Below are 57,475 nucleotides of genomic sequence, written 5' to 3' on the forward strand. Positions count from 1 at the left end.
GTCGACGTCATCTTCGTCGGCGAGGCCGCCGGCGGGGCCGAGGAGCACAAGGCGCTCCAGGCCGCCACCCGCCTCGCCTCCCACCTGATGCGGATCTGCTCCGAGACCACCGTCGAGGGCACCATCTGGCCCGTCGACGCCAACCTCCGCCCCGAGGGCCGCAACGGCCCCCTCGTGCGCACCCTCGCCTCCCACATGGCCTACTACCAGCGCTGGGCCAAGACCTGGGAGTTCCAGGCCCTCCTCAAGGCCCGCGCAGTCGCCGGCGACCCCGACCTCGGGGACCAGTACGTCGCCGCCATAACCCCCCTCGTCTGGCAGGCCGCCGAACGCGAGAACTTCGTCGCCGACGTCCAGAAGATGCGCCGCCGCGTCGTCGACAACATCCCCGCCGCCCAGGTCGACCGGGAACTCAAACTCGGCCCCGGCGGCCTGCGCGACGTCGAGTTCGCCGTCCAGCTGCTCCAGCTCGTCCACGGCCGCAGCGACGCCACCCTGCACTCCGGCACCACCCTCGACGCCCTGCACGCCCTCGCCGCCGGCGGCTACGTCGGCCGCGCCGACGCCGCCCAGCTGCACGACGCGTACCGCTTCCTGCGCGCCATGGAGCACCGCATCCAGCTCTACCGGCTGCGCCGCACCCACCTCGTCCCCGAGGACGACGCCGACCTGCGCCGCCTCGGCCGCTCGCTGGGCCTGCGCACCGAACCCGTCGCCGAGCTCAACAAGGCCTGGCGCAGGCACGCCTCCGTGGTGCGCCGCCTCCACGAGAAGCTCTTCTACCGGCCGCTGCTCGACGCCGTCGCCCAGCTCGCCCCCGGCGAGACCCGGCTCTCCCCGCGCGCCGCCGGCCAGCGCCTCGAAGCCCTCGGCTACGCCGACCCGGCCTCCGCCCTGCGCCACCTGGAAGCCCTCTCCTCCGGGGTCAGCCGCAAGGCCGCCATCCAGCGCACCCTGCTGCCGGTCCTCCTCGGCTGGTTCGCCGACTCCGCCGACCCGGACGCCGGCCTCCTCGGCTTCCGCAAGGTCTCCGACGCCCTCGGCAAGACCCCCTGGTACCTGCGCCTGCTGCGCGACGAGGGCGCCGCCGCCGAGAACCTCGCCCGCGTGCTCTCCGCCGGACGCCTCGCCCCCGACCTGCTGATGCGCGCCCCCGAGGCCGTCGCCCTGCTCGGCGACCCCGAAGGCCTCCAGCCCCGTACGCACGAGGCCCTCGAACAGGAGGTGCTCTCCGCCGTCGGCCGCGCCGACAGCGGGGAAGCGGCCGTCGCCGCCGCCCGCGGGGTACGCCGCCGCGAGCTGTTCCGCACCGCCGCCGCCGACATCATCGCCTCCTACGGCACCGAGGACAGCCCCGCCGAGAAGGACTGCGGAGCCCTCGTCGACCGGGTCGGCGACGCCGTCTCCGACCTCACCGCCGCCACCATCGCCGGCGCCCTGCGCGCCGCCGTCCGCGACCACTGGGGCGAGACCCTCCCCACCCGTTTCGCCGTCATCGGCGTCGGCCGCTTCGGCGGGCACGAGCTGGGATACGGCTCCGACGCCGACGTCCTCTTCGTCCACGAACCCCGCGAGGGCGTCGACGAACAGGAGGCCGCCAAGGCCGCCCAGACCGTGATCGCCGAGATGCGCAGGCTGCTCCAGCTGCCCACCGCCGACCCGCCGCTCCTCATCGACGCCGACCTGCGCCCCGAGGGCCGCTCCGGCCCCCTCGTACGCACCCTGTCCTCCTACGCCGCCTACTACCGGCGCTGGTCCCTGACCTGGGAGAGCCAGGCCCTGCTGCGCGCCGAGCCCGTCGCCGGGGACATCGACCTCGGCAACCGCTTCATCGAGCTGATCGACCCGCTGCGCTACCCCGTCGAAGGCCTCGGCGAGGACGCGGTTCGCGAGATCCGCCGCCTCAAGGCCCGCATGGAGTCCGAACGCCTGCCGCGCGGCGCCGACCCCACCCTGCACACCAAACTCGGCCGCGGCGGCCTCAGCGACGTCGAGTGGACCGTCCAGCTGCTCCAGATGCGGCACGCCTGGGCCGAGCCCGGCCTGCGCACCACCCGCACCCGCCGGGCCCTGGCCGCCGCCCACTCCGCCGGGCTCCTCACGACGGAGGAGGCGCAGATCCTCGACGAGGCCTGGGTCCTCGCCACCCGCGTCCGCAACGCCGTCATGCTGGTCCGCGGCCGCGCCGGGGACACCTTCCCCGCGGACGCCCGCGAACTGGCCGCCGTCGGCCGCTACCTGGGCTACCCGGAGGGCAGGGTCGGCGAGATGCTGGAGGAGTACCGCCGCACCACCCGCCGCGCCCGCGCGGTGGTGGACGAGCTGTTCTACGGGGCCTAGCTGTATTGACCCGCAGCGTTGTTCACGCGGCTGATCGGGGGCTTGCCTGCGAGTGCGGTGTGGCAGCGGTGGTGGTTGTAGGTGTGGAGGAAGTCCGCCAGGGCGGCTGTCCGCTCGTCGTTCGAGGTGTAGGGCCGCAGGTAGGCCCATTCCTCGAGGAGGGTGCGGTTGAAGCGTTCGACCTTGCCGTTGGTCTGCGGCCGGTAGGGCCGGATGCGTTTGTGGGTGATGCCCGCCGAGGCCAGCGTCTGGGTGAAGAGCTTGGACTTGTAGCAGGAGCCGTTGTCGGTCAGGACGCGTTCGACGGTGATGCCGTGGGCGGCGAAGAAGGCATTCGCCCGCTGCCAGAAACCGGCCGCGGTTTCCTGCCGTTCGTTGGCGAGGACTTCGCTGTAGGCGAGGCGGGTGTGGTCGTCGACGGCGGAGTGGACGTAGCTGTAGCCGATCACCGGTGTGCTGCTCTTGCGCTGGTGGGTGGTGGCCTGCCGGTTGTGGTCGCCGGCCGTGCGGCCCACGGCCCGCCATCCGCCGCCGTCGGGGATGTTGCCGAGTTTCTTGATGTCGATGTGGACGAGTTCGCCGGGCCGGTCGCGTTCGTAGCGGCGGATCGGCTCTCCGGTGGGCCGGTCGAGCCAGGCCAGGCGGTTCAGGCCGTGACGGGCCAGGATCCGGTGCACGGTCGAAGCTGGCAGGCCCAGGACCGGGCCGATCCGGGCAGGACCGAGCTTGCGGCTCCTGCGCAGGTCACAGACGCGGGCTTCGACCGCCGGAGGAGTCCGGTGCGGGGTCGTGCCAGGGCGGCTGGAGCGGTCGTGAAGACCGGTGTCGCCTTCCGTGCGCCAGCGGCGGACCCATTTGTGGGCGGTGGCCCTGGATATGCCCATCTCGGCCGCGACGTGCGCGACGGGTCGGCCCGAGCGGACGCGTTCGACCAGCAGTTGCCTACCGAAGACGGTCAGCCGGGCATTACGGTGGGACACGAAGACCTCCGTCGTGCAATGGGTTCCTAGACAGCTCCCACCACACCGGAGGTCTTCGCCATGTTCAAGACCTACCGAGTGTCAACAACGCTCGTGATCAATACACCTAGCGGGAGGGCCGGCCGCCCCCGGCGGGGCGGCCGGCCGGGGCCGGGGCCGGGGTTACGCCCCCGCCGCCCGGCGGTAGGTGGAGACGTGCACGCCGGTGCCGGTGGTGACGGTCGAGGCCAGTTCGAACGTGCGCAGCACGCCGTCCTCCGGGAAGAGCCTCTTGCCGCCGCCCAGGACCACCGGCATGATCATCAGCCGGAGTTCGTCGACCAGGTCCTCGGCCAGCAGGGTCCGGGCGAGCGAGGCGCTGCCCATGACCACCAGGTCGCGGCCCTCGGCCTCGCGGAGCTTGCGGATCTGCGCGAGGGCCTCGCCGGCCGGGACGAGCGTGGTGTTGTTCCACGTCAGGTCCGACTCGCCGAGCGTGCCCGACACGACGTACTTGGCTACGCCGTTCATGTGGTCCGCGAAGGGGTCGCCGCTCCGCTCCGGCCACGCCCCGGCCATGACCTGCCAGGTGCGGCGCCCGAACAGCAGGGCGTCGGTGGCGGCGGCCCACTCGGCCAGCGCGCCGCCCATCACCTCCGGGTCGAAGAACGGGTGGGTCCACCCGCCGTGGGCGAAGCCCCCGTCGGTGTCCTCCTCCGGGCCGCCCGGCGCCTGTACGACGCCGTCCAGGCTGATGAATTCACCCAGCACGATGCGCATGGGAATGCCTCGCTTCCTGATCCGTCGGGTTCGTTCGCGATAGATGAAAGCTATGCATCGTTCAGATATCCGGCAATCCGATTGCTGTCATTGCGTACATTTGCGCAGCTCAGATCCCGTGAATCGTTGCAACGGATCTGATGTGAACGCAAGATCGGACGCCGCATCCATTGCAATGAATGGATGTGAACGCACGCCTGCCACCCCCCGCCCCGGCGCGACATGATGGCCTCCCGAGCCCCGGCCAGAAGGAGAACCGCCGCCGTGCCCGCTGCCGACACCGTCCTCACCGGAGCCCGCGTCCGCACCCTCGACCCCGACCGCCCCGAAGCCGCCGCCGTCGCCCTGCGCGGCGGCGAGATCGCGGCCGTCGGCGACGCGGCCGACGTACGCGACTGGCTCGGCCCCGCCACCCAGGTCCTCGACCTCGGCGGCGCCACCCTCACCCCCGGCCTCACCGACGCCCACAGCCACCCCGTCTGGGGCGTCGAGACGGCCACCGGGACCGACCTCTCGCAGGTCCGGGACCTCCACGGGCTGCGCGCCGCCCTGCGCACCGCCGACCGCACCGCCGGCTGGGTCCTCGGCTTCGGCCTCGACCACAACGCCTTCGGCGGCCGCCCCGTCCACCGGGACCTCGTCGAGGACGTCCTCGACGGCACCCCCGCCTTCCTGCGCCTCTACGACGGCCACTCCGCCCTCGCCACCGGCCCCGCCCTGGCCGCCGCCGGCATCACCGGCCCCCGCGCCTTCGACCAGCGCTCCGAGATCGTCTGCGACGGCGACGGCCGCCCCACCGGGCACCTCGTCGAGCACGCCGCGATGTCCCCGGTCGCCGCCCTCGCCCCCAAACCCGCCCCCGCCGAACGCCGCGCCCGCCTGCGCGCCCTCCTCCACGCCATGGCCGCCACCGGACTCACCGGCGCCCACGTCATGGACCTCGGCGACGGGGACGTACCCGCCCTCCTCGCCACCGTCGAGTACGAGACCGACCTGCCGCTGCGGCTGCGCCTCGCCCCCTGGTGCATGCCCGGAGCCGACGAGGAGGCACTCGCCGCCCTGGTCGCGCTCCAGGGCGTACACGGACGCCACTGGCGGGTCGACGGCGTCAAGTTCTTCATGGACGGCACCGTCGAGGGCGGCACCGCCTGGCTGGACCACCCTGACTGCCACGGCCGGGGCACCGACGCCTTCTGGCCCGACCCCCACGCCTACGCGCGGGCCGTGCGCCACCTCGACGCGGCCGGGGTCCGCACCGCCACCCACGCCATCGGCGACGCGGCCGTCCGGCACGTCCTGGACACGGTCGCAGCACTCGGCGGGGGCGCCCGCGGGCGGCACCGGATCGAGCACATCGAGACCGTCCCCGACGACCAGCTGAAGCGGTTCGCCGAGCTCGGCGTGATCGCCTCCATGCAGCCCCCGCACACCGCCTACACCCGCGCCGACCACACCGACGAGTGGTCCAGGCGGCTCGGCGGCGAACGCGCGGGCCGCGCCTGGCGCTGCCGGGACCTGCGCGACGCCGGCGCGGTCCTCGCGCTCGGCTCCGACTGGCCCATCGCCCACCACGACGCCCGACGGGTCCTCGCCACCGCCCGGCGCCCGCTCGGCGCCGCATCCGGCGGCCGGGCCCTGACCGGGCTGATGGCACTGGAGGGCATGACCTCCCACGCGGCGCTCGCGGCCGGCGAACAGGCCGTCGCGGGCCGCATCGCCCCGGGCTGCCGCGCGGACCTCACGGCCCTCGCCCTCGACCCGGTCACCGCCGCCCCCGACGAACTGGCGGAGGCCCCCGTACGCCTGACCGTCTCAGGCGGCCGCATCACCCACCGCGACGGCGTCTAGGCGCGGCGGAAGCGGTTCAGCAGTTCCGACGCCGGGTGCGGACCGGTGTGCACCGGCCGGCGCGGCAGCCGGTGCGGCAGCGATCCGTACCAGGCGCTGGACACGGCGTACCCGAAGGCCAGGCACAGCACGCCGCCGACGGCGTCGAGCCAGAAGTGGTTGGCGGTGGCCACGATCACGACCAGGGTCGCCGTCGGGTACAGCAGCCCCAGGATCCGCGCCCACGGCGCGGAGGCCACCGCGAAGATCGTCAGCCCGCACCAGAGCGACCACCCTATGTGCATCGAGGGCATCGCCGCGTACTGGTTCGACATCTGCTTGAGGTTCCCGGAAGCCATGGAACCCCAGGTGTGGTGCACCAGCACGGTGTCGATGAAGTTCCCCCCGTCCATCAGCCGGGGCGGCGCGAGCGGGTAGAGGTAGTAGCCGACCAGGGCGACGCCCGTGGTGGCGAAGAGGACGAGGCGGGTGGCGGCGTAACGCCCGGGATGGAAACGGTAGATCCACACCAGCACGCCGATCGTCACGATGAAGTGCAGCGTCGCGTAGTAGTAGTTCATGCCGACGACCAGCCACGTCACCGAGTTCACGGCGTGGTTGACCGTCTGCTCCACGGCGATGCCGAGCCCGCGCTCCACGGACCAGATCCAGTCGGCGTTCGCGAGCGCGGCCGCCTTCTGCTCGGGCACGGCGTTGCGGATCAGCGAGTACGTCCAGTAGCTGACGGCGATCAGCAGGATCTCGAACCAGATCCTCGGCCGTCGAGGGGCCCGCAGCCGGGTCAGGAGAGCGCCCTGAGGCTCCGAACGGTGTCCGTCTTCCGTCACGGTGGGTGACGAGACGTCCGTCCGGGTTTCCAGTGTCTTCACGCTCGCTTCACCCATGGGCAGAGAGTCTGCCAGATGCGTTACCGCCTCCGATCATCCCTCGGGACGGTCTTCGGCGCCCTTCCTCAGCCCGAGGGACTACCCGGTAACCCCTAGGGGGTACCAGGCAGCGCCAGTCCGTACTTAAGGGGTGCGCCGCTGTGCCGGGCCCGAGGCCGTCGAGCCGCGGACGACCAGCTCGGGCAGGAACACGAACTCGCTGTGCGGGGCCGGCGTACCGCCGATCTCCTCCAGCAGGGTCCGCACCGCCGCCTGCCCCATCGCCTGCACCGGCTGCCGGATGGTGGTCAGCGGCGGATCGGTGAACGCTATGAGCGGGGAGTCGTCGAAGCCGACCACCGACACGTCCTGCGGCACCCGCAGCCCCTGCTGCCGGGCGGCCCGGATCGCGCCGAGCGCCATCATGTCGCTCGCGCACACCACCGCCGTGCAGCCCCGCCCGACGAGCGCGGCCGCGGCGGCCTGGCCGCCCTCCAGGGTGTAGAGGGAGTGCTGGATCAGCTCCTCCACCTCGGCCTCGCCGAGCCCCAGCCGCTCCCGCATCGCGACCCGGAAGCCCTCGATCTTGCGGAGCACCGGCACGAACCGCTTCGGGCCGACCGCGAGGCCGATCCGGGTGTGCCCCAGCGCCGTCAGGTGGGTCACGGCGAGCTGCATCGCGGCCCGGTCGTCGGGGGAGACGAACGGGGCCCGCACCTTGTCGGAGAAACCGTTGATCAGGACGTACGGGACGCCCTGCGCGCGGAGTTGGTCGTACCGGCCCATGTCGGCGGTGGTGTCGGCGTGCAGCCCCGAGACGAAGATGATCCCGGAGACCCCCCGGTCCACCAGCATCTCGGTCAGCTCGTCCTCGGTGGACCCGCCGGGCGTCTGCGTCGCCAGCACCGGCGTGTACCCCTGCCGGGTCAGTGCCTGGCCGATGACCTGCGCGAGCGCCGGGAAGATGGGGTTGTCCAGCTCGGGGGTTATCAGCCCGACGAGCCCCGCGCTGCGCTGCCGCAGCCGTACGGGCCGCTCGTAGCCGAGCACGTCGAGCGCGGCCAGCACGGACTCACGGGTGCCCGCGGCCACACCGGGCTTGCCGTTGAGCACGCGGCTGACTGTGGCTTCGCTGACCCCCGCCTGGGCTGCGATGTCGGCTAGCCGTGCGGTCACGGGATTGGACTGTACCGGTAGCCGGCTCACATCGCCCACCACGTGCAGGAATCCGGGGGAAGGCGCACCGTGCGCCCGTCGGTCTCCACCGGGGCGCTGGAGAGCACCGGCCGCCCGGGGGAGGGGAGCTCCACGGCGGTGGGCCGGGTGTTGAGGGTGCAGGCGAAGCCGGGGCGGGTGAAGAGGAGGACCCCGTCGGGCGCGGGCCGCCAGCGCATCCCCCGCGCGAACACCGCGGGTCCCGCCCCCGTCCCGGGCCACTCCTCCCCGCAGCGGTCCCGCCCCGACTCTGCGGCGCCCAGGCCCGGCATGGCCCGGCGCAGCTCCAGGGCGGCGCGGTACAGCTCCAGCGTCGAGTGCGGGTCGCCGGTCTGCGCGGCGACGCTCAGCCCCGCCCAGCCGGCGGGCTGCGGCAGCCAGCTGCCGCCGGGGCCGAAACCGTACGGGGCCTCGTCGCCGGACCAGGGGAGCGGCACCCGGCACCCGTCGCGCAGCCCGTCCTGCCCCTCGGCCTCCGCGGTCTCCGCGGCCCCGGCCCCGTCCCCGGCCGCCTCCGCGCAACGCCGCCCGCGGCGGTAGGCCGGGTCCTGGCGGGCCCCGTCCGGGAGCTCGGTGACCTCCGGCAGGCCCAGTTCCTCGCCCTGGTAGACGTACGCCGACCCGGGCAGCGCCAGCATCAGCAGCGCCGCCGCCCGCGCCCGGGCCAGGCCCCGCGCCCCGCCCCCGTACCGCGTGACGTGCCGTACGACGTCGTGGTTGGACAGCACCCAGGTCGTCGGGGCGCCCACGGAGGCGGTGGCGGCGAGGGACTCGTCGATCACGGTCCGCATCGCCGCCGGGTCCCAGGGACAGTTCAGGAACCGGAAGTTGAAGGCCTGGTGCAGCTCGTCGGGCCGCACGTACAGCGCGAGGCGCTCCGAGGTCGGCGCCCACGCCTCCGCGACCCCGATCCGCCCGTCCCCGTACGAGTCGAGCAGCCGCCGCCAGGAGCGGTGGATGGCGTGCACCCCGTCCTGGTCGAAGAAGGGGAGCGGCTCGGTCCCGATCAGGGTGGCCTGCGCGCCCCGGCCGATGTCGGGCAGCCCCGGGGCCTTGACCATGCCGTGGGCCACGTCCACCCGGAAGCCGTCGACGCCCAGGTCGAGCCAGAAGCGCAGCACCGACTCGAACTCCTCCGCGACCTGCGGGTGCTCCCAGTCCAGGTCGGGCTGCTCGGGGGCGAAGAGGTGCAGGTACCAGTCGCCGTCCGGCACCCGGGTCCAGGCCGGGCCGCCGAAGACGGACTCCCAGTCGTTGGGCGGCAGCTCCCCGGCGGTGCCGCGCCCCGGCCGGAACAGGTACCGCTCGCGGGCGCCGGGCACGCCCGCGAGGGCCTCCCGGAACCAGGGGTGGGCCTCGGAGGTGTGGTTCGGCACCACGTCGACGATCACCCGCAGGCCGAGCGCGTGCGCGGCCCGGACCAGGTCGTCGGCGTCGGCGAGGTCCCCGAAGAGCGGGTCGACGGCCCGGTAGTCGGCGACGTCGTAGCCGCCGTCCGCCTGCGGGGACACGTAGAAGGGGGTCAGCCACACGGCGTCCACCCCGAGCCGGGCCAGGTGCGGCAGCCGCTCGCGCACCCCGCGCAGGTCCCCGACGCCGTCGCCGTCGCTGTCCGCGAAGGAGCGGACGTACACCTGGTAGATGACGGCGTCGCGCCACCAGCCGCCGCTCCCGGCCGGGTCGCCGCAGGCTTCGCCGAAGGAGTCGCCGGAAGAGTCGTTGGAAGCGTTGCTGGAAGCTCTTGCAAGCGGGGCGGCCGTCAACTCGTGGTTCATACCGCAGTCAACGCGCGTACACGCCCCGTGGTTGCGGGCCTGCGCAATCGAAGCGGACTCGAACTAACAGCAAGCTGCGGCAACCGTAGGGACACACGGATGTAACGATCGCCTCCGCTTGCAGAAAGTTGCCGCAAGGTCTTTCCGTCGGCTTTCAAGCTTGTTACGTTCCTCGCAACTCGGGACCGCGAGGGCGCGGCCGGGATCATCGAAGGAGTTCATATGCGGCGTGGCATAGCGGCCACCGCGCTGGTCGCGACCCTGGCGCTCGCGGCGACGGCTTGCGGTGGGGACACCAAGGACGACGGTGGCACGAAGGCCGGCGGCGAACTGTCCGGCACCGTCACCTGGTGGGACACCTCGAACGACGCCGAGAAGGCGAGCTTCCAGAAGATCGCCGAGGCGTTCACCGCGAAGCACCCGAAGGTGACCGTCAAGTACGTCAACGTGCCCTACGGCGACGCCCAGAACAAGGTCAAGAACGCCTTCAGCAGCGGCGCCGACGCCCCCGACGTGATCCGCGCCGACGTCGGCTGGGTCGCCGACTTCGCCTCCCTCGGCTACCTCGACGAGGTCCCGGCCGACACCGCGAAGAAGATCGACGCCGAGTTCCTGCCGCAGGCCGCGGCCAGCGGCAAGTTCGAGGGCAAGACCTACGCCGTCCCGCAGGTCATCGACACCCTCGGCCTCTTCTACAACAAGAAGATGCTCGCCGACGCCGGCGTCCAGCCCCCCAAGACCCTTGAGGAGCTGAAGACCGCCGCCACCGCGATCAAGGCCAAGACCGGCAAGACCGGCCTCTACCTGCGCGGCGACGACTCCTACTGGTTCCTCCCCTTCATCTACGGCGAGGGCGGCGACCTCGTCGACGCCAAGACCAAGACGGTCACCGTCGACAACGCGGCCGGCGTCAAGGGCTTCAAGGCCGCCCGCGACCTGGTCACCTCCGGTGCCGCGGTCACCAACGCCACCGACGGCTGGACCAACATGCAGACCGCCTTCAAGTCCGGGGAGGTCGCGATGATGATCAACGGCCCCTGGGCCGTGGCCGACAGCTACGCGGGCGACCAGTTCAAGGACAAGTCCAACCTCGGCGTCGCCCCCGTCCCGGCCGGCTCCGCCAAGGCCGGCGCCCCCCAGGGCGGCCACGACCTCGCCGTCTACGCCGGCTCCAAGAACACCGCCGCCGCGCACGCCTTCGTCGAGTACATGACCTCCCAGGAGGTCCAGGTCCAGTCCGCCAAGGACCTGAGCCTGCTGCCCACGCGCACCGCCGCCTACGAGCAGCCGGACGTCAAGAGCAGCGAGATGGTCCAGTTCTTCAAGCCGGCCGTCGACAAGGCCGTCGAGCGCGCCTGGATCCCGGAGAACGGCTCCCTCTTCGAGCCGCTGAAGGTCGAGTACACCAAGGCCGTCACCGGCGCCTCGACCCCCGAGGACGCGGCCAAGGCGGCCGGCGCCGAGTTCCGCAAGATCCTCAAGGGCTGGAAGTAGTACGGACGATGGCTGCTGACACCAGCCGGTCGGTGGCGAAGGCCGCGGACGGCGAGAAGACCCTCGCCGCCCGCGGCCCCAGCCGCACGACTGCCAAGAACGCCGGAAGCCCGCGCGGCGGCATCCGCCGCGCCCTCGCCACGCACTGGTACGCCTGGGCCATGATCGCCCCGGTCGTGCTCGTCCTCGGCGTGATCGTCGGCTGGCCGCTCGTGCGCGGCGTCTACCTGTCGCTCACCGACGCCAACGAACGCAACGTCGCCCGCACCATCGGCGTGCGCCACATCGACGCCACGTACGAGTTCGTCGGGCTCGACAACTACGCGGCGGTCCTCGGCGACCCCGTCTTCTGGCAGCGGCTGGTGTGGACGGTGGTGTGGACCGTCGCCTGCGTCTCCGTCACCTTCGTCCTCGGCCTCACCCTGGCCACCATGCTCAACCGGCAGTTCCGGGGCCGCGCCGCCTACCGCATGGCGCTCATCCTGCCCTGGGCCGTGCCCGGCTTCGTCTCCGTCTTCGCCTGGCGGTTCCTCTTCAACCGCGACAACGGCATCCTCAACAAGATCCTCGACGGCGGCGGCATCTCCGCGGTCCCGTGGCTGGACGACCCCACCTGGGCCAAGCTCTCCGTCATCGCCGTCAACGTCTGGCTCGGCATCCCCTTCATGATGGTCGCCCTCCTCGGCGGCCTCCAGTCCATCCCCGGCGAGCTCTACGAAGCCGCCGAGATGGACGGCGCCGGCCCCTGGCAGCGCTTCCGGCACATCACCCTGCCCGGACTGCGCGCCGTCAGCATGACGGTGATCCTGCTCTCGACCATCTGGACCTTCAACATGTTCCCGGTGATCTTCCTGCTGACGCGGGGCGGCCCCGGCGACTCCACCGAGATCCTGGTGACCCAGGCCTTCCGCGAGGCCTTCATCGCGAGCCCGCGCGACTTCGCCGGCTCCGCGACCTGGGGCGTGCTGATCCTCGGCCTGCTCATGATCTTCGCGCTGGTCTACCGGCGCTCGCTGCGCAAGCAGGGAGAGGTGTGGTGACCATGACCTCCAACGAGAACGCCCCGGCCGCCGCGAAGCCGGCACCCCGCCCGCGCGGTGCGCGGTCCCCGCTCGCCTCCTTCGGACTGCACGCCACGCTCGTCGTCGCGTCCGTCATCGCCGTCTTCCCCGTGCTGTGGATCCTGCTGACCTCGCTCAAGCCGGCCAAGTACGCGATCAGCACGGACTTCGTGAAGGAACCGACCCTCTCGAACTACACCTACCTGCTGGAGGACAGCCACTTCCTCAGCTGGTTCTGGAACTCGGTGCTCGTCGCCGGCGTCACCACCGTCCTCGGCGTGTTCATCGCCGCCACCACCGGATACGCCGTCAGCCGCTTCAAGTTCCCCGGAATGAAGCCGCTCATGTGGACCCTGCTCATCACTCAGATGTTCCCCATGGCCATCCTCATCGTCCCGCTCTACAACCTGATGGGCGACCTCGGGCTGCTCAACCAGCCGCTCGGCCTGATCATCACGTACCTCACCATCGCCGTGCCGTTCTGCGCCTGGATGATGAAGGGCTTCTTCGACACGATCCCGGTCGAGATCGACGAATCCGGCCGCGTCGACGGGCTCAACCCCTTCGGCACCTTCTGGCGCCTGATCCTGCCGCTCGCCAAGCCCGGCCTCGCCGTGACCGGCTTCTACGCCTTCATCACCGCCTGGGGCGAGGTCGCGTACGCCTCCGCCTTCATGGTCGGCGAGGAGAACCTCACCCTCGCGGGCGGCCTGCAGACCTTCGTCACGCAGTACACCTCCAACTGGGGCGCCATGAGCGCGGCATCCGTCCTCATCGCGATCCCGGCGGCCGTCTTCTTCCTCTTCGCCCAGCGTCACCTCGTCGCCGGTATGACGGCGGGCGCCACCAAGGGCTGACCACCCGGCGTTCGCTTCCTGTTTTCCGGTACCGGCCCGATCTTCCAAGGACACCATGACCCAGCACCTCGCCGACGCGCTCCCCACCCCGACCGGGACCCAGCCCGGCTGGTGGAGAGACGCGGTGATCTACCAGGTCTATCCGCGCAGCTTCGCCGACTCCAACGGGGACGGCATGGGGGACCTCGAAGGGATCCGCAGCCGGCTGCCCTACCTGCGCGACCTGGGTGTCGACGCCGTGTGGCTCAGCCCCTTCTACGCCTCCCCGCAGGCCGACGCCGGCTACGACGTCGCCGACTACCGGGCCATCGACCCCATGTTCGGCACCCTGCACGACGCCGACGCCGTCATCCGCGAAGCCCATGGGCTGGGCCTGCGGATCATCGTCGACCTCGTCCCCAACCACTGCTCCGACCAGCACGAATGGTTCAAGCAGGCGCTGCGGGAGGGCCCGGGGACCCCACTGCGCGAACGCTTCCACTTCCGGCCGGGCAAGGGCGAGACCGGCGAGCTGCCGCCCAACGACTGGGAGTCCATCTTCGGCGGGCCGGCCTGGACCCGGGTCGAGGACGGCGAGTGGTACCTGCACCTGTTCGCGCCGGAGCAGCCCGACTTCAACTGGGAACACCCGGCCGTGCAGGACGAGTTCCGGTCCGTGCTCAGGTTCTGGCTGGACCTGGGGGTGGACGGGTTCCGCATCGACGTCGCCCACGGGCTCGTGAAGGCCGCCGGGCTGCCCGACCTGGGGCGCGACGAGCAGCTCAAGCTGCTCGGAAACCAGGTGCTGCCCTTCTTCGACCAGGACGGCGTCCACGAGATCTACCGGAAGTGGCGCACCGTCCTCGACGAGTACGCCGGCGACCGCATCGGCGTCGCCGAGGCCTGGGCCCCCAACGTCGAGCGCACCGCCCTCTACGTACGCCACGACGAACTCCACCAGGCCTTCAACTTCCACTACCTGACGACCGGCTGGGACGCGGCCGCGCTGCGCGCCGCCATCGACGCCTCGCTCGACGCCATGCGGCCCGTCGGCGCCCCGACGACCTGGGTGCTGTCCAACCACGACGTGGTCCGCCACCGGACCCGCTTCGGCAGCCTGGAGCGGGCCCGGGCGGCCGCGCTGCTGATGCTGGCCCTGCCCGGGTCGGCGTACGTCTACCAGGGCGAGGAACTCGGCCTGCCCGAGGTCACCGACCTGCCGGACGAGGTGCGCCAGGACCCCTCGTTCTTCAAGGCGAACGGACAGGACGGGCTGCGGGACGGATGCCGCGTCCCCATGCCGTGGTCGGGCGACGCGGCCCCGTACGGCTTCGGGACCGGCGGCAGCTGGCTGCCGCAGCCGCAGGAGTGGGCCGGGCTGAGCGTCGAGGCCCAGACCGGGGACGCGGACTCCACGCTGGAGCTCTACCGTGCCGCCCTGCGGATCCGCCGCGAGCACCCCGACCTGGGCGCCGGGGACGCCGTGGAGTGGCTGGACGCCCCGGAGGGCGTGCTGATGTTCCGCCGCGGCGGCTTCGTGTGCGCGGCCAACACGACGGGGGACGCGGTGCGGATACCGGGGATGGGCGCCGGTGCCGGTTCTGGTTCCGTGCTGCTGGCGAGCGGCGAACTGGCGGACGCGGCCCCCGACGCCCTGCCCGGTGACACGGCGGTGTGGTGGCAGGGGTGAGTTCCCCGCTGCGGCTGACGGACATCGCCTCGCAGGCCCAGGTCAGCGAGGCGACCGTCAGCCGTGTCCTCAACGGCAAGGCGGGCGTGGCGGCCGGCACCCGGCACCGGGTGCTGGCCGCCATGGACCTGCTCGGCTACGAGCGGCCGGTGCGGCTGAAGCGGCGCAGCAACGGACTGGTCGGGCTGCTGATCCCTGAGCTGACCAACCCCATCTTTCCCGCGTTCGCGCAGGTCATAGAGCAGGCGCTGGCCGGGCAGGGGTACACGCCGGTGCTGTGCACCCAGACCCCGGGCGGGGCGACCGAGGACGAACTCGTCGAGCAGCTGGAGGAGCGGGGGGTCACGGGGATCGTCTTCCTGTCCGGCCTGCACGCCGACTCGTCGGCCGACCCGGCGCGCTACCAGCGGCTCTCGGCGCGCGGGCTGCCGTTCGTGCTGATCAACGGCTTCAACGAAGCCATCAGCGCCCCGTTCGTCTCCCCGGACGACCGCGCGGCGGCGGATATGGCCGTACGGCACCTGGAGGAGCTCGGCCACCGGCGCATCGGGCTCGCCATCGGGCCGACGCGGTACGTCCCCTCGGCGCGCAAGGAGCAGGGGTTCCTGGCCGCACGGCCGGGGGCGGCGGAGGAAGGGCTGGTCCAGCGCACCCTGTTCACCGTCGAGGGCGGCCACGCGGCGGGCGGCGCCCTGCTCGACCGGGGCTGCACGGGCGTGGTCTGCGCCAGCGACATGATGGCGCTCGGCGTCATCCGCGCCGCCCGCGAGCGGGGGCTGCGCGTCCCCGAGGACGTCTCGGTGGTCGGCTTCGACGACTCCCCGCTCATCGCCTTCACGGACCCCCCGCTGACGACGGTCCGCCAGCCGGTCCGCGCGATGGCCACGGCGGCGGTGGGGGCCCTGCTGGAGGCGGTGGCGGGAACACCGGTCCAGAGGACCGAGTACGTCTTCCAGCCGGAGCTGGTGGTACGGGGATCCACGGGGACGGTACGGGGGTAGGGGGGCGGGGCGGGAGCGCACGGGGCTTGCGGCGCGGGCCCGCCATCTCCCCCTCGACCCGCCGGGGCCGGGCGGTGGCTGCCCACCCGCCTCCCCGTCTGCGGGTGGGTGCGTACGTCGGGTCGTGGCGGGCTGTTTCAACGGCTCGTCCGGATCTGGGAGGGGCGGCGTCACCCCCGGCGGGGCCGCGGTGCGCAACCGTCGCGGTCGCACGGCGCGGGGGCCCGCGGGTCCGCCGGGTGATGGCCGGCTGCGGTTGCGGGGCGGTGAGGGCGGGGAGCGGTGCACCCTCGGGCGGTCTCAGGGCAGCCTTGGGGGTTTCCCGTCAGTCCCATCGTCCTTCCGTGTCGGGCCGGTCCGTCAAGGGCGCTCCTTCGTCGCGTCGCTTCGCGATGGCCTTCGGCCACCCTTGACAGGCCGTCCCGCCCCGGAAAGCCGAAAGACTGCCGGGAAACCCCCAAAAGAACGGTCACGGGGGAGGAGGGGAGGGGCGCCCCCTCAGTGCCGAGGCGGGGGGCCGGGCGTCGGCCGGCCGGGCATCCGGGCCCCATGTCCGTGATTCCGGGCCAGGGGCGCGCCTACCCGCACGAAAGGTCGATCAGAGCCCCCTGCGGAGCCCCCAAGCGCGTCAGATCGCTACGCGCTCCTCAAATCTCAGCGTCCGGCGGCCGCCTTGGGCTGATACCCGCACCAAAGGGCGAACAGAGCAGCTCGGGGATCCGACGGGCGCGTCAGATCGCTACGCGCTCCTCTTCTTTCGGCGGCCTACGACCGCCTTGGGCTGATACCCGCACCTGAGGTTGGTGGGCGGTCGCCCGTGGTCCGTACGACGACGCCGGTCTTCATGAGCGTCTCCGACCTCGGCTAGCGTCCTGCGGCATGGGGATCGCGGAGAAGGGCACGCGGACGATCGTCGTGGATGGCGAGAGGTACCGGTGGGTGGTTGCGGCCGATGACGAGCCCGGGCTGGGGATCGTCGTCGTGCACGCGGAGGCGGACGGGCAGCGGATGGTGACGTGGGTCGAGCACGGGACGGTGATCGCGCCGGGGCTCGTCGCGGTGGTCATCCGGCGGGCGCTGGAGCGGTACGGCTGGACGCCCCGGGAGCGGGGGAAGCAGCTCACGTTGCGCTAGAACGCCGCGGGGGCGGGCCGACGTTGCCGTCGGGCCGCCCCCGCGGTGGGTCGCTCCGGGTCAGGCGCCCAGGTGGGAGCCGTTCGCCCACTCCTTCTCGCCGTCCTTGTGGCAGGAGGACTGGTAGACCGGGCCCGCGAACGCCGGGAGGTTGTGGGGGACCGCGGCGAACGTGGAGCAGTCCGACGAGTGGGCCTTGCGGCCGGCGTCGAAGTAGTCGATCTCGACACCGTCGTTGGCCAGGGCGGCACCGGCCCCGCCCAGGAGGATGCCGGCAGCCAGGACGGACGCGGTGACAGCGGAACGAATACGCATGACTCCCCTAAGGATCAATGGACGGACGCGCCGGTCGATCCGCGCGTCGGCCGGTCCAACCGTGCGCGGGCGCCGCCAGGAACGGCCGTTCACTCCAATGCCCGCAGCTGTATCGTTTCGGCGTCCGGCGCTTCCGCCGGTTGGGTGGTGCGTGCAAGCATCTGCGGATGATCAGACTTGCCGATGATCTCGGCCACCTTTCGTACGTCGTCGCCGGTGACGGGCCGCCCGTCGTACTCGTGCACGCCGGCGTCGCCGACCACCGGATGTGGGACGCCGTCGTACCCGGCCTCGCGGAGCACTACGCGGTCGTCCGCTACGACCTGCGCGGCTTCGGCGAATCCGCCCCGCCGACCGGTCCGTACGGCGACGTCGACGACCTGCGGCGCCTCCTGGACCACCTCGGCCACGACCGCGTCCGGCTCGTCGGCGCTTCCTGGGGCGGCCGCGTGGCCCTGGACTTCACCCTCGCCCACCCGGACCGGGTGCACTCCCTGGCCCTGTTCGCCGCCCCGTGGCCCGGCTACGACTGGTCCGCCGAGATGCACGAGTACGACGCCGCGGAGACGGCCGCCCTGGAGGCGGGGGACGCGGACGCCGCCACGCAGATCAACCTGGACATGTGGCTGCGGGGGCCCGGTCGGGAGTGGGCGGACGTCAAGTCCGGTCTGGCCGACCGGGTCCGTGAGCCGATGCGGATCTCGCTGGTGAACATGGCCGTACGTGACGAGCACGGGCAGGGAGCGGGGAGCGCCGACCTCGCCGCCGTCGCCGTTCCCACCCTGGTCGGCGTCGGCAAGCTGGACGTCGCCGACTTCCAGGACATCGCCCGCCGCTACGCCGCCGAGATCCCCGGCGCGACGCTGCTCGAATTCCCCACCGCCGCCCACCTGATCGCCATGGACGCGCCCGCCGAACTCGTCGCGCAGCTCGCCCCGTTCCTGGCCCGGTAGGACCGTCGTGTCCCGCAACGCTGTCTGGTGGAACTACGACGGCGGAGTCGTCCAGTTCGTCGCCGAGCTCTGCGCCGGAAAGCTCGAACCGTGGGTGCTGCCCCGGGTCAGGCCCACACTCACCGGCTGACGGGCCGATACCGGCCCCCGACGGCCGCCGGCCGCCGAGATCCGAGGAGCGCGTAGCGATCTGACGCGCGCCTCGGCTTCCCGGCTGTTCTCATCAACCTCTGGTGCGGGTATCGGCCCAAGCCGGTCGCCGGCCGCCGAGAAGAGAGGAGCGCGCAGCGATCTGTCGCGCCCACCGGCTCCCCGCTGCTCTCTTCGTCCTTTGGTGCAGGTGTCAGCCCAAGGCGGCCGCCGGACGCTGAGATATGAGGAGCGCGCAGCGATCTGTCGCGCCTGGGGGCTCCGCAGGCCGATCTGGTCGGCCTTTCGTGCGGGTAGTCGCGCCCCTGGCCCGGAATGGCGGCCTCTGAGGACCCGGATGCCCAGCCGACCGGCCCCCGGCCCCTCGCCTCAACGCTGATGAGGCCACCCCTCTCCTCCTCCCCCGTGACCGTTCTTTTGGGGGTTTCCCGGCAGTTCTTCGGCTTTCCGGGGCGGGTCGGTCTGTCAAGGGGGGCCGAAGGCCATCGCGAAGCGACGCGACCGAAGGGAGCGCCCTTGACGGGCCGTCCCGACACGGAAGGACGATGGGACTGCCGGGAAACCCCCAAACCATACCTGATCCGGCTCATTTGGACACCCCTTCCACCCCACCGCCCCGCAATGCGCAGGGCCCCCGGAAACAATTCTGCAATCTCTTGCGCAAGGTCTTGCAACACTCCTGGTCGCCCCCCTACGGTCGCGTGCAACTCCCCACCCCCACCCCACCCCCACGCCTTCCCGCCAGGAGGACCCCCGCATGGCTCGATCCAGATCCCTCCCCGCCCGCGCCGGCAGAGCCGCGCTGGCGGTGGCCGCGCTCGCCGCCGCCTCGCTCACCGGACAGGCGGTCCAGGCCCCGCAGGCTTCGGCGGCTCCGCCCGGGGAGAAGGACGTCACCGCCGTGCTGTTCGAGTGGCGGTTCGCCGACGTCGCCAAGGCGTGCGCCAGCAGCCTCGGGCCCGCCGGGTACGGGTACGTGCAGGTGTCGCCGCCGCAGGAGCACGTGCAGGGGTCCCAGTGGTGGACCTCGTACCAGCCCGTCAGCTACAAGATCGCCGGGCGGCTCGGGGACCGGGCCGCCTTCAAGGGCATGGTCGACGCCTGTCACGCCGCCGGGGTCAAGGTCGTCGCCGACTCCGTCATCAACCACATGGCCGGCCCCGCCGACCCCGGCGCCACCCTCACGGGGACCGGCGGGTCCACGTACGGCAAGTACTCCTACCCCGGGCTCTACTCCGGCGCCGACATGGACGACTGCCGGGCCGAGATCTCCAACTACCAGGACAAGGCCAACGTCCAGAACTGCGAGCTCGTCAAGCTCGCCGACCTCGACACCGGCGAGGAGTACGTGCGCGGCCGGATCGCCGCCTACCTCAACGACCTGCTCTCCCTCGGCGTCGACGGGTTCCGCATCGACGCCGCCAAGCACATGCCCGCCGCCGACCTCGCCAACATCAAGTCCCGCCTCGCCAACCCCTCCGTGTACTGGAAGCAGGAGGCGATATACGGGGCCGGCGAGGCGGTGTCGCCGTCCGAGTACCTCCCCTCCGGCGACGTGCAGGAGTTCCGCTACGCCAGGGACCTGAAGCGGGTGTTCCAGAGCGAGAACCTCGCCTACCTGAAGAACTTCGGGGAGGCCTGGGGGCACATGGCCTCCGGCAAGACCGGGGTGTTCGTCGACAACCACGACACCGAGCGCAACGGCGAGACCCTCAACTACAAGAACGGCGCCGACTACACCCTCGCCAGCGTGTTCATGCTGGCCTGGCCCTACGGCTCGCCCGACGTGCACTCCGGGTACGAGTGGACCGACAAGGACGCCGGCCCGCCCAACGGGGGCACGGTCAACGCCTGCTACTCCGAGGGGTGGAAGTGCCAGCACGCCTGGCCGGAGATCTCCTCCATGGTGGCCTGGCGGAACACCGCGCGCGGGCAGGGCGTCACCGACTGGTGGGACAACGGCGGTGACCAGATCGCCTTCGGGCGCGGGACCAAGGCGTACGTGGCGATCAACCACGAGACGACCCCGCTGACCCGGACCTTCCAGACCTCCCTCCCCGCCGGCACCTACTGCGACGTGCAGAGCGGCAGCGGCAGTGCCGGCGGCCGCGCCGTGACCGTGGACTCCGGCGGCCGGTTCACCGCCACGCTCCAGCCGCAGACCGCCCTCGCCCTGCACATCGGCGCCCGTACGTGCACGGGGGCCCCGCCGGCCTCCTCCGGGGCCTCGTTCGCCGTGAACGCCACCACCGTCCCCGGCCAGGACGTCTACGTCACCGGCGACCGTCCCGAGCTCGGCGGCTGGAACACCGGCGCCGCCCTCAAGCTCGACCCGGCCGCCTACCCGGTGTGGAAGCTCGACGTGACCCTCCCGGCCGGGACCTCCTTCGCCTACAAGTACGTCCGCAAGGACGCCTCCGGGAACGTCACCTGGGAGAGCGGGGCCAACCGCAACGCCACCGTCCCCGCCAACGGCAAGGTCACGCTGACCGACACCTGGCGCAACTGACCACCGACCGCACAGCCCGACCCCGAGGAGTGACCCCTTGATACGCCCCGCCGCGGGAGCCGTCGCAGCCGCCCTGGCCGTGACGCTCCTGCCCGCCCTCCCCGCGGCCGCCGCCGCGCAGGCCCCGGCGCCGCCGTCGGACGCGAAGCTGGCCGCCGAGCCCGCCCGGCACGACCTGACCCGCGAGCAGTTCTACTTCGTGCTCCCGGACCGGTTCGCCAACGGCGACCCGCGCAACGACCGGGGCGGGCTGGCCGGAGGCCGCCTGGAGACCGGCCTCGACCCGACGGACAAGGGCTTCTACCAGGGCGGGGACCTCAAGGGGCTCACCGACCGGCTCGACTACGTCAAGGGGCTCGGCACCACCGCCATCTGGCTGGCGCCGATCTTCAAGAACCAGCCGGTGCAGGGCAAGGGCGCGGACGCGTCGGCCGGCTACCACGGCTACTGGATCACCGACTTCACCCAGGTCGACCCGCACTTCGGCACCAACGCCGACCTGGAGCGGCTCATCGACAAGGCGCACCGCAAGGGGATGAAGGTCTTCTTCGACGTCATCACCAACCACACCGCCGACGTCGTCGACTACCGCGAGGGCTCGCACGAGTACCTGTCGAAGGGGGCCTTCCCCTACCTGACCAAGGACGGGGTCCCCTTCGACGACGCGGACTACGCCGACGGCCGGGCCGACGGGAAGCGGAAGTTCCCCGCCGTCGACGCCGCCCGCTCCTTCCCCCGCACCCCCTTCGTGCCCGAGGCGAAGAAGGACCTCAAGGTCCCCGCCTGGCTCAACGACCCGGCGATGTACCACAACCGGGGCGACTCCACCTTCGCCGGGGAGTCCTCCGAGCAGGGCGACTTCTCCGGCCTCGACGACCTGTGGACCGAGCGTCCCGAGGTCGTCAGCGGGATGGAGAAGATCTACGAGAAGTGGGTCGAGGACTACGAGATCGACGGCTTCCGCATCGACACGGTCAAGCACGTCAACACCGGCTTCTGGACCCAGTGGGCCACCGCCCTCGACAAGTACGCCGACCGGCGCGGCCGCCCCGACTTCTTCATGTTCGGCGAGGTGTACTCCGCCGACACCTCCGTCACCTCCCCCTACGTCACCCGCGGCCGCCTCGACGCCACCCTCGACTTCCCGTTCCAGGACGCCGTCCGGGCGTACGCCTCCCAGGGCGCGCCCGCCGGCCGGCTGGGCTCCGTGCTCGCCGACGACTACAAGTACGGCTCCGACAAGGCCAACGCCTACGAGCAGGTGACCTTCCTCGGCAACCACGACATGGGCCGCTTCGGCACCTTCCTGAAACAGGACCGGCCCGGGGCGGGGGAGCGGGAGCTGCTCGACCGGTACCGGCTGGCCAACGAGCTGATGTTCCTCACCCGCGGCAACCCGGTGGTCTACTCGGGCGACGAGCAGGGCTTCACCGGCTCCGGCGGTGACAAGGACGCCCGCCAGCCCCTGTTCGCCACCCGCGTCGCCGACTACCTGGACGACGACCAGCTCGGCACGGGGCGCACCCACGAGAGCGATGCATACGATCCGGAGCACCCGCTCTACATGCAGATCAGTGCTCTCTCGAAGCTGACCAAGGCCCACCCGGCCCTGCGCGACGGCATCCAGAGCGAGCGCCTCGCCGACGGGTCCGCGTACGCCTTCGCCCGCACCGACCCCAAGACCCGTACGGAGTACCTGGTCGCCGCCAACAACAGCGGCACCGCCCGTACCGTCGAGGTCGACGCCCCGCCCGGCGCCTCCTACCTCCCCCTCTACGGGGCCACCGGCCCCGGCGGCACCCCCTACGCGGCCCCCGCCCCCGTCACCGCCTCACCGGCAGGCCGGCTCACCCTGAACCTGCCCGCCCTCGGCACCGTCGTCCTCCGGGCCACCGCCCCCCTGCCCGCCCCCACCGCGAAGCCCGCGCTCACCCTCAAGGCCCCCGCCCCCGGTGCCACCGGCACCGTCGAGCTGTCCGCCGACGTCACGCCCGGCGCCGGCCCCGGCGCCCTCACCCGGGTCGTCTTCGCCGCGCAGACCGGTACCGGCAAGTGGCAGGTCCTCGGCTCCGCCGACCACGCCCCCTACAAGATCACGCACCCTCTCGCCCCGGCCACCCCCGCCGGTACGCCCCTGCGCTACAAGGCCGTAGCCGTCGACTCCACCGGCCGCACCGCGTCCGCCCTCGGCGCCTCCACCACCGGACAGGCCCCGCCGCCCACGCCCCCCACCGCCACCCAGCGCGACTACGCCGTCGTCCACTACAACCGCCCCGACGGCAACTACACCGACTGGCGCCTGTACGCCTGGGGCGACCTCGCCGACGGCGAGGCCACGCCCTGGCCCGAGGGGCACCCCTTCACCGGCCGCGACGCCTACGGCGCCTTCGCGTACGTCCGCCTCAAGCCCGGCGCCTCCTCGATCGGCTACCTCGTCATCGACAAGGACGGCAACAAGGACGTCGCCGCCGACCGCACCCTCGACCTGACGAGGACCGGCGAGATCTGGCTCGAACAGGGCAAGGAGCCCGCCCGCACCGACCGCCCCGCCCACCCGCCGCAGGACCAGGCCAAGGCCGTCCTGCACTACCAGCGCCCCGACGGCGCCCACGACGGCTGGGGCCTGCACGTGTGGACCGGCGCCGCCACCCCCACCGACTGGGCCAAGCCCCTCATGCCCACCCGCACCGACTCCTACGGCGCCGTCTACGAGGTCCCCCTCGCCCCCGGCGCCACCAGCCTCGGCTACATCCTCCACAAGGGCGACGAGAAGGACCTGCCCGCCGACCAGTCCCTCGACCTGAAGGCCACCGGCCACGAGGTGTGGATGCTCGGCGGCCGCGAGAAGTACCTCCTGCCGCAGCCCGCCGGCTCCGCCGCCGCCCTCGACCTCACCAAGGCCGAGGCCGTCTGGATCGACCGCGACACCCTCGCCTGGAACGCCCCGGGGACCGCCGCCTCCCTCCAGCTCCTCGCCTCCCGCGAAGGCCGGATCACCACCGACGGCGGCGTCCTGCACGAAGCCGGCGCCCAGTGGCTGCGGCTGAACCGCTCCGCCCTCACCCCCGCCCAGAAGCAGAAGTTCCCGCACCTGGCCGCGTACGGCGCCTACACCGTCGACCCCCGCGACCGCGACCGCGTCCGCGAGGCCCTGCGCGGCCAGCTCGTCGCGAGCGCCCGCGCCGCGAACGGCGCCGTCCTCGCCGCCACCGGCGTCCAGCTCGCCGGCGTCCTCGACGACCTGTACGCGAACGACGCCCCCCTCGGCCCCGTCTTCAAGGACGGCCGCCCCACCCTCTCCGTCTGGGCCCCCACCGCCCAGCAGGTCGCCCTCGAACTCGACGGCCGCACAGTCCCCATGCGCCGCGACGACACCACCGGCGTCTGGTCGGTGCGCGGCGAACGCTCCTGGACCGGCAAGCCCTACCGCTACGCCGTCACCGTCTGGGCGCCCAGCACCCGCCAGATCGTCCGCAACCTGGTCACCGACCCCTACTCCACCGCCCTGACCACCGACTCCACCCACAGCCTCGCCGTCGACCTGGCCGACCCGAAGCTCGCCCCGCCCGGCTGGAAGGAACTGCGCAAGCCCGCGCCCGTCCCCTTCACCAGCGCCCAGATCCAGGAACTCCACGTCCGCGACTTCTCCGTCGCGGACGCCACCACCGAGCACCCCGGCCAGTACCTGGCCTTCACCGACACCGGCTCCGCCGGCATGCGGCACCTGCGCGAGCTGGCCGCCGCCGGCACCTCGTACGTCCACCTCCTGCCCGCCTTCGACTTCGGGACCGTCCCGGAGGACCCGAAGGCCCGCACCGAACCCGCCTGCGACCTGGCGTCGTACGCCCCCGACTCCGAGCAGCAGCAGGCCTGTGTCGCCGCGGCCGCCGCGAAGGACGGCTTCAACTGGGGCTACGACCCGCTGCACTACACCGTCCCCGAGGGCTCGTACGCGAGCGACCCGAACGGCACAGCCCGCACCGTCGAGTTCCGCAGGATGGTCCAGTCGCTGAACGGCGCCGGCCTGCGCACCGTCATGGACGTGGTCTACAACCACACCGTCGCCGCGGGCCAGTCGGACAAGTCGGTCCTCGACCGGATCGTCCCCGGCTACTACCAGCGGCTCCTCGCCGACGGCTCCGTCGCCACCTCCACCTGCTGCTCCAACACGGCGCCCGAGAACGCCATGATGGGCCGCCTCGTCGTCGACTCGGTCGTCACCTGGGCCAGGCAGTACAAGGTCGACGGCTTCCGCTTCGACCTGATGGGACACCACCCGAAGGCGAACGTCCTGGCCGTCCGCAAGGCCCTCGACGAGCTGACCGTCGCCAAGGACGGCGTCGACGGGAAGAAGATCGTCCTCTACGGGGAGGGCTGGAACTTCGGCGAGGTCGCCGACGACGCCCGCTTCGTCCAGGCCACGCAGAAGAACATGGCGGGCACCGGCATCGCCACCTTCTCCGACCGCGCCCGCGACGCCGTCCGCGGCGGCGGCCCCTTCGACGATGACCCCCGCGTCCAGGGCTTCGCCTCCGGCCTCTTCACCGACCCCAACGGCGCCCCGGCGGGCGGCACCCCGGCCGAGCAGCGGGCCCGCCTGCTGCACGCCCAGGACCTCCTGAAGGTCGGCCTGACCGGCAACCTCGCCTCCTACGCCTTCACCGACTCCGCCGGCCGCCGCACCACCGGCTCCGGCGTCGACTACAACGGCGCCCCGGCCGGCTACGCGGCCGCCCCCGGCGACGCCCTCGCCTACGCCGACGCCCACGACAACGAGTCCCTGTACGACGCCCTGGCCTACAAGCTGCCCGCCGGCACCTCCACCGCCGACCGGGCCCGCATGCAGGTCCTCGCCATGGCCACCGCCGCCCTCTCCCAGGGCCCGGCCCTCTCCCAGGCGGGCACCGACCTGCTCCGCTCGAAGTCCCTGGACCGCAACTCCTTCGACAGCGGCGACTGGTTCAACGCCCTGCACTGGGACTGCCGCGACGGCAACGGCTTCGGCCGGGGCCTGCCGCCCGCCGCCGACAACCGGGCCAAGTGGCCCTACGCGAAGCCCCTGCTGACCGGCCCGGCCCCCGGCTGCGCGGACATCACCGGCGCCTCCGCCGCCTACCGCGACCTGCTGCGGATCCGTACGACGGAACCCGCGTTCGCCCTCACCACCGCCGAGGCCGTGCAGCAGCGGCTGTCGTTCCCGCTGTCCGGGCCGGAGGAGACCCCGGGCGTCCTCACCATGGCCGTCGGCGACCTGGTGGTGGTCTTCAACGCCACCCCCGCCGACCAGCGCCAGCGCGTCCCCGCCCTCGCCGGCACCGGCTACGCCCTGCACCCCGTGCAGGCGGCGGGCGCGGACCCGGCGGTGAAGCGGTCCGCGTACGACGCGGCGGCGGGGGAGTTCACCGCCCCGGCGCGCACGGTCGCGGTGTTCAAGCGCGGCTGAGCACCACCGGGCAAGGGCGCGGCGGTGCCGGAGGGGAACTCCGGCACCGCCGCGCCGCGTTGTGCGGGTCAGGGCGTCACACCCAGACGCGTACGGCTTCCATCCGGCGCGACTGCCCCGTGGTGCCCACGTACACCGGGTTGCCGGCGGCCGCGTTCAGCCAGGCGTAGTCGGCCACGTGTGCCTGCGCCGCCACGTTGCCGTTGCCGACCTGGAGGCCCAGCGCCTCCATCCGCCGCGACTGGCCCGTCGTGCCGACCGTCACGGCCTTGCCGTCCGCGGCGCACCGCCAGCCCTGCCAGCCGATGTCGGCGAGGTGGGCGTTGGCACAGACCCCGCCCGTCCCGCTGGTCGCGACGGTCAGGGCCTCCATCCGGCGGCTCTGGCCGGTGGTCCCGGCCACCGCCCCGTCGCAGACGGCCGACTGCCAGCCGATGTCCTGCACGTGCGCGGCGTAACAGACCACCCGCGCCGCCGGCGCCAGCGCGTGCTGCCGCGCGGCCGCCGCCTCCACGTCCGCGATCACCGAGGCCGGCGCCCCGGCCGCGGCCCCGCCCCGTTCCGGGGCCGCCGGCCGCTCCTGGGCCCCGGCCGCGCCGGTCGCCCCCAGGACGCCCGCCAGCGCCATGCCCAAGACGGCTCCCGCGGCCCTGCCCATGGACTTCCCCATGATCTGTCCCCTCTTGGTACTGATGGTCCCGACTGGTCGGGACCATCAGTACCGGCGCGCCGGAGCGGGCGGCAACCGGTTGCCCCGCGCACGGCCGAGAGCCGCCCCGGCATGGCGCGCCCGGGGCACTTGCGGGGTGCGCGCCGACCGTGCTTCGACCGTCTTCGGCCGCGCTCGGGTCGTGCTCGGGCCGCGCGCGGGCCGGCCTTCAGACGTCGAGGCGCCGCTCCAGCAGGATCACGCCGTACACCCGGCCGTCCTCGCCCTCCTTCGAGGGGAACTCGCCGACCACCCGGTAGCCCGCGCTCCGGTAGTACGCCAGCAGCTTCGGGTTGGTCGACACGCAGTCCAGCCGCGCCCGGTCCCGCCCGGTGCGGGCGATCCGGTACTCGGCGTGCTCCAGGATCCGCATGCCCGCCCCGGGCGGCGCGGCCTTCCGCTCCACCATCAGCCGGTGCACGTAGCCCGCGACCGGCGGCTGCACGCCCCAGGCCTCCTCGTCGGACCACCAGAGTTCGTACGCCCCCACGAGCCGCCCGTCGGCGTCCTCGGCGAGCCAGACCTCGCCGTCGCGCATCCGCGCGCGGAAGTGCTCGGCGTCCTTGTCGCCCGGCTTCCACTGGTCGATCCCCTGGCCGAGCATCCACCGGGCGGCCTGGTCGTACAGCTTCGCCAGCGTGGCGGCGTCCTTCTCCCCGGCCGCCCGGAACAACATCCCGTCGTCAATGATCACGCGGGCATTATCGCCAGCCGAGCGACCGCTCAGTCTCCCCGCCCGGTCCCCGGGACGAGTACGGCCAGCCGTCCGACCAGTTCCCCGAACGGCCCGTCGGCCGGTTCGTCCGCCAGGATCCGTACGAGGATCCCCGCCATCTCCGCGTCGTACGCGGCGCTGACCGCCGCCAGCGCCGCGAAGTCGTGCACCAGCTGGAGTTCCAGTTCGGCCCGCGGGATCCGCCGCCCGTCCAGCCACAGCAGCGCGGTGGACTCGGCCAGCGACACCCAGGACCGTACGACGAGCTCCAGCCGGGCGGGCGGGTCCTGCACGCCGATGTGCACGAGGATCTGCTCGTACGCGGCCTGCCGGACCTCGTCGATCATGGCGTTGGCGCGGCTGCTGCCCGCGGCCGGACCGCCGCGCAGCAACGCCGAGAAGCCGGGCCCGTGTTCGTCGACGAAGGCGAAGTAGCGGCCCATCACCCGCAGCAGCCGGGGCCCCAGCGGACCCTCCTGCGGTTCGACGAACCGTGCCGCCAGCTCGTCGGCGGCCCGGCGCAGCGCGGCCTCGTAGAGGCTGAGCTTGCCCGGGAAGTAGTGGTAGACGAGCGGGCGGGATATCCCGGCGGCCGCCGCGATCTCGTCGATCGACACGTCGTCGGGGGAGCGGTTGCTGAACAGCTCCAGGGCCACCCCGATCAGCTGTTGCCGCCGCTCCTCGACACCCATCCTGCGTCGCACCCCGGTTGTCATGCCGACACCCTACTTCCCGGGGTGGGGTGGGCCGTACGGGTGAAGGTCCGCCGCTACAGGTCCAGGACGAGCCGGTCCGAGTCCGCGCGGGACACGCACAGCAGCATCGAGCCGGCGCGTTCCCCGTCGGTGAGGAGCTCGTCGCGGTGGTCCACCCGGCCTGCGAGCACCCGGTGCACGCAGGTCCCGCAGAAGCCCTGTCCGCAGGAGTACGGGGTGTCGGGCAGGACCCGGCGCACCGCCGTCAGCGCGGACTCGTCGGCCGCGACCTCCACCGCGCCGCCGGTGCGGGCGAGTTCCACCGTGAAGGGCTTCGCCTCGGCGGGGGCGGCCGCGGCGAAGCGTTCCAGCCGGACCGCGTCCGGGTCCGGGACCGCCTCGGTGACCGCCCGCATGAGGGGCTCGGGGCCGCAGCAGTAGACCAGGGTGCCCGGCCGGATCCGGGACAGCGGGGCGAGGTCGGGCAGGCCCGCCTCGTCCTCGGCGGCGACGGTCACCCGGTCCCCGTAGGCGGCGAGTTCGGGCAGGAACGGCATCGAGGCGCGCGAGCGGCCCCCGTACAGCAGGGTCCAGTCGGCGCCGGCGGCGGTCGCGGCGCGGAGCATCGGCAGGACCGGGGTGATGCCGATGCCGCCCGCGACGAAGGCGTACGAGGCCGCGGGCTCCAGCTCGAACCGGTTGCGCGGCGGGCGCACCCGCACCTCCGTGCCCTCGGTCAGCCGCTCGTGTGCCTCGCGGGAGCCGCCGCGGCCGTCGGCGACGAGCCGGACCGCGATGGTCCAGCGGCCCGCCTCGGCGGGGTCCCCGCACAGCGAGTACTGGCGCACCCGGCCCGAGGGCAGCGTCAGGTCCACGTGCGCGCCCGGGGTCCAGGCGGGCAGTTCGCCGGACTCCAGCACCAGGCGCAGCACGCCCTCGGCGGGCTCGGTGCGGGAGGTGATGCGGGCGTGCAGGGTCCGGCGCGGCGAGTACCCGGACACCGGTTCGGCCAGCGCGGGCAGCGGCCACAGGGGGGAGCGGCCGATCCGCTTGAGGATCGCGCGCCGGGTCAGTACGGCGGCCCCCGCCACCGCCGTGACGGCCAGGGCCCGCCTCACGGCCGCACCCCGCCGTTGGCGCCGGGCGAGGAGGCGAGGTACGCGACGGCCTGGGCGGTGGAGCCCTCCTGGGAGGGGTGGTAGGTGCGGGAGAGGTAGGTCGGGATGGACCGGGCCATCGCCCCGGCCGAGGGCAGCACGCCCTTGCGGCCGGCCCGCAGGAACTGCCGGTAGGAGGCCTTGGCGCCGGGCCGCTGGGGGTCGTTCTCCACGAAGAAGCGGGCGCCGCGCTGCCAGAGGAAGAGGAGGGCGGCGAAGGCGCTGGCCCAGGTCCGCACCCGGCGGCGGTAGTTGCCGTCGAGGTGCATGAAGAGGTCGAAGGCCACCGAGCGGTGCTCGACCTCCTCCGCGCCGTGCCAGCGCAGCAGGTCGAGCATCATCGGGTCGGCGCCGCGCCGGTCGAGCTCCTTCGCGTTGAGCACCCAGTCGCCGAGGAAGGCGGTGTAGTGCTCTATCGCGGCGATCATCGCGACCCGCTCCAGGAGCCACCACCTGCGGGCCCGGCCCGGGGGGAGGGTCCGGTCGCCGAGGAGCTTCTCGAACATCCAGTCGACCTGGGCGGTGTAGGGGGTCGGGTCCAGGCCGAGGCGCTTGAGGTGGGGGAGTACGTCGTCGTGCGCGGCGGCGTGCATGGCCTCCTGCCCGATGAAGCCGATGACGTCCGCCCGCAGCCGCTCGTCGGTGATGAGCGGGAGCGCCTGCTTGTACACGTGCACGAACCAGCGCTCACCGGCGGGCAGCAGCAGGTGCAGCACGTTGATGGTGTGCCCGGCGAAGGGCTCGCCGGGCAGCCAGTGCAGCGGGGTGTCCTCCCAGGAGAAGGACACGTCGCGGGGTTCGAGGTCTATGTGTTCCGACGCCACGGGGGCGGGGGCGGGCGGCCTATTAGACATGGCGTCAATGTACTGACGGGTACCCGCCAGGAAAACCCCTTGGCACCACCGAATCGCCCTCGGGGGCGCTTGCCAGGGGTGCGGGGAACTGCGCGACCAGCCCCCACCGGCCGGCAGCCGAAACGCAACGCACCGCACCCCCACCCGCCAAACCTAGCGGAGAGCCCCGGCCTTGCTGCCGTCCGTCAGCTTCCCCGACAGGTCCACCTGCGCACCCTCGGGGGCCTTCACCGCCAGCCGGTTGCCGTTCGCGCTCCCGCTCACCCCCGCACCCGACGCCGACAGCGAGGCGAACTGCGCGCTGCCCGCCGCGAGTACGTACCACTGCCCCGCCCGGGACTTCCACAGCACCCCGGCCAGCACCCGCGGCTCCCGCGGCCCGCACGCCGGGGAGCCCTCCGCCTTGGCCGCCTGGGCCGCCAGCGGCGCGCCCGGGGCCAGGAACTGGGCCTGCACCCGGTCCGCCGTGCCCCGCCAGGTCTCGGCCCGGCTGCACAGCCAGGTGGCCGCCCCGTCGCCCTCGGGCAGCGGCTGCTTCGCGTACGTCCAGGCGTTGACCGACCGCACCCCGTGCGAGCGCACCGACGGCAGCAGGCACGCCGTCTTCGACCATTCCCCGAGCTCCGCCGCCTCCGTCACGTCCCGCGCCGCGCCCGGCGCGCCCGAGGTCAGCCGGGCCGGGGTCAGCTCGCCCAGGTCGGTCACCAGCCGGGTGGCGCCGTCGCCGGTCAGGGACAGCGCGCTCCAGCTGGTGCAGTCGCCGTTCGGGGCGGGGCCCAGTACCGGCGGGGTGACCCCGTCCGTGGTGAGCTTCAGCGCGGCCGGCTCCTCGCCGGGCTTGAGCAGGTCGCGCAGGGCGGCCCCGGTCACCCAGGGGGCCGCCAGGTAGCGGACGTTGCCGTCGACCCGGCTCAGCACGAGCGCCGTGGCCGTGTCCGCCGTCGCCCCGTCGGTCCGGGCGAAGTCGAGGGCGGCGCCCGCCGTTCCGTTGCGCGGCTCGGCGTACCGGACCACCCGCAGCCCGTCGTACAGCAGGACCACCACGGCCTGGTCGACCGCACCCGCGAACAGCAGCTGCGGCGGGCCCATCGGCGGCCCCGACGGGGTGCCCGGGGTCGCCGAGACCACCACCTCCTTGCCGGGCCGGGCCCACACGGCGAGCGCCCGGCGCAGCAGCTCCGCGTCCTGGGCGCGGTCGCCGCGCGCGGGCCAGGCGGAGTAGTCCGTACGGGAGGACGTACGCCACAGCGTGGGCGCCACCCGCAGCAGCTGCCCCGGGTCCAGGGCCTGCTCGGCCGCCGCGTTGCGCGCGTACAGCGGGGCGGAGGGCCCGTCCGAGCCCCAGCCGCCGCCCGGCAGCGCCAGCAGCGCCCCGCACACCGCGAGCGCGGCCGCCGCGGCCAGCCCGGCCCGCGCGAGCCGGCGCCGGCGCAGCAGATCGGTGGGCCGGGCCTGGAGCACGCACGGGTCGAACTCGGGGGAGGCGAACAGCCCGTCGTGCGCCGGGTCCCCGGACTCCGCGACCGCCGCCGCCGGGTCGGCGACCCCGGCCTCCGCGAGCACCCGGAGCACCTCCGGCCCGTCCAGCCCCTCCAGCGCCCGCAGTACGCAGGCCGCGCGGCCCGGCCCGTTCAGGGTGGCCAGCCACTGGTCCAGCGCCAGCTCCTCGGCCCCGCCCGCGCGCGGGAACAGCCGCAGCCCCCAGACCTGCGGCAGCAGGGCGGGCAGCTGCCCGCGCAGCGGGAGCGCCTTGAAGGTCAGCGGGATCCCCGCCTCCAGCGCGGAGCGCAGCACGCGCAGCCGGACGTACGCGTACCCGGACTCGGGCCCGCCCAGCCCGCCGCGCTGCGCCGGGACCCCGCCCTGCACGGCCGCCGGATCGGCGCCCCGGCGCCCGCGCGGCAGAGCGCGCTGGGTCAGCGAGTGGGCGGTGAGCACCCGCCGGTTGCGGCCGAGGGAGGGTGGCAGCACCAGGTAGGCCAGCCGCACCAGCCGCGGGTAGTGCTCGACGATGGCGGCCTCGGCCTGCTCGACGTCGGGGGGCAGGGGGCGGGTGGCGGTATCCGGCGCAGTCACGTTCAGCAGAACGAGCGAATCGTCGGATGGTCACCCGTCATCGCGCACCCGTTCGGGCGAATTACGGGCTTCGAGGTGTACGCGGTGGGTTGCCGGGGTTGCCTGGGATTTCGTCGGGTTCGACTCAGGCGACGAGCTTCGCGCGCAGCGCCGCCACCGTCTCCTCGGAGACGCCGAGGCCCTCGTGCACGTACTTCTCCATCGAGCCGTAGCGGACGCGGACCTCGTCCAGGCCCGCCTCCAGGTAGGACGGGAACACCCCGATCAGCGCCAGGGCGATGTCCGGGTCCCCGCCCGCGGCGGTGAAGCCCTCGATCATCGGGGCGAAGGCCTGCTTGACCGCCGGGTTCACCGACAGGTACTCGGCCATCAGGGTGTCGTCGTCGGCGCCGAGCAGCGAGAGGAGGAGCGTCGCGCCCCATCCCGTACGGTCCTTGCCGGCGGTGCAGTGGAAGAGCAGCGGGCCCGCGTCGGGGTCGGCGGCCTCGGTGAGCAGCGTGCGGTACGCGGCGTGCGCGGACCCGGTGCCGACGAAGGAGCGGTACACGGAGCCGAACAGGGTCTGGGCCTTGCCGCCGCCGAGGTGCTCCTCGGCCACCGCGGGGTCGCCGAGCAGGTCCTTGAGCTGGGTCGCGGCCGGCATCCGGTGGTCGCTCATCTTGTCGGCCAGCACGTCGCGCACCAGCAGCCGGACCCCGTCGGGTATCCGGTCGGGGTGGTCGGCCCGCTCGGCGTCGCTGCGCAGGTCGATGACGGTCCGCAGCCCCAGTGCCGCCACCGCCGGGTCGGCGTCGAGGTCGAGCCGGTCGAGGGCGCCCGCGCGCAGGACGAGCCCGGGGCGGACGGTGCGGCCGCCGGCGAGCGGGGTGCCACCGAGGTCGCGGAGGTTGGCGACGGTGGTGGAAGGGGTGGCGGTCATCGTGGCGGCTCCAGCGGTGAGGCTCGTGCGTGCGTGCGTGCGTGCGTGGGTGGCGTGTCCGGGTGCGGTGTGGATGTGGGTGGTGCGCCCGGCATTGCTCGTTCGTGTTGCTAGGTATGTGCGATTTTCCGACGGTTTGATCCGGAAAGACAATCGATGGCGACCGACAGCCCTATCCCCACGCCCAGTGCCACGAGGTGGCCGGCGTCGGTGAAGGTCCGCCCGCGCCGCAGCACCGGCTGCGCGGCGACGGCCAGCAGCCCCGCCCGGGCCGCGTTGCGCACCGTCCCGCGCGGCAGCGCCGAGGTCAGGGCGCCGAGGACGGCATTGAACCCGTAGCTCGTGCCGACGTCCAGGGCCCGGCGGGTCCGCCGGTCGGCGGTGCGGCGCAGGGCGCCGTAGACGAGGAGGGTCGCCGCGGCGTGCCCGAAGAGGAAGACGGCGGCCGTCCACCACGCCCCGTACGCGTACTCCGCGTAGCCCAGCACCGCGACCAGCAGCAGGGCGTACGGCAGCGGCATGGGCTCCTCGACCACGAAGGCACTGCTCAGCAGCGTCTCCCAGCGGCCGGTGTCGAGGTTGTCGACGTTCGTCGAGCAGCCGCGCAGCACCCGCTCCCGCTCGGCCGGATCCAGCCGTTCGAGGGCGTGGGCGCCGAGCTGGACGCCGCCCGCGTAGGCCGCTCCGAGCGGCAATGACCATGACCATGGCGATGGATTCACCGGTCCATGATCGGATACGGCCCTCTTGCGGGCGGCGGCGGGCCCCGTGAGACCATGACCGGAACATGACTGAATCCCCACCCCGTGCGCCGATGCGCGGTACGCGGGCCGCGATGTTCGCGGCCGTGTGCGTGGCACTGGGTGCGGTGGGGCATTCGTACATGTCCGGGATGAATGTCCCCCTCGGCAGCCTGCTGGCCGCCTTCGCCGTGACCGGCGCCCTCGCCTGGGCCGCCGCCGGACGGCGCTGCGGACCGGTCGGGATCACCACCGCGCTGCTCGCCGTACAAGGCGTCCTGCACCTCGCCTTCTCCGCCGGCCAGGCGTCGGGCCACGGGCACACCGCCCACGCCCCGGCACCGGAGCCGGAGCCGATGCCCGGACACCACCACGTGCCCGGCATGCGGATGGACGCCCTCGCGGGACCGGACGGCACGGGCGGCATGGCGGGCGGCATGCCCGACATGGCCGACGGCCTCGGCGGTCTGGGCGGCGGCATGGCCGACATGGCCGGCATGGCCGGGCACGGCGGTCTCGGGATGATCGCCGCGCACGTCCTCGCCGGGGTCTTCTGCGCCGCCTGGCTCGCCTGGGGCGAGGCCGCCGTCTTCCGGCTCGCCGGAGCCCTCGGCGCCACCGCGCTGCTGGCCGCCCGGCCGCTCGCCCGCGTACTCGCGCTGCTGCGCACCCGGCCGGCCCCCGAACCGGCCCCGCCCGCACACCGCCCCGCGTACGAACGCCCGCGCCGGCTGCGCGGAGCCGTACACGCCCACACCGCGGTCCGCCGCGGCCCGCCCGGGCGGCGAGACACCCACAGCACGGCCCCGAGGCCGTGCCGCCAGAGCCCCGCCCGGCCGACGGCCCCCGCCGCGTGCGCACACCGCGCCGCCACGGGCCGCCGGTGCGCGCCTTCGCGCGCGCACGCACCGGCCGCAGCGGCATCGGCGGCACCCGTTCCGCACCCCGCGCGCGCCTGACCGGCGCGCTCCCGGGCGTCGGACGGAGCAGAACCCGGGGCCGGTCCCCCCTCTGTTTCGCCGACACCCGAGGACCGACATGTCCCTTGACGAACTTCAGGGCGGCCCCGCGCGGGACGCCGAAGTACCCGACACGGCCGAAGTACCCGACACCGCCGGAGCGCCCGCACCGGCCGCAGCGGCCGGAGCCCCGGCCAAGGCCGCCCGCCGCACCGGCGGCTGGGCCGCACTGCGCCCGCTGCTCCTGCGCATGCACTTCTACGCGGGACTGCTGATAGCCCCGTTCCTCTTCCTCGCCGCCGCCACCGGCCTGCTGTACGCCGGCTCGTGGCAGGCCGAGCGCGTCATCTACTCCCACGAGCTGACCGTCGACGACGTCGGCGAGCGCGCCGTGCCGCTCGGCACCCAGGTGAAGGCCGCCCGGGCCGCCGCTCCCGAGGGCAAGGTGCTCTCCGTGTGGCCCGCCCCCGAGGCCGACGCGACCACCCGCGTGATCATGGAGAAGCCGGGACTCGGAGACGGTGAGACCCTCACCGTCTTCGTCGACCCGTACACCACCGAGGTCCGCGGGCAGCTGACCACCTCCGGTGACGCGCTGCCGCTGCGGGCCTGGCTGAGCGAGTTCCACGCGAGCCTCCAGCTCGGGGAGTTCGGCCGCAACTACAGCGAACTCGCCGCCAGCTGGCTGTGGGTGGTCGCCCTCGGCGGCCTCGCCCTGTGGATCGGCCGCCGCCGCGCCCGCAAGGCCGACCTCGTCCTGCCCGACCGCAAGGCCACCGGCCGCCGCAAGACCCTCTCCTGGCACGGCACCGTCGGCCTGTGGGCCGCCGTCGGCCTCGTCGGCCTCTCCGCGACCGGCCTGACCTGGTCGAACTACGCGGGCAAGAACATCGGAGAGCTCCAGGACCGCGTCGGCGGAGCCACCCCCTCCGTCGCCGCCAAGCTGAACCCCGGCACGGGCGGGGCCGCCGACGGCGGCGACGAGCACGCCGGGCACGTCATGACCGAGGGCATGGAGATGCCGCCGCCGGCCCCCGTCGCCGACATCGGCATCGACAGGGCCGTGGAGGCCGCCCGCGCGGCCGGGGTCACCGAGAGCCTGCGCGTCACCCTGCCCGCCAAGGGCAAGGGCTACGTGATCAAGGAGAACGACAAGACGCTGCCGGTCCACCTGGACTCCGTCGCCGTCGACCCCGCCGACGGCCGGGTCATGGACACGCTCCGCTTCGCGGACTACCCGCTGCTGGCCCAGCTGACCCGCTTCGGCATCGACCTGCACATGGGCCTGACCTTCGGCATCGCCAACCAGATCGCCCTGGCCGCCCTCGCCGTCGCCGTGATGTTCCTCGTCGTGTGGGGCTACCGGATGTGGTGGATGCGCCGCCCCGTCAAGGAGGACCGCCGCTCCGTCGGCCGCGCCCAGCCGCGGGGCGCCTGGCGCAGGCTGCCGGTGACCGTGCTGCTGCCGTTCGCCTGCGCGACGGCGGTCGTGGGCTGGTTCGTCCCGCTGCTGGGGCTCAGCCTGCTGGCCTTCCTCGTGATCGACCTGGCCGTCGGCTTCGCCGCACGCCGTCGCGGGGCCGCCGCCGACGCCGCCGCGTGACGGGGGCCGCGGCCGCGGCCTGAACGGCGGTGGGCCCGTACGCGCGAGAGCGCGTACGGGCCCACCGCCGTTGTACGGCAGGTGTCAGGGCGTGTACTTGTACCCCACGCGGCGGACCGTCTGGATGGCGCCGCGGTGCGCCGCGCCCAGCTTGCGGCGCAGCCGGGCGATGTGGACGTCGACGGTCCGGCCGTCGCCGACGTGCCCGTAGCCCCACACCGTGGTCACCAGCTGGTCCCGGCTGTGCACCCGGTGCGGGTGGGCCACCAGGTGGGCGAGCAGCTCGAACTCCAGGTAGGTCAGGTCCAGCAGCTCGCCGTCGACCTCGGCCGTGCGCTGCGCGGAGTCGATCCGCACGAGCGCGTCTCCGGCGGTCGTCGACGGCTCGGCCGCAGGCTGGGCGTGCGGGACCGGTCCGGGGACGGGCACGGGAACGGACTGCGGGGCGAAGGCGATCTGCTGCTGGTCGGCCGGTACGAGGACCAGGTAGCCGACCATCGGGGGCTGGCCCGGCAGCGTGGGAACGGCGTGCTGGGGCGCGGGCAGCCAGGTGGCGCCCGGCGGGAGCAGGTCCACCACCCGGGCCACCTCGTCCCGGTCCACGGCGCGGAGCCGGTGGCGGGGACTGGGCGGGAAGGGCAGGGGGGCGGAGGTCGCAGCGGAGGCGGCAGAAGCGAAGGAACGGGTGTTCGTCATGAGTGGTCAGCTCTTTCACGCGGAGTGATCGGCAGAGGACGTACGTGTGCATGTGCGAGTGCACGTAGTCGTTGCGTACCGCGCAGACCGAAGGCCCCGGGGCGGGTCTGGTGAGAGGGTCCCGGAGGCTTTAGAGGGCCGGCGCGTTCTCGGCGCGGCAACACACCCGGTCGAAGTCGTGATCCTGACGGGACGGCCAGAACGGCTCCAGGTCGCTGCGACCTGTCGGGAAGTACGAATGGCTGGCCATGGGCGCCATTGAAGCAGAAACACGGGGCCCTGGGCAGGCAGCGTCTCACTTCGTGGAGCGGAATCTCATATTCCGTCGTCAAGTCTTCGTCAGCCCGTCACAATCCCGACATACCGTCAGCCGGAAAGCCGCTTCCGCCAGTCCAGTCCGGTCACGCGTATCGCATCGTGGGCCGATCCGTCCCACGTCCACGACAGCCCCACGCCGTCCAGCGCCGCGACCACCTCCCGGCCCACGGAGACCGTCAGCTCCTCGTCCGGCTCGAAGCCCCCGTAGAGGAGCCAGAGGTCCCCGCCGTCGGCCGCCCCCTCCGTGCACTGGGAGTGGAAGAAGACGAAGCCGCGCGCGTCCTCCTCGCCGTCCGCGTGGATCTCGCCGAGGCCGCAGGTCCGGCAGCAGGTGAAGTTCTCCCGCGCGGTGAGCCCGCTCGCGCCGAGCGCCTCGAAGGCCCGGGTCAGCCGCTCCGGGTCGGTCTCGCCCGCCCAGCCCGCCTGCTCCGCGACCCGCTCCCGCCACAGCCGGTCCACCAGCTCCGCCGCCTGCGCCCGCGACACCGGCCGGTCGTCGCCGGACACCAGGTACTCCTCGGCGTTCTCCGTCAGCGCCGCCCGGTCGTCGTACCCGCAACGCAGCCAGCCCCGCACGGCCTCCGTCAGCTCCTCCTCCACCACCGGGTCCAGCGGAGCCACCTCCTCGACCGGAAAGTCCAGCCGCTCCCAGGCCGGCCCGCGGTCCCAGCCCTCCTCCCGGGCCGCCCAGCGGAGCATCACCTCCACCACCTCCTCCGGGGTGTCCACGAAAGCCTGGAAGTGCCGGTCGGGAGCGCCCGCGCGGTGCTCCAACTGGTAGCCGCCGCCGGTCTCGTGCCAGACCTGCACGTAGACGTCCGGGTCGTCCGGGACCCGGTTCACGACGAGGAACCGGTCGCCGTCCCCGCCTATGCCCGCCACCAGGGCGGACAGCGGCCCGCGGCTCCCGGGGCCGGAGAGGTCGTGGTGGTGGCCGGGTTCGGTGTGGACCCGGACGGGGCGGATCGCGTGGTCCGTGTGCTCGGTGTTCATGAGGACACCGTGACAGGCGCCACTGACAACGGCGGCGCCCGCCTCCGGGAGGGGGAGGCGGGCGCCGCCGTGTGCGCCGGGCCGTGTGCGCGGCCGGGTCGGCCGGGTCGGGCGGGTCGGGCGGGTCCGGTCCCGTCAGACCAGGCCGTCCTTCTCCAGGCCCGTGCAGCAGGTGTCCGTGATCAGGCGGGTCACCACGTACGGGTCCACGTTCGCGTTCGGGCGGCGGTCCTCGATGTAGCCCTTGCCGTCCTTCTCCACCTGCCACGGGATGCGGACCGACGCGCCGCGGTCCGAGACGCCGTAGCTGAACTCGTTCCACGGGGCCGTCTCGTGCAGCCCCGTCAGGCGCTCGTCGATGCCCGCGCCGTAGTTCTTGACGTGGTCCAGCGGCTTGCTGCCCTCGCCCAGCGCCTCGCACGCCGAGATGATCGCGCGGTAGTCCTCGCGCATCGCCTTCGTGGAGAAGTTGGTGTGCGCGCCCGCGCCGTTCCAGTCGCCCTTCACCGGCTTCGGGTTCAGCGTCGCCGACACGTTGAAGTCCTCGGCCGTGCGGTACAGCAGCCAGCGCGCGATCCACAGCTGGTCGGAGACCTCCAGCGGGCCCAGCGGGCCGACCTGGAACTCCCACTGGCCCGGCATGACCTCGGCGTTGATGCCGGAGATCTCCAGGCCGGCGGCCAGGCAGTGGTCCAGGTGCTTCTCGACGATGTCGCGGCCGAAGATCTCGTCCGAGCCGACACCGCAGTAGTAGCCGCCCTGCGCCGCCGGAAAGCCGCCCACCGGGAAGCCGAGCGGGCGGACGCCGTCGAAGAAGGTGTACTCCTGCTCGATGCCGAAGATGGCCTCCTGCGGGGCGAACTTCTCCGCGACCGGACGCAGCAGCGCGCGGGTGTTCGACTCGTGCGGGGTCATGTCGATGTTGAGGACCTCGCACAGGACGAGGACGTTGTTCCCGCCGCGGATCGGGTCCGGGCAGGAGAAGACCGGCTGGAGGACCCGGTCCGAGGCGTGGCCCTCGGCCTGGTTCGTGCTCGAACCGTCGAAGCCCCAGATCGGCAGCTCCGCACCCTCCGCGAGGATCTTCGTCTTGGAGCGGAGCTTCGCCGTCGGCTCGGTGCCGTCGATCCAGATGTACTCAGCCTTGTAGCTCACGGGACCATCCTGACTCTGCGGGTGGGGCTGCGGGTGCTGCGGGACGCTGCGGCGCGCTGCGGTGTTGACCGCAGCGTGCCCCGTGGCGATTTCTCATCCGTTGCCCATGTGTGAACCCTGTGTTACCGGGGTTTACGCCGCAGGTGGGGTGGCTTGATCGAGTCGGTCACCGTACATCCGTCCGGGTGGGGCAGACTGAGCGGGTGAGCATTTCGTACGATTTGAACTCTGTCGGTGACGGTCCGGGCGACGGCCCCCGCCGCGCCCGCCCCCGCGTCGGCCTGCTCGGCACCGGCCCCTGGGCCCGCCGCACCCACGCCCCCGCCCTCGCCGCGCACACCGGCTCCGAGTTCGCCGGAGTCTGGGGCCGGCGTCCCGGACCCGCGGCCGAGCTCGCCGACGCGTACGGCGTGAAGGTGTACGAAGACCCCGACGCGCTGTTCGCCGACTGCGACGTCGTGGCCTTCGCCCTCCCGCCCGACGTACAGGCCCCGCTCGCCGTACGAGCGGCCGCCGCCGGCTGCCACCTCCTGCTCGACAAGCCCGTCGCCACGACCGTGGAGGACGCCCGCGCCGTCGCCGACGCCGCCGCGGCGCACGGCGTCGCCTCCGTCGTCTTCCTGACGCTGCGCTTCGCCGAGCCGACCGCCGGGTGGGTCCGCGAACAGGCCGGGCGCTCCGGCTGGTTCACCGCCTCCGCGCACTGGCTCGGCGCCGTCTTCCCGCCCGGCGGCGAGCCCAGCGCGTACGCCGACTCGCCCTGGCGCAAGGCCAAGGGCGGCCTGTGGGACGTCGGCCCGCACGCCCTGTCCGTCCTGATCCCGGTGCTCGGCGAGGTCACCGCCGTCAACGCCACCAGGGGCCCGTCCGACGTGGTCCAGCTGGCCCTGCGGCACGCCTCCGGTGCCGCCAGCACCGCCGTGCTCAGCCTGGGCGCGCCGCGCGCGGCCGCGGGGGTGGGGGTGGAACTGCGCGGGGCCGAGGGCGTCTTCTCGCTGCCGGACTGGAGCGACGTACCCGGCGCCTACGGACGCGCCCTCGACGCACTCCTCGACGCCGCCCGGACGGGGGTGCCGGACCCGCGCGGGGCGGAGTTCGGAGCCCGGCTGACGGAGATCCTGGCGGAGGCGGAGGGGCAGCTGCCCGCTTGACGAGGGGTGGGTGGCTGCCCGTGGGGTGGCCGGCCGCCTACTTGATGAGGGCGTTGGCGACGATGATCACCAGCCCGATCGCGGCGTCCGCCAGGCCGATGAGCAGCGCCGAGGTGATCCGGTAGCCCACCCGCAGCGCCACGAAGGCCCCCCAGGCGAACAGCAGCGCGGTGTTCAGGCCGAGCCCGACCGCCGTCACCCCGTACGGCTCCCAGCCCGCGAGCTCGGCGAGGGTGAGCAGGAGGAGGGTGGGCAGGGTGGCCGCGATCATCGGCCACTCGTTCCACAACGCCCGGGCCAGCAACCGCCACCGGTGCGCGGCGGTGCCGGCCCCGTGGTCGGCCATGTGGTGCGCGTACCCGTGCGCGAGGGCCGCGGCGGCGGCGGTGACCAGGATCCAGGCGGCGTCGGCGAGCGGGGTGTAACGCCCGCCCCGCTCGTCCAGCGCGGCCAACAGCGCACTGGCCAGCACGGTCCCGTACACCCCGCCGAACATCCAGTCGGCGCCGCGGGGGTGGTGGTGGTTGTGGTGGTTGTGGTGGGAGGTGGGCTGCGGGGTCGGGGTGCGGGCGGAGGCCTGGGGGTGCTGCTGGTCGGGCATGAGGGGTGGTCCTTTGGTGGCGGTTCGTCCTTATTTGCTACTCGGGTCACCCTAAGGGGGAGGGGGGTGGGGGCGGTGTGAAGGCGGGGAGCGGGGCGTCGGGTGGGCGGTACCCCCTCGGGCGGTCTCAGAGCAGGTTGGGGGCTTCCCGTCAGTCCCATCGTCCTTCCGGTTCGGGCCGGTCCCTCAAGGGCGCTCCTTCGTCGCGTCACTTCGTGATGGCCTTCGGCCACCCTTGACCGACCGGCCCGAACCGGAAAGCCGAAAGACTGCCGGGAAACCCCCAAAGAAACGGTCACCGGACAGAGGGCAAGGGGCGGGTGTCGCAGCGATGAGGCGAGCGGTCGGGCGCCGCCCCGCCGGGCATCGGACCCCTCAGATGTCCCGATTCCGGGCCGGGGGGCAACCCGCACGAATGGCCGATCAGAGCGCCCTGCGGAGCCCCCAGACGCGCCAGATCGCTACGCGCTCCTCATGTCTCGGCGTCCGCCGACCGCCTGTGGCTGATACCTGCACGAGAGGACGACCAGGGCAGCCCAGGGCGCGGACGGGAGTCGGTACCTTGATCACACAGCTGATCGATTTCTGGAGAAAGCCTCATCGTGAGCGATTCGCGCCCCCACGTCCTCTTTTCGTTCGGCACGCTGATGGACCCCAAGGTCCAGACGGCCCTCTTCGGCCAGGTCGTGCCCAGTCGTCCCGCCGCGCTGGCCGGGTACGCGACCAGGTCGCTGAAGATCACCGATCCGGACGTGATCGCCGCCAGTGGACTCGACGTGCACCTGATCCTGGAGCGCAGGATCGGCAGCGTGGTCGAGGGGGTCGTTCTTGAACTCACGGACGAGGAGCTCGCGGCCGCCGACGACTACGAGGTCGACGACTACGCGCGGCGCCGGGTGCTGCTCGCTTCCGGGGAGAGCGCCTGGGCCTACCTGGATGCCAAGCCGCTTCAGCCGGCGGCGCGGATCGTGATCGTGGGCGACAGCATCGCGTACGGGCGCTGCGACCCGCAGGGCGGCTGGGCCGCCCGGCTGGCGGCTTCCCACATCGCCGAGGACGAGACCGCGCACCGGGTGTTCAACCTCGCCATACCCGGCAGCACCTTGGCTGCCGTGAGCGAGCAGACGCCCCCTCTCCTGGCCCCCCGCCTGCCCGACACCATCCTGCTCGCGGCCGGGATCAACGACTCTGCCGTACCCCTCGCGACGCCGGACGCCGATGGGCTGACGGACATCACGAACGGTCTGGACACGCTCTCGGCCACCGCCCACGCCCACAACGCGCGCCTGGTCGTCCTGGGGCCGATCTGGCTGGACGAAGAGCGGACCGGTGACTACGAGGGTCTCCGCTTCACCCGGGACCGGGCCTTGAGGCTGCGGGAAACCCTGCGGACCTGGTGCGCCGACAACCACGTCGACTTCGTCGACATGTGGGAGCCCCTGCGCGAGAGGACCGACCTCCTCGTCGACGGCATCCACCCCACCGCTGAAGGCCACCAGGCGCTCTACGAACACCTCGTCGGCTGACCGTCCCGGCCTTTGGCGACGAGGCCGCCGGCCGCCGAGATCAGGGAAGCGCGTAGCGATCTGACGCGCCCATGCGCTTCCCGCGCTGCCCTGTTCGTCCTCACGTGCAGGTATCAGCCCAAGACGGTCGTCGGACGCCGAGAAATGAGGAGCGCGTAGCGATCTGTCGCGTCCGGGGGCTTCCCGGGCTCCTCTGGTCAACCTCTCGTGCAGGTTGTCGCGCACCCGGCGCGGGACCAGAACCGGACGGGCCCGGATGCCCAGCGCGCCGACGCCCGGCCCTCGCCTCATCGCTGATACGGCCGCCCCTCCCCCTCTGGACCGTGCCGTTCTTTTGGGGGTTTCCCGGCAGTCTTTCGGCTTTCCGTGGCGGGTCGGTCTGTCAAGGGTGGAGCGAAGCGACATCGCGTAGCGACGCGACGAAGGAGCGCCCTTGACAGGCCGGCCCGACGCGGAAGGACGATGGGACTGACGGGAAGCCCCCAACCTGCTCCGAGACCGCCCGAGGGGACCGCGCCCCCCACCCCCGCCCCGCCACATCCACCCCCGCACGCGGAAAGGGCCCCGCCCAACCCCGGACGAGGCCCCTGCGTACCGCTAGCGCTCAGTCGCCCGTGTTCGTGGCCCAGACGGGGCGGCCCGAGCCGTCGTAGACGACGGCGTTGCCGTCGTCCTGGACCGCCAGGTAGCGGCCCTTGGACCAGGTGCCGGCGGCCCAGACGGGGGTGCCGGAGCTGTCGTAGACGACGAAGTTGCCGTCCTCCTGCATGACGGCGGTCGCGGCCTTGGGCCAGACGTTCGGGGCCTGCCAGGCCGGGCGGCCGTCCTTGTAGAGCACGAAGTTGCCGTCCTCCTGGACCCGGAGGACGGTCCGGCCGTTGCCGGAGGTCCAGGCCTGGTTCTTGCGGAGGGTGGCGGGGGCGTAGAAGTGGGCGTCGCTCCGGAGGGCGTTGGCGGACGCGGCGGCAGCGTTGGCGGGGGTCGCGTCGGCGGCCGGTACGGCGGTCAGGACGGGCAGGAGGGCAAGGGCGAGCGCGGGCAGACCGCGCCTCACGAGGTTCTTGATCATGGTGACCGTTCTAGGCGCCCCACACGTCCCCGGGACAGCGCAGAAACGACGGCCTCACCCGTTCGGCCCATCCCTTTCACCAGCCGAAACGCCACTTCGCCTCCGCTCCGGCGCGCCCTCAGGGGGTGAAGGCCTCCCGGGCTGCCGTCAGGAAGTGGCGGATCGTGGTGCGTTCGGCGGGGGAGAGGGGGGTCAGGGCCTCCAGGACGCCGTTCAGCATGGGGCCGAAGAACTCCTGGCCCAGGGCGATTGCCTCCGGGCGGACCTGGATGAGGACGCGGCGGCGGTCGGCGGGGTCGCGGACGCGATCCACGTGGCCCAGGCGCTCCAGGCGGTCGACCACCGCCGTGGTGCCGGCCGAGTTGAGGCCGAGCCGAGTGCCCAGAAGGCCCGGGGTGGCGGGTTCGGCGGCGCGGGCCGCGTCCAGGAGGCAGATCAGGGCCCGTACATCGGTCGGGTGCATGCCGTTGGTGGCGGCGAACTCCGCCTGGCGGAGGCCGAATTCGACGGTCACCGCGCGCAGCAGGTGCACCAGTTCAAGGTTGTCGTCCACATGGCTCCCCTCTAATATCTCTCGCTGAGCGAGATTATTGCCCAGCGAGGTATTGGAGTCGACCGTGTCCCGAACCTCCTTCCGCACCGCCTACGACGAGGCCCTCGCCCAGTGGCCCGTCCCAGTCGAGGCCGTCGACGTGCCCACCCCGTACGGGGTCACCCGCGTCAACAGTTGCGGCCCCGCCGACGGCTCGGCGCCCCCGCTGGTGCTGTTGCCCGGCGGCGGGGCCACCTCCACCGTGTGGGGGGCCTGTGTGGCGGCCGGACTGGGGCGGGACCGGCGGGTGCACGCCGTGGACCTGGTGGGGGAGCCGGGGCTCAGCGTGCCGGCGCCCGGGCGGGCGGTGCGCCGCGTCGGGGACCTCACCGCCTGGCTCGACGCGCTGCTCGACGGCCTCGGTGGCGGGCCCGTGACCCTGGCCGGGCACTCCTACGGGGCCTGGATCGCCGCCCACGCCGCCGCACGGCGGTCGGAGCGGCTCGACCGGCTCGTCCTGCTCGACCCGACCCGGGTCTTCGCCGGGCTGCGCCCCGGCTACGTGCTGCGGGCGCTGCCGATGCTGGTGCGACCCACCCCGGCCCGGATCCGGTCCTTCCTGGGCTGGGAGACCGGCGGGGCGGCGCTCGACCCCGCCTGGACGCGGCTCCAGGAGGAGACGGCCGCCTTCCCCACCGTGCGGCCGGTCACCGGTCCGCGCCCCGACCTGGCCGGGCTCGGCGGCCTACCGGTGGAGGTCCTCTTCGCCGGCCGGGCCCGCTGCCACGACCCCCGCCGGGCCGCCGCGGCCGCGCGCCGGGCGCTGCCGGGCGCGCGGGTCGACGTACTGGCCGGGGTCTCGCACCACGCGCTGCCGCTGACGGCACCCGAGGAGATCGCCCTCCGCCTGACCGTCGCGCACGGCGCGAACGGCGCGAACGTCGCGAACACCAGGGGCGTCAGGGCCGCCAGGGCCGTCAGGAACCGCTCGGCTTCGGGCCCTTCATGACCTTGCTCAGGGCCGCCAGGCCCTGTTCCTTCATGCCGCGGACGTAGTCCCAGCCGTTGTGGTCGCCGCCCTGGATCTCGTAGAGGTCGATCTTGATGGGGCCCTTGCCGTTCTCGCGCTGGAACTTCTCCAGCCGGTCGCGGCCGCCCTCCTTCGTGCCGTACTGGAAGTTGACGTAGACCTCCGGCCCCTTCGACTGGATCAGCTTCTGGGCCAGCTTGGCGGGGTCGTTGGCGTCCATCTCCGCCTTGTTGCCCTTCCACAGCGGGGAGTCGGGGGCCGTCTCGCCGCCGTTCGCGATCACGCCGCGGAACTTCTCCGGGTGCTGCATGACCTGCTTGAGGCCCACGAAGGCGCCGGAGGAGTTGCCCATGATGGCCCAGCCGTCGCGGGACTTGTACGTGCGGAAGTTGGCCTTGGCCAGGTCCGGGACGTCCTCGGCGATCCAGGTGCCCATCTTCGGCTGCCCGGGGATGTCGGAGCCGTCGTAGTAGTTCTTGCTGTCGGGGTTGAGGAGCGGCATGACGAGGATGAAGGGCAGCCCCGTGCCCTTGGCCGAGGACTCGGCTATCGCCTTCTGGAGGCCGATGTTGGGCATGGTCGCCCAGTAGTTGTCGGGGTTGCCGTTGCCGCCGGGCAGGGCGATCATCACGGGGAAGGCGCTGTTGGCGTACTTCGCCTCGTCGTACTCCTTGGGCGTCCACACCCATACGTCGCCCTCGAAGCCGGACTTGGCGCCCTTGAGGCGGGTCTTCGATATTCGGGTGCCGTCGTCGAGCTTGCTCGACTGCTTGAACTGTGCGGCGGGGCCGGTCGGCAGTGATATGTCCGGGTCGGGGCCGGTCGCGGCCGCGCCGCCGCCGCCCGCCGCGTCCTTGCCCGGAGCCTTGGGCTTGGCGAAGGTGACGTCCTCGCCGTTGCCGTCGAACCAGTCCGTCCCCCAGTACGCGTAGCCGCCCCCGCCGGCGAGCAGCGCGGCGACCACGGCCCCGCCGATCCAGAGCTTGGCCCTGGACCGCTTCGGGCGGCGCGGGCCGAACGGCGGCTGCCCGCAGTGCACGCACAGCTGCTCGTGGCCGGCGCCGGCGCCGTGGCCGGCGCCGTGGCCCATGGGCGGGTGCCCGTACGACGGCTGCGGCTGCTGCGCGTACGGCGATGTCTGCGGGTACTGCTGCTGCAACGAACTTCACTCCGAGCGGTCGGGGCTGCCCAGCGGGCGAGCGGAGGTATCTCCCTGTCAGTCCTGATGGGAGAACGTACCGTCCGGTTGCAGAACAGGCAGAATTTGCCGTATTTGTTCAGTTCTGGGTGGCCGTCCTGGTCATTCGCGGCCGGTGCCCGAGCGGGAGAGGGCTTCGCGGACGGCCTCCTCCGAGCGCGCGACGACCGCCGTGCCGTCCTCGGCGGTGATGATCGGGCGCTGGATCAGCTTCGGGTGGGCGGCGAGGTGGGCGATCCAGCGGGCCCGCGCCTCGTCCGTCTCCTCGCGCGGCAGGTCCCGTACGCCGGTCTCCTTGGCGAGGGCGTCGGCGGTGCGCGTGATGTCCCACGGCTCCAGCCCGAGGCGGCCCAGCACCTCGCGGATCTCGTCCTCGGACGGTACGTCCTCCAGGTAGCGGCGGACCGTGTAGTCGGCGCCCTCCGCGTCCAGCAGGGTCAGCGCGCTGCGGCACTTCGAACAGGCGGGATTGATCCAGATCTCCATGCCCGCAAGGGTAGTCAGACTCTGTCCGGCCAGGGCTTTTGTCAGTGCCCCCCGGTAAAATCGAAGGAGAACGACAGGAAGCCAACTACCGTTTGGGAGGCTGTAGATGGCCGCTGCCGCGATCATTTCGATGCCCAAGAAGAAGCCGCTGCCGGCGGGCCTGCCCCGCGAGTGGTACGAGAACCACAACCGCCGTCTGAAGGCGATGCGGCTCGCGATCTCCCTGCTCGACACGGGGACGTACGACGCCAAGCGCGCGACCAACCGCAAGATACGCACGATGGCGGTCCGGGTGGGGATCCACCGGCCGTCGAACGTCACCTGCCGGATGGTCCGGGCCTTCATCGTGGCCAACGGCGGCTGAGGCGCGGGCGCGTTTTTCGGGCGGCGGCCGGCCGGGGGAAGGCGCAGGCCGGCCGCCGCTCTCACTTCTCCACGAAGACGATCTCCGTCGGCCCGTGGGTCATCTTCACGACCTGCCCGTCGACCTCGACGACGTGGTGCATGCCGTTGAACACGCCCGGCCTGCCCTGGATGTAGAACCGATCCTCCCAGGCCCCCGCCAGGTAGGCCCGGAAGCAGGCGAGGGACGGGTTCCTCGGCTCCAGGTCCAGGTAGTCCTTCAGCCGGCGGAAGAGCTTCGGGAGGATCACGGCCCCGTTGTCGTCGGTCAGCGAGCGCAGCGCGACGACCTCGGCCCCCTTGAGGGTCCGGTCCTCCTTCCACACGCCCTTCTCCGCCTCCCGCGCCTCCGCGGCCGCCGCGCTGAGGGACGCGCGCAGCACCTCGGAGAAGCCGCTGTAGTAGGTGGGGTAGACCAGGCCGTCCTTGATCAGCTGGTAGTTGACCGTCTTCTCCAGCACCTTGTCGTCCACGTCGACCTCGTAGCCGTTGAACGCGGGCGGCAGGCCCGTGCCGACGAGGGCCACGCACCGGCCGAAGACGTCGGCGCCGCGGGTGAGGATCCAGCCCTGGACGGTCTCCGGGATGGTGCTGGTGATCTTCTCGGCATCGTCGCGGGTCGTGCCTCCGGCCCCGCTCCCGCTCCCGGCCCCGCTCCCCGTCCCGCTTCCGGGCCCGCCCCCGCTCCCGCCCCCGGTCCCTGTCCCGCCCCCGCCCGCGGGCTTGTCCCCGACCCGGTGGAAGTCGGTGAAGCCGACCGCCTTCAGCAGCGCGTCCGCGGCCGCGTGCGCCAGCTCCAGGGGCTGGTGCTGTACGCCCGAGGGCGATTTCTTGTCGCCGTAGTGGGTCTCCAGGGCGTCGACGCTCTCCAGGCGGATGGAGGCGTTGCCGAAGGCTCCGGGTACCACCGGTCGGGCGCCCGGTACGCGCTTCCAGTCGGCCACGTCGTCCGGAGTGAAGGAGAGGGTGTCCCCGTCGGGTTGGGTGCCCTTCGCGCGGAAGGTTCCCCTGATCAGCAGCATCGGCATGGACATGGCGGCTCCCACGGGTGTCGGGACGGTGGCGCGCAGTACATGCCCCCTGAAACTAGGTGCGCCCCGCGCCACCCGGCAACCGCTGTTCGGGCGACAGCAGCAGCAACGCCACGTCGTCGCGCGGGCCGCCGCCGGTGAAGGCCGCGAGGTCCCGCCACACCGCCGGGACCAGACCGGCCGGGTCGTTCGCCAGTACCGGGATCCGGACGGCCAGCGGGTAGAAGTGCCCGGCCGCGTCGCGGGCCTCGGTGACCCCGTCCGTGTGCGCGAGCAGCCGGTCGCCCGGCAGCAGCGGCAGCTCGGCCACCGCCGGCAGGGCGGGCCCGGCCAGCCCCAGGCCCAGCGGGGGACCGGGCTCCACGGCCACCTCCGTGACCGTGTGCTCCCGGAGCAGCAGCAGCGGCGGATGCCCGCACGACACGATGCGTACGAGGTCCAGGCCGGGCGGGAACTCCAGCAGCAGCGCCGTCGCGAACAGCTCCGGGTGCGCCTCGGAGGCCGCGGCCGCGTCCGCCGCCAGCCGCCGGTCCAGCCGGGCTGCGACCGCCGCGAGCCCCCGGTCGTCCAGGACCGCCTCGCGGAACGCGCCGAGCAGCGAGGCCACCGTGCCGACGGCGGCCAGCCCGTGCCCCTGTACGTCCCCGACCACCGCCCGCACCCCGTACGGCCCGGCCCGTACGTCGTACAGGTCGCCGCCGACCAGCGTCCCCTGCTGCGCGGCCCGGTACAGGCCGGCGCAGCGCACCCGGCCGACCCGCTCCGGCACCGGCGGCAGCACCGCCAGCTGGGCCGCCTCGGCGACCGTCCGGACGTTGACCAGCTGGGCGTCCCGGCGCCGCCGCACCCAGGCGATGATCACGCTGAGCAGCCCGACTGTGGCCACGGTGGCCAGGTCGCTGCCGCGGGCGTGGCCCACCCTGAGCTCGGGTACGCCGAGCAGGAGCAGCACGACCGTGGCGAAGACGGCGGTGCCGCCGGGCCCGTACGCGAAGGCGGCCACGGCGGGCAGGGCCGCCAGGAAGTAGCCCAGCTCCTCCGTGCGGGTGGTCCACTGGGTGAGGCAGAGCGCGACCAGGGCCACCGCGGGCGCGATCCGGGCCCAGCGCGGCGGCGGTGCCCCCTGCAGCCAGCCCGGCTCCTCCCGTCCGCGTCTCACCCCTCCACCCTGGTACGGCGGCCCGGGCCGCGCACGCCGGGTGGCCCTGCCGGGCGCGGGCCGCGACAGTGGTGGCGTGACGGAGACGCAGAGCGCGGCGATCAGCACCCGGCTGAACTGGCTGCGGGCGGGGGTGCTCGGCGCCAACGACGGGATCATCTCCACCGCCGGCCTGGTCGTCGGCGTCGCGGGCGCCACCACCTCGCGCACCGTGATCCTCACGGCGGGCGTGGCCGGGCTGCTCGCGGGCTCGCTGTCGATGGCGGCGGGGGAGTACGTGTCGGTCAGCTCGCAGCGGGACTCCGAGCGGGCGGCGCTGGACCTGGAGCGGCGGGAGCTGGCGGAGGAGCCGGAAGCGGAGCTGGACGAGCTGACGGAGCTGCTGGCCGCGCGGGGCCTGAGCCGGGAGCTGGCGCGGGAGGCCGCCGAGCAGCTGACGGAACGGGACGCGCTGCGGGCGCACGCCCGGGTGGAGCTGGGGATCGAGCCGGACGAGCTGGCGAACCCGTGGCACGCGGCCCTCGCCAGCCTGGTCGCCTTCACGGTGGGGGCGGTGCTGCCGCTGCTGGCGGTGGTCCTGCCGGGGGCGTCGTGGCGCGTGCCGGTGACGGTGGTGGCGGTGCTGGGGGCGCTGGCGCTGTGCGGGGTGGTGAGCGCGCGGCTGGGCGGAGCCCCTGTTCCGAGGGCGGTCCTGCGCAACGTGCTGGGCGGGGCGGTCGCGATGGCCGTCACGTACGCGGTGGGCACCTGGCTGGGCGCCGGCTGATCCGTGATCGCGCCGGCCGCGGGGCGGGCCGTGCGCCGGTGTTCCCCGCTGCCGGACGTTCCGGAACGCGGTGCCGGATTCTCCTCCGGAACGGTTGACGGTGCACCGACCCGCCGGGATGGTGTGGGGGCGGCCGCGGAGCGGTGTGCCGTCCGGTGGGGGAGCGAGGGGGCGGGCTGGTGGAGGAAGCTTTACGTCGTGCCGAGGTGTCCGTGTCGGACCCCGGCGAGCTGCGTTCGTTGCGCGATCACCTGCGTCGGGTCCCCGGCGTGGACGTCGAGCAGACCCCGGGCAGCCCCGGGGAGGGGGAGCTGGGCGTCTGGGACGTCCTCCAGGTGACGGCCGTGGGCAGCGGGGCGCTCGCCGTGGCCGTCAGGACGCTGCCGGCGTTCATCCGCTCGCGCCGTTCCACCGTCACGGTCACGGTGAGGACGGCCGGGAAGACGGTGACCGTCACCGCGTCCAACACCGACGAGGCGATGTCCATCGTGGAGAAGGCCCTGGATGCCTGACGCCCTGGACCGTGACTTCTCGCGGTCACGGGCGGTCCTGATCGGCACCTGGGACTACCGTCACCTGCGGCCGGTGCCCGCGGCGGAGCACAGCCTGCGGCGGATGCGGGACCTGCTGACCGGCCCGCTGTGCGGCGACTGGCCCGCGGAACGGGTGTCCGTCGTCGAGAACCGGGCCAGGCCGGGCGACCTGCCGCACGAGCTGGTGCTGGGGCTGCAGGACGCCGTGGACGTCGCCCTGTTCTACTACGTCGGCCACGGCCAGTACGACAATGACGACAGGCTCTGCCTCGCACTGGGCGAGTCCAGCCCGGACCCGGTCCTGCGGACCACGAGCAGCCTGACCTTCGACGCCGTGCGCCAGGCCTTCCGTACGAGCCGGGCGGCCACGAAGATCGCGATTCTCGACTGCTGCTTCGCGGGCCTCGCCGCCGGCCATGACGGCAGGCTCTCGGGAGCGGACGACATGCCCCGTTCGCCGGGCTTCTGCCTGCTGATGGCCAGCGGGGAGTTCAGCACCGCCTGGTTCGAGAGCGCGGCGGAGAGCCCGCGCCCCCAGACCTACTTCACCAAGTACCTGGCCGACCTCATCGAGCGGGGCGTACCGGGCGGGCCGGCCGGCCTCGCCCTCGGTCCGATCTTCCAGGACGTCGCCCATGCGCTGGTCCGCGACGGCAAACCCCCGCCCGGCAGCCGTTTCGGCGACCACGCGGCCGAATTCGTCCTCGCCCGCAACAGCGCCCACCCCCGGGGCGGAATCCGCCGGGGGGCCGGCCCTTCCGCACCCCGCCCGGACGCCGAGGAGACGTACGCGGCCGCCCTCGCCCTGGAGAACGGCCTGGACGGTGCCGGGCGCCTCGCGGAGATCGAGTCGCTGTACCGGACGGCCGCCGGTCTGGGGCACGCCGACGCGATGGCCCGGCTCGGCCTGGTCCTGGAGGGCCGGACACGGGCGAGGCTCCAGGGGGAACTCTTCTCGGACACCTCCGACCGGGGCGTCGAGGAGGCGATGCACTGGTACAGGAAGGCGGCCGACCACGGCAGCGTGTTCGGGGCCTTCTGGCTCGGCCTCCTGTACGAGGACCGGCTGGGGGACGCCACCGAGGCGATGAAGTGGTACGAGACGGCTGCCCGCGGCGGGCACGAGGGGGCGGGGGCGGCGCTGGCCGGGCTGCGGGACAGGCTCTCGCGGGGGCTCGGTCCGCTGGCCGGCGCGGCCGGCTTCAAGGACGCTCCCGGCTCGAACCGGCGGACCGGACGATCGAAGTAACCGGACGATCGAAGTAGAGGGGGACCGGGATGGTCAACAGGCACGCGGAAGAGCAGCTGGTGATCGTGGCGAAGATGGTGATGCGCACGGTGACGAGGAGGGAACAGGCGCGCTTCGACAAGAACTTCGACCGGTGGATGAGGGAGGAGTGGGGCGGAAGCGAGATGCGCGCCATCATCGCGTGCCTGGCCGCCGTGTCCAGGGCGTGCGGTGGCCCCCGAGGAGAGTGGGGCACGCTCACCCAGCAGGAACAGAGCGCCGTCGCGCGGTACTTCGGCATGGCGTACCTGCCGACGCGGGAGGACTCCTACGACGACGCGGAGGAGTTCGTGGAGATCGAGCTCCGTGCCAACGACATGGGCTTGAAGCAACTCGCGCAGTCGCTGGTGGCGGCGTTCGGGGAAGGCCCGGGAGCCGGGTGATCCGGCCGTAGGCGACCCGCTCCGTCCGGCGCCGCCGCGGGTCCGACGGACGGAGTCCGGCGCAGCGGCGCGAAGCCGGGGAGGCCCCCAGGGGCCGAGCCGTGCGAGCGGCGCGTGGGAAAGGCGTGGCGCCCCGGCGCCGAGCCGCGCGAGCGGGGCGTCGAAAAGGGAAGACTGACCCCATGCGCATCGCCATCACCGGAGCCTCCGGACTCATCGGCAAGGCCCTCGTCCGTTCCCTCCGCGCCGACGGGCACGACACCGTCCGCTTCGTGCGGCGCGACCCCGCCGCGGAGGGGGAGGCGCGGTGGGATCCGCGCAGCGGGTACGTCGACCCCGGCGGGCTGCGCGGGTGTGACGCCGTCGTGCACCTGGCCGGGGCCGGGGTCGGGGACCACCGGTGGACGGACGCGTACAAGAAGGAGATCCGCGACAGCCGGGTGCTGGGGACCGGCGCCCTCGCCCGGGCGGTGGCGGCGATGGACGAGCCGCCGGGGGTGTTCGTGTGCGGGTCGGCGGTCGGCTACTACGGGGACACGGGGGAGCGGGCCGTCGACGAAACCGCCCCCGCCGGAAGCGGGTTCCTGCCCTCCGTCTGCGTCGAGTGGGAGGCCGCCGCCGCCCCCGCCCGGGAGGCCGGGATCCGGACCGTGTTCGCCCGCACCGGGCTGGTGGTCGCCGCCGGGGGCGGGGCCTGGGGGCGGATGTTCCCGATCTTCAGGGCCGGCCTCGGCGGGCGGCTCGGCAGCGGCCGCCAGTACTGGTCGTTCATCTCCCTCCACGACGAGGTCGCCGCCCTGCGGTTCCTGCTGGAGACCCCGGGCCTCGACGGGCCCTTCAACCTCACCGCCCCGCAGCCCCTGACGAACCGCGAGGTCACCGCCGCCATGGGCCGCGTCCTGCGCCGCCCCGCCCTGTTCGCCGTCCCCGCTCCCGCCCTGCGCCTCGTGCTCGGGGAGCTCTCGCAGGACGTGCTGGGCAGTCAGCGGGCGCGCCCCGCGCGGCTGGTGGAGTCCGGGTTCACGTTCACGTACCCCGGCATCGAGGAGTCGATCAGGGCGGCCATCAACAGGTAAAGGCGGGAGCAGGGGCGCGATCGTGTGCGACCGTTCGTGACCCGTGTGCGACCGTCGTGCGACCGGAGTTGTGCGCAATCCCAAGCCGGACTCGGGTTCTCCTGGAGCCCGTTGGGGGAAGGAGGATCCCCACACAGCCGCGCCGACCTCGGGGAGGGGCACGTGCTCAGCAGCTCACACCATGCCGCACATCACGCGGACGTCGTCATCGTAGGAGCCGGAGTCTCAGGACTCGCGGCCGCGCACCACCTGATCGCCGCAGGGGTCACCGTCAGCGTCCTGGAGACCGCCGACGACCCCGGCGGCCGCATGGCCACCGAAACCGCCGACGGGTTCCGGCTCGACCGCGTCGGCCAGCTCCTCAACACCGCCTACACCGAACCCGCCCGCACCCCGGGCCTCACGGGACTGGTCCTGCGCCCCTTCGCCCCCGGCGTCCTGGTGCACGGAGCCGACGGCAGGCAGCAGCGGGCCGGGGCCCTGACCCCCGCCCGCGCGCTCGCCAGCGGCTCCCTCGACCAGGCCCGCTTCAGCGCCGCCCTCGGCCGGCTCGCCGCGCTCCCCCTCGAACGCGTCCTCGCCCGGCCCGAACGCACCGCACTCGCCGCCCTCGGCTCCCGCGGCCTGCCCCCGCGCACCGTGACCGGCGTCCTGCGCCCCCTGCTCTCCACCCTGCTCCGCGACCCGGAGCTCACCACCTCCAGCCGCGTCGCCGACCTCGCGCTGCGCACCTTCGCCAGAGGCCGGCTCGCCGTGCCCGAGGGCGGCGCCGCCACCCTGCCCGGCCTGCTCGCCGCGGCCCTGCCCCCGGGCACCGTCCGCACCGGCATCCGGGTACGTTCGGTGGCGACCAACCTCGTCACCACCGAGGAGCACGGCGACTTCGGCTGTCGCGCCGTCCTGCTCGCCACCGGAGCCCGCGCCGCCGCCGAACTCCTCCCGGGACTCCGCGTCCCGGCCTTCCACGAGGTCACCGTCATCCACCACGCCACCCCCGAACCCCTGCCCTGGGACGGCTCCCTGCTCCTGGACGCCGACCCGAAGTGGCCGATCGCCCACACCACCGTGATGAGCGCGACCGACCCCACCCGCGCCCCCGCCGGCCGCAGCCTGGTCACCACCACCGTGCACGGCCCGCCGCCGCCCGCCCGGACCGTCGCCTCCCGGCTGGCCCGGCTCTACGAGACCCCGACGCGGGACTGGGAGCTGCTGGCCGTCCACCACACCCCGGAGGCCGTTCCCGCGATGCCCCCGCCCCACGACAGGCAGCGGCCCGTACGGGTCCTCGCCGGGCTGTACGTCTGCGGCGACCACCGCGACTCCAACACCGTCCAGGGCGCCCTGCACTCCGCCCGCCGCGCCGCGACCGCCCTGCTGCGCGACTTCGGCATCCCGCTGCCCGCCCGGCCGGAGCCCGCCCTCCCGGCGGCCGCCTGAGAACCACCGGCCAAGGGCCCGGCCCCGCACGGGGGCCGGGCCCACCGGTCAGCTCAGCGCCGACACCCGGTCCCGGTACGTCCGCACCGCCGCCGCGTCCCGGTACGGCTCCAGCCGCCGCTCGAAGTCCCGTACGTACTCCACCGCGCGCACCGACCGCATCTCCATCGCCTGCTGCGCCGCCTCCGCCCCCAGCGCGCACGCCTGGTCCAGCTCGCCCAGCCCCAGCCGCGCCGTGGCCAGCACCACCCGGCAGAACAGCCGCGACCGCGCGAACCCCGGCGCCCGCAGCTGGAGCGAGCGCTCCGCGTGCTGCGCCGAGGCCCGGTACTGCTGGAGGTCCCGGTGGCAGTGCCCGAACTCGTCCGCCAGCTGCCCTTCGTCGAACAGCCGCGCCCAGTGCGGCACGTCGTCCCCCGGCCGGGCCGCGCCCAGCGCCCGCTCCGCCCGCACCAGCGAGGCCGTCGCCGCCCGCACCTCGCCCAGCACCGCGTGCCCCCGCGCCTCCGACGCGTGCAGCAGCGACTGCACCACCGGCGGCGGCCCCGAGCCCACGCCCTGCTGGGCGACCCGGGCCAGCTGCACCGCCTCCCGGCCGTGCCCCAGGTAGACCGCCTGACGGCTCATGGTGATCAGCACGTAGGACCCGTACGGCCGGTCCCCGGCCGCCTGCGCCAGCCGCAGCGCCTGCACGAAGTACCGCTGGGCCAGCCCGTGCGCGGCGATGTCGTACGAGGTCCAGCCCGCGAGCCGGGTCAGGTCGGCGGCCGCCGCGAACAGCCGCCGCCCGGTCGTCTCCCCGTAGGTGCCGCGCAGCATCGGCTCGGCCTCGTGCTCCAGGTACCGGACCAGGGCCTGCCGGGCGTGGCCGCCGCCGTAGGTGTGGTCCAGGGTCCGGAACAGCTCGCTCACCGAACGCAGCGCCGCGATGTCCCCGCTGGTCACCCGCTGTCCGGGCCCCCGGTCGATCTGCCGCTGCCGGGGCACCGAGGCGCGGCCCTGGGCGGGGACGCGGTGCGCGGCGGGATCGGCGCCGCGGCCCACGCGTTCGTCGGCCCGCCCGATGAGCCAGTCCCGGCTGGGCACCACCAGCCCGGCCGGGGTGAAGGCGATCTTGCGCAGCTCGGCGTGCGAGCCGGAGTCCTTGCGCCACAGACCGCTCGCGATGTCCACGGCCTCCTCCGGGGTGGCCGCGAACTCCAGCCCGGCGTACACGGGGGCGCACGCGTCCAGGCCCAGATCCTGTGCCGACAGCCGCCGCCCGAGGCGCCGCGTGAAGACCTCCGCGATCAGCGCCGGGGTGGTGCCGCGGGGCTGCTGGCCGCGCAGCCAGCGGGTCACGGAGGTTTTGTCGTACCGCAGGTCCAGACCGTGTTCCAGACCGAGCTGGTCTACACGGCGGGCGAGCCCGGCGTTGGAGAACCCGGCTTCCGCGATCAGTGCCGCGAGCTGCCGGTTGGGGACACGCTGGGCAGGTCGTTCGGTCATCGGCTCCACGGTTTCCGTACGTGACGGACCGGGGTCCCGGCCCTGTGAACGGCGTGAATGTAGCGGCCAACTCCCCTCACACCGCCCTCTCTGCCCCACATTCATCCGATCGTGTGCAGAATGGGTAGGGCTCTTTACGGACCGGCCCACCCGGTCCGCGTACTCTGCGCCACATGACCCGCCGTCCCCCCAGGGCCTACCTCCCCGATCCCTCCGCGGAATCCACCGCCCCGCTGCCCGCCCCCGAGATCACCGAGGCGGAGTGCCGCCGCTGCGGCACCCTCATCGCGGGACTGGACGGGCGCTACGCGTGCGGGGTGTGCGGCTGGGTCAACGACCACTCCGAGGGCCACCGCAGGCT

At 73.3% G+C, this 57,475-nt stretch carries 50 protein-coding genes (2 of these 50 cut by a window edge); 25 read left to right on the plus strand and 25 right to left on the minus strand.

What is annotated here, in order from left to right; translation table 11 throughout:
* Positions 1-2,340, plus strand: the 3' portion of a protein-coding gene (locus OG553_RS23900; protein WP_405980941.1) for a bifunctional [glutamine synthetase] adenylyltransferase/[glutamine synthetase]-adenylyl-L-tyrosine phosphorylase. 648 nt of this gene lie to the left of the window's left edge; 2,340 of the gene's 2,988 nt are visible here — the last part of the coding sequence; the start codon falls outside the window, past its left edge; its stop codon occupies positions 2,338-2,340.
* Here the strand turns inward: OG553_RS23900 and OG553_RS23905 are convergent.
* Positions 2,337-3,320 (minus strand): IS481 family transposase, encoded by a 984-nt coding sequence (locus tag OG553_RS23905; protein WP_405980942.1) that lies wholly within the window; start codon positions 3,318-3,320, stop codon positions 2,337-2,339. The two genes, OG553_RS23900 and OG553_RS23905, sit on opposite strands and share 4 nt — an antisense overlap.
* Before the next feature lie 162 nt (positions 3,321-3,482).
* A complete protein-coding gene (locus tag OG553_RS23910; RefSeq protein ID WP_405980943.1) occupies positions 3,483-4,079 on the minus strand; it encodes a dihydrofolate reductase family protein in 597 nt (198 codons plus the stop codon).
* Positions 4,080-4,343: 264 nt separating this feature from the next.
* Between OG553_RS23910 and OG553_RS23915 the strand changes: the two genes are divergently transcribed.
* A complete protein-coding gene (locus OG553_RS23915; RefSeq protein ID WP_405980944.1) occupies positions 4,344-5,927 on the plus strand; it encodes an amidohydrolase in 1,584 nt (527 codons plus the stop codon).
* Here the strand turns inward: OG553_RS23915 and OG553_RS23920 are convergent.
* From OG553_RS23920 to OG553_RS23930, 3 genes are all read right to left on the minus strand, one after another.
* The gene (locus OG553_RS23920) at positions 5,924-6,811 is read right to left on the minus strand and encodes a phosphatase PAP2 family protein (RefSeq protein ID WP_405980945.1); all 888 of its coding nucleotides are present in this window, start codon (positions 6,809-6,811) and stop codon (positions 5,924-5,926) included. The genes OG553_RS23915 and OG553_RS23920 overlap by 4 nt on opposite strands.
* Before the next feature lie 126 nt (positions 6,812-6,937).
* Positions 6,938-7,969, minus strand: a complete 1,032-nt coding sequence (locus tag OG553_RS23925) for a LacI family DNA-binding transcriptional regulator (RefSeq protein WP_401243305.1) — start codon at positions 7,967-7,969, stop codon at positions 6,938-6,940.
* 26 nt (positions 7,970-7,995) lie between these two features.
* Positions 7,996-9,783, minus strand: coding sequence for a glycoside hydrolase family 13 protein (locus OG553_RS23930; protein WP_405980946.1), 1,788 nt, complete (start codon positions 9,781-9,783; stop codon positions 7,996-7,998).
* Between the two features lie 222 nt (positions 9,784-10,005).
* Between OG553_RS23930 and OG553_RS23935 the strand changes: the two genes are divergently transcribed.
* The 6 genes from OG553_RS23935 to OG553_RS23960 all read left to right on the plus strand — a co-directional run bounded on the left by OG553_RS23935 (position 10,006) and on the right by OG553_RS23960 (position 16,999).
* Positions 10,006-11,277: an extracellular solute-binding protein gene (locus OG553_RS23935; RefSeq protein ID WP_405980947.1), complete on the plus strand. Its 1,272-nt coding sequence runs from the start codon at positions 10,006-10,008 to the stop codon at positions 11,275-11,277.
* A gap of 8 nt (positions 11,278-11,285) precedes the next feature.
* On the plus strand, positions 11,286-12,317 hold the full coding sequence (locus OG553_RS23940) for a carbohydrate ABC transporter permease (protein WP_405980948.1): 1,032 nt from the start codon (positions 11,286-11,288) through the stop codon (positions 12,315-12,317).
* 2 nt (positions 12,318-12,319) lie between these two features.
* The gene (locus OG553_RS23945; protein WP_405980949.1) at positions 12,320-13,195 is read left to right on the plus strand and encodes a sugar ABC transporter permease; all 876 of its coding nucleotides are present in this window, start codon (positions 12,320-12,322) and stop codon (positions 13,193-13,195) included.
* 55 nt (positions 13,196-13,250) lie between these two features.
* Positions 13,251-14,864, plus strand: coding sequence for a glycoside hydrolase family 13 protein (locus OG553_RS23950; protein ID WP_405980950.1), 1,614 nt, complete (start codon positions 13,251-13,253; stop codon positions 14,862-14,864).
* Positions 14,852-15,865, plus strand: a complete 1,014-nt coding sequence (locus OG553_RS23955; protein WP_405980951.1) for a LacI family DNA-binding transcriptional regulator — start codon at positions 14,852-14,854, stop codon at positions 15,863-15,865. The genes OG553_RS23950 and OG553_RS23955 overlap by 13 nt, the downstream gene beginning before the upstream one ends.
* A gap of 879 nt (positions 15,866-16,744) precedes the next feature.
* Positions 16,745-16,999 (plus strand): hypothetical protein, encoded by a 255-nt coding sequence (locus OG553_RS23960; protein ID WP_405980952.1) that lies wholly within the window; start codon positions 16,745-16,747, stop codon positions 16,997-16,999.
* Between the two features lie 60 nt (positions 17,000-17,059).
* On the opposite strand, the gene OG553_RS23965 is transcribed toward OG553_RS23960, so the two are convergent.
* Positions 17,060-17,314, minus strand: coding sequence for a hypothetical protein (locus tag OG553_RS23965; RefSeq protein ID WP_405980953.1), 255 nt, complete (start codon positions 17,312-17,314; stop codon positions 17,060-17,062).
* A 167-nt stretch (positions 17,315-17,481) separates the two neighbouring features.
* Between OG553_RS23965 and OG553_RS23970 the strand changes: the two genes are divergently transcribed.
* The 4 genes from OG553_RS23970 to pulA all read left to right on the plus strand — a co-directional run bounded on the left by OG553_RS23970 (position 17,482) and on the right by pulA (position 26,369).
* A complete protein-coding gene (locus OG553_RS23970; protein WP_405980954.1) occupies positions 17,482-18,267 on the plus strand; it encodes an alpha/beta fold hydrolase in 786 nt (261 codons plus the stop codon).
* A 7-nt stretch (positions 18,268-18,274) separates the two neighbouring features.
* The gene (locus tag OG553_RS23975; protein WP_405980955.1) at positions 18,275-18,397 is read left to right on the plus strand and encodes a hypothetical protein; all 123 of its coding nucleotides are present in this window, start codon (positions 18,275-18,277) and stop codon (positions 18,395-18,397) included.
* 777 nt (positions 18,398-19,174) lie between these two features.
* Complete coding sequence (locus OG553_RS23980) at positions 19,175-20,926, plus strand: carbohydrate-binding module family 20 domain-containing protein (RefSeq protein WP_405980956.1); 1,752 nt, start codon at positions 19,175-19,177, stop codon at positions 20,924-20,926.
* A gap of 37 nt (positions 20,927-20,963) precedes the next feature.
* Positions 20,964-26,369, plus strand: a complete 5,406-nt coding sequence (gene pulA, locus OG553_RS23985) for a pullulanase-type alpha-1,6-glucosidase (protein WP_405980957.1) — start codon at positions 20,964-20,966, stop codon at positions 26,367-26,369.
* A 76-nt stretch (positions 26,370-26,445) separates the two neighbouring features.
* Here pulA and OG553_RS23990 read toward each other — a convergent pair whose 3' ends face one another.
* From OG553_RS23990 to OG553_RS24025, 8 genes are all read right to left on the minus strand, one after another.
* A complete protein-coding gene (locus OG553_RS23990; protein WP_405980958.1) occupies positions 26,446-27,039 on the minus strand; it encodes a polysaccharide deacetylase in 594 nt (197 codons plus the stop codon).
* Positions 27,040-27,247: 208 nt separating this feature from the next.
* Entirely contained in the window at positions 27,248-27,772 is a 525-nt protein-coding gene (locus OG553_RS23995) for a GNAT family N-acetyltransferase (RefSeq protein ID WP_405980959.1), read from the minus strand.
* A gap of 29 nt (positions 27,773-27,801) precedes the next feature.
* Positions 27,802-28,509 carry a TetR/AcrR family transcriptional regulator gene (locus OG553_RS24000; protein ID WP_405980960.1) on the minus strand — a complete coding sequence of 236 codons (708 nt, stop codon included), beginning with the start codon at positions 28,507-28,509 and terminating at the stop codon, positions 27,802-27,804.
* A gap of 53 nt (positions 28,510-28,562) precedes the next feature.
* Positions 28,563-29,606, minus strand: a complete 1,044-nt coding sequence (locus OG553_RS24005) for a PDR/VanB family oxidoreductase (RefSeq protein ID WP_405980961.1) — start codon at positions 29,604-29,606, stop codon at positions 28,563-28,565.
* On the minus strand, positions 29,603-30,499 hold the full coding sequence (locus OG553_RS24010) for a metal-dependent hydrolase (protein ID WP_405980962.1): 897 nt from the start codon (positions 30,497-30,499) through the stop codon (positions 29,603-29,605). The genes OG553_RS24005 and OG553_RS24010 overlap by 4 nt, the downstream gene beginning before the upstream one ends.
* Before the next feature lie 153 nt (positions 30,500-30,652).
* Positions 30,653-32,575: a hypothetical protein gene (locus tag OG553_RS24015; RefSeq protein ID WP_405980963.1), complete on the minus strand. Its 1,923-nt coding sequence runs from the start codon at positions 32,573-32,575 to the stop codon at positions 30,653-30,655.
* Between the two features lie 124 nt (positions 32,576-32,699).
* Entirely contained in the window at positions 32,700-33,494 is a 795-nt protein-coding gene (locus OG553_RS24020) for a tyrosine-protein phosphatase (RefSeq protein WP_405980964.1), read from the minus strand.
* 110 nt (positions 33,495-33,604) lie between these two features.
* Complete coding sequence (locus OG553_RS24025; protein WP_405980965.1) at positions 33,605-34,189, minus strand: rhomboid-like protein; 585 nt, start codon at positions 34,187-34,189, stop codon at positions 33,605-33,607.
* Between the two features lie 92 nt (positions 34,190-34,281).
* Between OG553_RS24025 and OG553_RS24030 the strand changes: the two genes are divergently transcribed.
* Both OG553_RS24030 and OG553_RS24035 read left to right on the plus strand, forming a co-directional pair.
* Positions 34,282-35,193, plus strand: coding sequence for a hypothetical protein (locus OG553_RS24030; protein ID WP_405980966.1), 912 nt, complete (start codon positions 34,282-34,284; stop codon positions 35,191-35,193).
* Between the two features lie 79 nt (positions 35,194-35,272).
* Positions 35,273-36,796 (plus strand): PepSY-associated TM helix domain-containing protein, encoded by a 1,524-nt coding sequence (locus tag OG553_RS24035; RefSeq protein WP_405980967.1) that lies wholly within the window; start codon positions 35,273-35,275, stop codon positions 36,794-36,796.
* Between the two features lie 84 nt (positions 36,797-36,880).
* Here the strand turns inward: OG553_RS24035 and OG553_RS24040 are convergent, their stop codons facing one another.
* From OG553_RS24040 to glnII, 3 genes are all read right to left on the minus strand, one after another.
* Positions 36,881-37,492, minus strand: a complete 612-nt coding sequence (locus OG553_RS24040; protein ID WP_405980968.1) for a winged helix-turn-helix domain-containing protein — start codon at positions 37,490-37,492, stop codon at positions 36,881-36,883.
* A 366-nt stretch (positions 37,493-37,858) separates the two neighbouring features.
* Positions 37,859-38,803: a DUF6891 domain-containing protein gene (locus tag OG553_RS24045; protein ID WP_405980969.1), complete on the minus strand. Its 945-nt coding sequence runs from the start codon at positions 38,801-38,803 to the stop codon at positions 37,859-37,861.
* A 135-nt stretch (positions 38,804-38,938) separates the two neighbouring features.
* A complete protein-coding gene (gene glnII / locus OG553_RS24050; RefSeq protein WP_405980970.1) occupies positions 38,939-39,958 on the minus strand; it encodes a glutamine synthetase in 1,020 nt (339 codons plus the stop codon).
* 221 nt (positions 39,959-40,179) lie between these two features.
* Here glnII and OG553_RS24055 point away from each other — a divergent pair, with 221 nt between their 5' ends.
* A complete protein-coding gene (locus tag OG553_RS24055) occupies positions 40,180-41,109 on the plus strand; it encodes a Gfo/Idh/MocA family protein (protein WP_405980971.1) in 930 nt (309 codons plus the stop codon).
* A gap of 37 nt (positions 41,110-41,146) precedes the next feature.
* On the opposite strand, the gene OG553_RS24060 is transcribed toward OG553_RS24055, so the two are convergent.
* The gene (locus OG553_RS24060) at positions 41,147-41,710 is read right to left on the minus strand and encodes a hypothetical protein (RefSeq protein WP_405980972.1); all 564 of its coding nucleotides are present in this window, start codon (positions 41,708-41,710) and stop codon (positions 41,147-41,149) included.
* 602 nt (positions 41,711-42,312) lie between these two features.
* On the opposite strand from OG553_RS24060, the gene OG553_RS24065 reads away from it, so the two are divergent.
* Positions 42,313-43,236: a GDSL-type esterase/lipase family protein gene (locus OG553_RS24065; RefSeq protein WP_405980973.1), complete on the plus strand. Its 924-nt coding sequence runs from the start codon at positions 42,313-42,315 to the stop codon at positions 43,234-43,236.
* 604 nt (positions 43,237-43,840) lie between these two features.
* Here the strand turns inward: OG553_RS24065 and OG553_RS24070 are convergent.
* Together OG553_RS24070 and OG553_RS24075 are read right to left on the minus strand one after the other, a co-directional pair.
* Complete coding sequence (locus OG553_RS24070) at positions 43,841-44,305, minus strand: hypothetical protein (RefSeq protein ID WP_405980974.1); 465 nt, start codon at positions 44,303-44,305, stop codon at positions 43,841-43,843.
* 118 nt (positions 44,306-44,423) lie between these two features.
* Positions 44,424-44,858 carry a MarR family winged helix-turn-helix transcriptional regulator gene (locus tag OG553_RS24075; protein WP_405980975.1) on the minus strand — a complete coding sequence of 145 codons (435 nt, stop codon included), beginning with the start codon at positions 44,856-44,858 and terminating at the stop codon, positions 44,424-44,426.
* 64 nt (positions 44,859-44,922) lie between these two features.
* Between OG553_RS24075 and OG553_RS24080 the strand changes: the two genes are divergently transcribed.
* Positions 44,923-45,846 (plus strand): alpha/beta fold hydrolase, encoded by a 924-nt coding sequence (locus OG553_RS24080; RefSeq protein ID WP_405980976.1) that lies wholly within the window; start codon positions 44,923-44,925, stop codon positions 45,844-45,846.
* Here the strand turns inward: OG553_RS24080 and OG553_RS24085 are convergent.
* Together OG553_RS24085 and OG553_RS24090 are read right to left on the minus strand one after the other, a co-directional pair.
* The gene (locus tag OG553_RS24085) at positions 45,815-47,026 is read right to left on the minus strand and encodes an alpha/beta hydrolase (protein WP_405980977.1); all 1,212 of its coding nucleotides are present in this window, start codon (positions 47,024-47,026) and stop codon (positions 45,815-45,817) included. The two genes, OG553_RS24080 and OG553_RS24085, sit on opposite strands and share 32 nt — an antisense overlap.
* Positions 47,027-47,167: 141 nt before the next feature.
* Positions 47,168-47,551, minus strand: coding sequence for an ArsC/Spx/MgsR family protein (locus OG553_RS24090; RefSeq protein WP_405980978.1), 384 nt, complete (start codon positions 47,549-47,551; stop codon positions 47,168-47,170).
* A 106-nt stretch (positions 47,552-47,657) separates the two neighbouring features.
* Between OG553_RS24090 and OG553_RS24095 the strand changes: the two genes are divergently transcribed.
* Positions 47,658-47,915: a hypothetical protein gene (locus OG553_RS24095; protein ID WP_007263742.1), complete on the plus strand. Its 258-nt coding sequence runs from the start codon at positions 47,658-47,660 to the stop codon at positions 47,913-47,915.
* A gap of 61 nt (positions 47,916-47,976) precedes the next feature.
* Here the strand turns inward: OG553_RS24095 and OG553_RS24100 are convergent, their stop codons facing one another.
* Both OG553_RS24100 and OG553_RS24105 read right to left on the minus strand, forming a co-directional pair.
* On the minus strand, positions 47,977-48,987 hold the full coding sequence (locus OG553_RS24100; protein WP_405980979.1) for a nuclease: 1,011 nt from the start codon (positions 48,985-48,987) through the stop codon (positions 47,977-47,979).
* A gap of 52 nt (positions 48,988-49,039) precedes the next feature.
* Positions 49,040-50,143, minus strand: coding sequence for a PP2C family protein-serine/threonine phosphatase (locus tag OG553_RS24105; protein ID WP_405980980.1), 1,104 nt, complete (start codon positions 50,141-50,143; stop codon positions 49,040-49,042).
* 76 nt (positions 50,144-50,219) lie between these two features.
* On the opposite strand from OG553_RS24105, the gene OG553_RS24110 reads away from it, so the two are divergent.
* The 6 genes from OG553_RS24110 to OG553_RS24135 all read left to right on the plus strand — a co-directional run bounded on the left by OG553_RS24110 (position 50,220) and on the right by OG553_RS24135 (position 55,626).
* Positions 50,220-50,909, plus strand: coding sequence for a VIT family protein (locus tag OG553_RS24110; RefSeq protein WP_405980981.1), 690 nt, complete (start codon positions 50,220-50,222; stop codon positions 50,907-50,909).
* 179 nt (positions 50,910-51,088) lie between these two features.
* Complete coding sequence (locus tag OG553_RS24115; protein WP_405980982.1) at positions 51,089-51,421, plus strand: hypothetical protein; 333 nt, start codon at positions 51,089-51,091, stop codon at positions 51,419-51,421.
* Positions 51,414-52,691 carry a caspase family protein gene (locus OG553_RS24120; RefSeq protein WP_405980983.1) on the plus strand — a complete coding sequence of 426 codons (1,278 nt, stop codon included), beginning with the start codon at positions 51,414-51,416 and terminating at the stop codon, positions 52,689-52,691. The genes OG553_RS24115 and OG553_RS24120 overlap by 8 nt, the downstream gene beginning before the upstream one ends.
* Before the next feature lie 29 nt (positions 52,692-52,720).
* On the plus strand, positions 52,721-53,113 hold the full coding sequence (locus OG553_RS24125) for a hypothetical protein (RefSeq protein ID WP_405980984.1): 393 nt from the start codon (positions 52,721-52,723) through the stop codon (positions 53,111-53,113).
* A 182-nt stretch (positions 53,114-53,295) separates the two neighbouring features.
* On the plus strand, positions 53,296-54,189 hold the full coding sequence (locus OG553_RS24130; protein ID WP_405980985.1) for a TIGR01777 family oxidoreductase: 894 nt from the start codon (positions 53,296-53,298) through the stop codon (positions 54,187-54,189).
* Positions 54,190-54,351: 162 nt separating this feature from the next.
* Positions 54,352-55,626 (plus strand): FAD-dependent oxidoreductase, encoded by a 1,275-nt coding sequence (locus tag OG553_RS24135; RefSeq protein WP_405980986.1) that lies wholly within the window; start codon positions 54,352-54,354, stop codon positions 55,624-55,626.
* A 48-nt stretch (positions 55,627-55,674) separates the two neighbouring features.
* On the opposite strand, the gene OG553_RS24140 is transcribed toward OG553_RS24135, so the two are convergent.
* The gene (locus tag OG553_RS24140; RefSeq protein WP_362470279.1) at positions 55,675-57,114 is read right to left on the minus strand and encodes a regulator; all 1,440 of its coding nucleotides are present in this window, start codon (positions 57,112-57,114) and stop codon (positions 55,675-55,677) included.
* A gap of 173 nt (positions 57,115-57,287) precedes the next feature.
* Here OG553_RS24140 and OG553_RS24145 point away from each other — a divergent pair, with 173 nt between their 5' ends.
* Positions 57,288-57,475: the 5' portion of a hypothetical protein gene (locus tag OG553_RS24145; RefSeq protein ID WP_405980987.1), read on the plus strand. 136 nt of this gene lie beyond the right edge of the window; the window shows 188 of its 324 coding nt (coding positions 1-188); the start codon lies at positions 57,288-57,290; its stop codon lies beyond the right edge, outside the window.

The sequence above is a fragment of the Streptomyces sp. NBC_00158 genome, from assembly GCF_045160885.1.
GTDB lineage: Bacteria > Actinomycetota > Actinomycetes > Streptomycetales > Streptomycetaceae > Streptomyces.

What these genes read in the sequence shown, in the direction of transcription:
- OG553_RS23910 (WP_405980943.1), bottom strand. Translation starts at nt 4,079, where the DNA reads ATGCGCATCGTGCTGGGTGAATTCATCAGCCTGGACGGCGTCGTACAG.
- OG553_RS23920 (WP_405980945.1), bottom strand. Translation starts at nt 6,811, where the DNA reads ATGGGTGAAGCGAGCGTGAAGACACTGGAAACCCGGACGGACGTCTCG.
- OG553_RS23930 (WP_405980946.1), bottom strand. Translation starts at nt 9,783, where the DNA reads ATGAACCACGAGTTGACGGCCGCCCCGCTTGCAAGAGCTTCCAGCAAC.
- OG553_RS23935 (WP_405980947.1), top strand. Translation starts at nt 10,006, where the DNA reads ATGCGGCGTGGCATAGCGGCCACCGCGCTGGTCGCGACCCTGGCGCTC.
- OG553_RS23940 (WP_405980948.1), top strand. Translation starts at nt 11,286, where the DNA reads ATGGCTGCTGACACCAGCCGGTCGGTGGCGAAGGCCGCGGACGGCGAG.
- OG553_RS23945 (WP_405980949.1), top strand. Translation starts at nt 12,320, where the DNA reads ATGACCTCCAACGAGAACGCCCCGGCCGCCGCGAAGCCGGCACCCCGC.
- OG553_RS23950 (WP_405980950.1), top strand. Translation starts at nt 13,251, where the DNA reads ATGACCCAGCACCTCGCCGACGCGCTCCCCACCCCGACCGGGACCCAG.
- OG553_RS23960 (WP_405980952.1), top strand. Translation starts at nt 16,745, where the DNA reads ATGGGGATCGCGGAGAAGGGCACGCGGACGATCGTCGTGGATGGCGAG.
- OG553_RS23965 (WP_405980953.1), bottom strand. Translation starts at nt 17,314, where the DNA reads ATGCGTATTCGTTCCGCTGTCACCGCGTCCGTCCTGGCTGCCGGCATC.
- OG553_RS23970 (WP_405980954.1), top strand. Translation starts at nt 17,482, where the DNA reads ATGATCAGACTTGCCGATGATCTCGGCCACCTTTCGTACGTCGTCGCC.
- OG553_RS23980 (WP_405980956.1), top strand. Translation starts at nt 19,175, where the DNA reads ATGGCTCGATCCAGATCCCTCCCCGCCCGCGCCGGCAGAGCCGCGCTG.
- OG553_RS23990 (WP_405980958.1), bottom strand. Translation starts at nt 27,039, where the DNA reads ATGGGGAAGTCCATGGGCAGGGCCGCGGGAGCCGTCTTGGGCATGGCG.
- OG553_RS24000 (WP_405980960.1), bottom strand. Translation starts at nt 28,509, where the DNA reads ATGACAACCGGGGTGCGACGCAGGATGGGTGTCGAGGAGCGGCGGCAA.
- OG553_RS24010 (WP_405980962.1), bottom strand. Translation starts at nt 30,499, where the DNA reads ATGTCTAATAGGCCGCCCGCCCCCGCCCCCGTGGCGTCGGAACACATA.
- OG553_RS24020 (WP_405980964.1), bottom strand. Translation starts at nt 33,494, where the DNA reads ATGACCGCCACCCCTTCCACCACCGTCGCCAACCTCCGCGACCTCGGT.
- OG553_RS24030 (WP_405980966.1), top strand. Translation starts at nt 34,282, where the DNA reads ATGACTGAATCCCCACCCCGTGCGCCGATGCGCGGTACGCGGGCCGCG.
- OG553_RS24035 (WP_405980967.1), top strand. Translation starts at nt 35,273, where the DNA reads ATGTCCCTTGACGAACTTCAGGGCGGCCCCGCGCGGGACGCCGAAGTA.
- OG553_RS24040 (WP_405980968.1), bottom strand. Translation starts at nt 37,492, where the DNA reads ATGACGAACACCCGTTCCTTCGCTTCTGCCGCCTCCGCTGCGACCTCC.
- OG553_RS24045 (WP_405980969.1), bottom strand. Translation starts at nt 38,803, where the DNA reads ATGAACACCGAGCACACGGACCACGCGATCCGCCCCGTCCGGGTCCAC.
- OG553_RS24060 (WP_405980972.1), bottom strand. Translation starts at nt 41,710, where the DNA reads ATGCCCGACCAGCAGCACCCCCAGGCCTCCGCCCGCACCCCGACCCCG.
- OG553_RS24070 (WP_405980974.1), bottom strand. Translation starts at nt 44,305, where the DNA reads ATGATCAAGAACCTCGTGAGGCGCGGTCTGCCCGCGCTCGCCCTTGCC.
- OG553_RS24090 (WP_405980978.1), bottom strand. Translation starts at nt 47,551, where the DNA reads ATGGAGATCTGGATCAATCCCGCCTGTTCGAAGTGCCGCAGCGCGCTG.
- OG553_RS24095 (WP_007263742.1), top strand. Translation starts at nt 47,658, where the DNA reads ATGGCCGCTGCCGCGATCATTTCGATGCCCAAGAAGAAGCCGCTGCCG.
- OG553_RS24100 (WP_405980979.1), bottom strand. Translation starts at nt 48,987, where the DNA reads ATGTCCATGCCGATGCTGCTGATCAGGGGAACCTTCCGCGCGAAGGGC.
- OG553_RS24120 (WP_405980983.1), top strand. Translation starts at nt 51,414, where the DNA reads ATGCCTGACGCCCTGGACCGTGACTTCTCGCGGTCACGGGCGGTCCTG.
- OG553_RS24125 (WP_405980984.1), top strand. Translation starts at nt 52,721, where the DNA reads ATGGTCAACAGGCACGCGGAAGAGCAGCTGGTGATCGTGGCGAAGATG.
- OG553_RS24130 (WP_405980985.1), top strand. Translation starts at nt 53,296, where the DNA reads ATGCGCATCGCCATCACCGGAGCCTCCGGACTCATCGGCAAGGCCCTC.
- OG553_RS24140 (WP_362470279.1), bottom strand. Translation starts at nt 57,114, where the DNA reads ATGACCGAACGACCTGCCCAGCGTGTCCCCAACCGGCAGCTCGCGGCA.